General features: G+C 28.8%; 55 protein-coding genes and 1 pseudogene (1 of these 56 cut by a window edge). 51 read left to right on the top strand and 5 right to left on the bottom strand.

The window, feature by feature from the left end:
* The 11 genes from ABCP60_RS04950 to ABCP60_RS04900 form a co-directional block, all read left to right on the top strand.
* Positions 1 to 632, top strand: the 3' portion of a protein-coding gene (locus tag ABCP60_RS04950) for a rhodanese-like domain-containing protein (RefSeq protein WP_195581136.1). The gene continues 433 nt to the left of window position 1, outside the view; only the last 632 of its 1,065 coding nucleotides appear in the window; the start codon falls outside the window, past its left edge; it ends in the stop codon at positions 630 to 632.
* Positions 633 to 703: 71 nt separating this feature from the next.
* Positions 704 to 1,132, top strand: coding sequence for a hypothetical protein (locus ABCP60_RS04945; RefSeq protein WP_195581135.1), 429 nt, complete (start codon positions 704 to 706; stop codon positions 1,130 to 1,132).
* A 345-nt stretch (positions 1,133 to 1,477) separates the two neighbouring features.
* A complete protein-coding gene (locus tag ABCP60_RS04940; protein ID WP_195581134.1) occupies positions 1,478 to 2,698 on the top strand; it encodes an ABC transporter substrate-binding protein in 1,221 nt (406 codons plus the stop codon).
* A complete protein-coding gene (locus tag ABCP60_RS04935; RefSeq protein ID WP_092925624.1) occupies positions 2,688 to 3,548 on the top strand; it encodes an ABC transporter permease subunit in 861 nt (286 codons plus the stop codon). The genes ABCP60_RS04940 and ABCP60_RS04935 overlap by 11 nt, the downstream gene beginning before the upstream one ends.
* An 8-nt stretch (positions 3,549 to 3,556) precedes the next feature.
* Positions 3,557 to 4,351 (top strand): ABC transporter permease, encoded by a 795-nt coding sequence (locus ABCP60_RS04930; protein ID WP_343101346.1) that lies wholly within the window; start codon positions 3,557 to 3,559, stop codon positions 4,349 to 4,351.
* Between the two features lie 20 nt (positions 4,352 to 4,371).
* Complete coding sequence (locus ABCP60_RS04925; RefSeq protein ID WP_092925627.1) at positions 4,372 to 5,403, top strand: ABC transporter ATP-binding protein; 1,032 nt, start codon at positions 4,372 to 4,374, stop codon at positions 5,401 to 5,403.
* Positions 5,404 to 5,514: 111 nt separating this feature from the next.
* A complete protein-coding gene (locus tag ABCP60_RS04920) occupies positions 5,515 to 5,814 on the top strand; it encodes a (2Fe-2S)-binding protein (protein ID WP_092925629.1) in 300 nt (99 codons plus the stop codon).
* 442 nt (positions 5,815 to 6,256) lie between these two features.
* The gene (abc-f, locus tag ABCP60_RS04915; protein WP_092925631.1) at positions 6,257 to 7,822 is read left to right on the top strand and encodes a ribosomal protection-like ABC-F family protein; all 1,566 of its coding nucleotides are present in this window, start codon (positions 6,257 to 6,259) and stop codon (positions 7,820 to 7,822) included.
* Between the two features lie 289 nt (positions 7,823 to 8,111).
* Entirely contained in the window at positions 8,112 to 8,900 is a 789-nt protein-coding gene (locus tag ABCP60_RS04910; protein WP_092925633.1) for a threonine/serine exporter family protein, read from the top strand.
* Positions 8,900 to 9,388, top strand: a complete 489-nt coding sequence (locus ABCP60_RS04905; RefSeq protein WP_176698676.1) for a threonine/serine exporter family protein — start codon at positions 8,900 to 8,902, stop codon at positions 9,386 to 9,388. The genes ABCP60_RS04910 and ABCP60_RS04905 overlap by 1 nt, the downstream gene beginning before the upstream one ends.
* A 77-nt stretch (positions 9,389 to 9,465) precedes the next feature.
* Complete coding sequence (locus tag ABCP60_RS04900; RefSeq protein WP_092925637.1) at positions 9,466 to 9,951, top strand: zinc-ribbon domain-containing protein; 486 nt, start codon at positions 9,466 to 9,468, stop codon at positions 9,949 to 9,951.
* A 106-nt stretch (positions 9,952 to 10,057) separates the two neighbouring features.
* On the opposite strand, the gene ABCP60_RS04895 is transcribed toward ABCP60_RS04900, so the two are convergent.
* Together ABCP60_RS04895 and ABCP60_RS04890 are read right to left on the bottom strand one after the other, a co-directional pair.
* Entirely contained in the window at positions 10,058 to 11,479 is a 1,422-nt protein-coding gene (locus ABCP60_RS04895) for an MDR family MFS transporter (RefSeq protein ID WP_092925639.1), read from the bottom strand.
* Positions 11,469 to 12,359 carry a TetR/AcrR family transcriptional regulator gene (locus tag ABCP60_RS04890; protein WP_092925641.1) on the bottom strand — a complete coding sequence of 297 codons (891 nt, stop codon included), beginning with the start codon at positions 12,357 to 12,359 and terminating at the stop codon, positions 11,469 to 11,471. Before ABCP60_RS04890 ends, ABCP60_RS04895 begins: the two co-directional genes overlap by 11 nt.
* A gap of 821 nt (positions 12,360 to 13,180) precedes the next feature.
* On the opposite strand from ABCP60_RS04890, the gene ABCP60_RS04885 reads away from it, so the two are divergent.
* The 38 genes from ABCP60_RS04885 to ABCP60_RS04700 all read left to right on the top strand — a co-directional run bounded on the left by ABCP60_RS04885 (position 13,181) and on the right by ABCP60_RS04700 (position 52,831).
* Positions 13,181 to 13,363, top strand: coding sequence for a hypothetical protein (locus tag ABCP60_RS04885; RefSeq protein ID WP_092925643.1), 183 nt, complete (start codon positions 13,181 to 13,183; stop codon positions 13,361 to 13,363).
* A gap of 200 nt (positions 13,364 to 13,563) precedes the next feature.
* Positions 13,564 to 14,664: a DUF4178 domain-containing protein gene (locus ABCP60_RS04880; RefSeq protein ID WP_092925647.1), complete on the top strand. Its 1,101-nt coding sequence runs from the start codon at positions 13,564 to 13,566 to the stop codon at positions 14,662 to 14,664.
* A 12-nt stretch (positions 14,665 to 14,676) separates the two neighbouring features.
* On the top strand, positions 14,677 to 15,099 hold the full coding sequence (locus ABCP60_RS04875) for a DUF350 domain-containing protein (RefSeq protein WP_343101345.1): 423 nt from the start codon (positions 14,677 to 14,679) through the stop codon (positions 15,097 to 15,099).
* Complete coding sequence (locus ABCP60_RS04870; RefSeq protein ID WP_092925651.1) at positions 15,099 to 16,622, top strand: polyamine aminopropyltransferase; 1,524 nt, start codon at positions 15,099 to 15,101, stop codon at positions 16,620 to 16,622. The genes ABCP60_RS04875 and ABCP60_RS04870 overlap by 1 nt, the downstream gene beginning before the upstream one ends.
* Before the next feature lie 527 nt (positions 16,623 to 17,149).
* Entirely contained in the window at positions 17,150 to 17,350 is a 201-nt protein-coding gene (locus ABCP60_RS04865) for a 4Fe-4S binding protein (RefSeq protein WP_343101344.1), read from the top strand.
* 12 nt (positions 17,351 to 17,362) lie between these two features.
* Complete coding sequence (locus tag ABCP60_RS04860; RefSeq protein WP_166505489.1) at positions 17,363 to 18,511, top strand: 2-oxoacid:acceptor oxidoreductase subunit alpha; 1,149 nt, start codon at positions 17,363 to 17,365, stop codon at positions 18,509 to 18,511.
* Complete coding sequence (locus tag ABCP60_RS04855) at positions 18,493 to 19,305, top strand: 2-oxoacid:ferredoxin oxidoreductase subunit beta (protein WP_092925657.1); 813 nt, start codon at positions 18,493 to 18,495, stop codon at positions 19,303 to 19,305. The genes ABCP60_RS04860 and ABCP60_RS04855 overlap by 19 nt, the downstream gene beginning before the upstream one ends.
* 18 nt (positions 19,306 to 19,323) lie before the next feature.
* Positions 19,324 to 19,857 (top strand): 2-oxoacid:acceptor oxidoreductase family protein, encoded by a 534-nt coding sequence (locus tag ABCP60_RS04850; protein ID WP_092925659.1) that lies wholly within the window; start codon positions 19,324 to 19,326, stop codon positions 19,855 to 19,857.
* A 64-nt stretch (positions 19,858 to 19,921) separates the two neighbouring features.
* Positions 19,922 to 21,592 (top strand): methylmalonyl-CoA mutase family protein, encoded by a 1,671-nt coding sequence (locus ABCP60_RS04845; protein ID WP_343101343.1) that lies wholly within the window; start codon positions 19,922 to 19,924, stop codon positions 21,590 to 21,592.
* Between the two features lie 20 nt (positions 21,593 to 21,612).
* Positions 21,613 to 22,011, top strand: coding sequence for a cobalamin B12-binding domain-containing protein (locus tag ABCP60_RS04840; protein WP_092925663.1), 399 nt, complete (start codon positions 21,613 to 21,615; stop codon positions 22,009 to 22,011).
* Between the two features lie 13 nt (positions 22,012 to 22,024).
* Entirely contained in the window at positions 22,025 to 22,963 is a 939-nt protein-coding gene (gene meaB, locus ABCP60_RS04835) for a methylmalonyl Co-A mutase-associated GTPase MeaB (protein WP_092925665.1), read from the top strand.
* A gap of 9 nt (positions 22,964 to 22,972) precedes the next feature.
* Positions 22,973 to 23,383 carry a methylmalonyl-CoA epimerase gene (mce, locus tag ABCP60_RS04830; RefSeq protein ID WP_092925667.1) on the top strand — a complete coding sequence of 137 codons (411 nt, stop codon included), beginning with the start codon at positions 22,973 to 22,975 and terminating at the stop codon, positions 23,381 to 23,383.
* 49 nt (positions 23,384 to 23,432) lie between these two features.
* On the top strand, positions 23,433 to 24,980 hold the full coding sequence (locus tag ABCP60_RS04825; RefSeq protein ID WP_195581130.1) for a carboxyl transferase domain-containing protein: 1,548 nt from the start codon (positions 23,433 to 23,435) through the stop codon (positions 24,978 to 24,980).
* A 14-nt stretch (positions 24,981 to 24,994) separates the two neighbouring features.
* Positions 24,995 to 25,378 (top strand): OadG family protein, encoded by a 384-nt coding sequence (locus ABCP60_RS04820; protein ID WP_092925671.1) that lies wholly within the window; start codon positions 24,995 to 24,997, stop codon positions 25,376 to 25,378.
* 21 nt (positions 25,379 to 25,399) lie between these two features.
* Positions 25,400 to 25,789 (top strand): biotin/lipoyl-containing protein, encoded by a 390-nt coding sequence (locus ABCP60_RS04815; protein WP_207733558.1) that lies wholly within the window; start codon positions 25,400 to 25,402, stop codon positions 25,787 to 25,789.
* A gap of 187 nt (positions 25,790 to 25,976) precedes the next feature.
* Positions 25,977 to 27,128, top strand: coding sequence for a sodium ion-translocating decarboxylase subunit beta (locus tag ABCP60_RS04810; protein WP_243248222.1), 1,152 nt, complete (start codon positions 25,977 to 25,979; stop codon positions 27,126 to 27,128).
* Positions 27,129 to 27,290: 162 nt separating this feature from the next.
* A complete protein-coding gene (locus ABCP60_RS04805; RefSeq protein WP_343101342.1) occupies positions 27,291 to 28,058 on the top strand; it encodes a class I SAM-dependent methyltransferase in 768 nt (255 codons plus the stop codon).
* Between the two features lie 107 nt (positions 28,059 to 28,165).
* Positions 28,166 to 29,494: a DUF389 domain-containing protein gene (locus ABCP60_RS04800; protein ID WP_166505480.1), complete on the top strand. Its 1,329-nt coding sequence runs from the start codon at positions 28,166 to 28,168 to the stop codon at positions 29,492 to 29,494.
* A gap of 194 nt (positions 29,495 to 29,688) precedes the next feature.
* Positions 29,689 to 30,069: a hotdog domain-containing protein gene (locus ABCP60_RS04795; RefSeq protein ID WP_092925679.1), complete on the top strand. Its 381-nt coding sequence runs from the start codon at positions 29,689 to 29,691 to the stop codon at positions 30,067 to 30,069.
* A gap of 160 nt (positions 30,070 to 30,229) precedes the next feature.
* Positions 30,230 to 31,672: a Na+/H+ antiporter NhaC gene (nhaC, locus tag ABCP60_RS04790; RefSeq protein WP_092925681.1), complete on the top strand. Its 1,443-nt coding sequence runs from the start codon at positions 30,230 to 30,232 to the stop codon at positions 31,670 to 31,672.
* 611 nt (positions 31,673 to 32,283) lie between these two features.
* A complete protein-coding gene (locus tag ABCP60_RS04785; RefSeq protein ID WP_092925683.1) occupies positions 32,284 to 33,087 on the top strand; it encodes an enoyl-CoA hydratase-related protein in 804 nt (267 codons plus the stop codon).
* An 11-nt stretch (positions 33,088 to 33,098) separates the two neighbouring features.
* A complete protein-coding gene (locus ABCP60_RS04780; RefSeq protein WP_092925685.1) occupies positions 33,099 to 33,941 on the top strand; it encodes a 3-hydroxybutyryl-CoA dehydrogenase in 843 nt (280 codons plus the stop codon).
* 60 nt (positions 33,942 to 34,001) lie between these two features.
* Positions 34,002 to 35,186, top strand: a complete 1,185-nt coding sequence (locus ABCP60_RS04775) for an acetyl-CoA C-acetyltransferase (protein ID WP_092925687.1) — start codon at positions 34,002 to 34,004, stop codon at positions 35,184 to 35,186.
* Positions 35,187 to 35,216: 30 nt separating this feature from the next.
* On the top strand, positions 35,217 to 36,341 hold the full coding sequence (locus tag ABCP60_RS04770) for an acyl-CoA dehydrogenase (protein ID WP_092925689.1): 1,125 nt from the start codon (positions 35,217 to 35,219) through the stop codon (positions 36,339 to 36,341).
* A 22-nt stretch (positions 36,342 to 36,363) separates the two neighbouring features.
* Positions 36,364 to 37,161: an electron transfer flavoprotein subunit beta/FixA family protein gene (locus ABCP60_RS04765; protein WP_092925691.1), complete on the top strand. Its 798-nt coding sequence runs from the start codon at positions 36,364 to 36,366 to the stop codon at positions 37,159 to 37,161.
* 58 nt (positions 37,162 to 37,219) lie between these two features.
* On the top strand, positions 37,220 to 38,194 hold the full coding sequence (locus tag ABCP60_RS04760; RefSeq protein WP_343101341.1) for an electron transfer flavoprotein subunit alpha/FixB family protein: 975 nt from the start codon (positions 37,220 to 37,222) through the stop codon (positions 38,192 to 38,194).
* Between the two features lie 90 nt (positions 38,195 to 38,284).
* Positions 38,285 to 38,665 (top strand): hotdog domain-containing protein, encoded by a 381-nt coding sequence (locus tag ABCP60_RS04755; protein WP_092925695.1) that lies wholly within the window; start codon positions 38,285 to 38,287, stop codon positions 38,663 to 38,665.
* Positions 38,666 to 38,687: 22 nt separating this feature from the next.
* Positions 38,688 to 39,533, top strand: coding sequence for a 3-keto-5-aminohexanoate cleavage protein (locus tag ABCP60_RS04750; RefSeq protein ID WP_343101340.1), 846 nt, complete (start codon positions 38,688 to 38,690; stop codon positions 39,531 to 39,533).
* Positions 39,534 to 39,554: 21 nt separating this feature from the next.
* Positions 39,555 to 40,208: an acetate CoA-transferase subunit alpha gene (atoD, locus tag ABCP60_RS04745; RefSeq protein ID WP_166505473.1), complete on the top strand. Its 654-nt coding sequence runs from the start codon at positions 39,555 to 39,557 to the stop codon at positions 40,206 to 40,208.
* The gene (locus ABCP60_RS04740) at positions 40,209 to 40,868 is read left to right on the top strand and encodes a 3-oxoacid CoA-transferase subunit B (protein WP_092925701.1); all 660 of its coding nucleotides are present in this window, start codon (positions 40,209 to 40,211) and stop codon (positions 40,866 to 40,868) included.
* Between the two features lie 15 nt (positions 40,869 to 40,883).
* The gene (locus ABCP60_RS04735; RefSeq protein ID WP_092925703.1) at positions 40,884 to 41,915 is read left to right on the top strand and encodes a zinc-binding alcohol dehydrogenase family protein; all 1,032 of its coding nucleotides are present in this window, start codon (positions 40,884 to 40,886) and stop codon (positions 41,913 to 41,915) included.
* A gap of 19 nt (positions 41,916 to 41,934) precedes the next feature.
* On the top strand, positions 41,935 to 43,185 hold the full coding sequence (gene ablA / locus ABCP60_RS04730; RefSeq protein WP_343101339.1) for a lysine 2,3-aminomutase: 1,251 nt from the start codon (positions 41,935 to 41,937) through the stop codon (positions 43,183 to 43,185).
* A gap of 105 nt (positions 43,186 to 43,290) precedes the next feature.
* The gene (locus tag ABCP60_RS04725) at positions 43,291 to 44,310 is read left to right on the top strand and encodes a hypothetical protein (RefSeq protein ID WP_092925707.1); all 1,020 of its coding nucleotides are present in this window, start codon (positions 43,291 to 43,293) and stop codon (positions 44,308 to 44,310) included.
* A 162-nt stretch (positions 44,311 to 44,472) separates the two neighbouring features.
* Positions 44,473 to 45,783 (top strand): hypothetical protein, encoded by a 1,311-nt coding sequence (locus ABCP60_RS04720; RefSeq protein WP_240275812.1) that lies wholly within the window; start codon positions 44,473 to 44,475, stop codon positions 45,781 to 45,783.
* Positions 45,784 to 45,836: 53 nt separating this feature from the next.
* Entirely contained in the window at positions 45,837 to 47,414 is a 1,578-nt protein-coding gene (locus tag ABCP60_RS04715) for a lysine 5,6-aminomutase subunit alpha (RefSeq protein WP_092925711.1), read from the top strand.
* On the top strand, positions 47,414 to 48,199 hold the full coding sequence (locus tag ABCP60_RS04710) for an OAM dimerization domain-containing protein (RefSeq protein ID WP_092925713.1): 786 nt from the start codon (positions 47,414 to 47,416) through the stop codon (positions 48,197 to 48,199). The genes ABCP60_RS04715 and ABCP60_RS04710 overlap by 1 nt, the downstream gene beginning before the upstream one ends.
* A gap of 323 nt (positions 48,200 to 48,522) precedes the next feature.
* Positions 48,523 to 50,013 (top strand): Na+/H+ antiporter NhaC family protein, encoded by a 1,491-nt coding sequence (locus ABCP60_RS04705; protein ID WP_343101338.1) that lies wholly within the window; start codon positions 48,523 to 48,525, stop codon positions 50,011 to 50,013.
* A 379-nt stretch (positions 50,014 to 50,392) separates the two neighbouring features.
* Entirely contained in the window at positions 50,393 to 52,831 is a 2,439-nt protein-coding gene (locus ABCP60_RS04700; RefSeq protein WP_343101337.1) for a 5'-nucleotidase C-terminal domain-containing protein, read from the top strand.
* A 98-nt stretch (positions 52,832 to 52,929) separates the two neighbouring features.
* Here ABCP60_RS04700 and ABCP60_RS04695 read toward each other — a convergent pair whose 3' ends face one another.
* The 3 genes from ABCP60_RS04695 to ABCP60_RS04685 all read right to left on the bottom strand — a co-directional run bounded on the left by ABCP60_RS04695 (position 52,930) and on the right by ABCP60_RS04685 (position 55,896).
* Positions 52,930 to 53,733, bottom strand: coding sequence for an ABC transporter permease (locus ABCP60_RS04695; protein ID WP_092925719.1), 804 nt, complete (start codon positions 53,731 to 53,733; stop codon positions 52,930 to 52,932).
* Positions 53,720 to 54,472, bottom strand: a complete 753-nt coding sequence (locus tag ABCP60_RS04690) for an ABC transporter ATP-binding protein (protein ID WP_092925721.1) — start codon at positions 54,470 to 54,472, stop codon at positions 53,720 to 53,722. Before ABCP60_RS04690 ends, ABCP60_RS04695 begins: the two co-directional genes overlap by 14 nt.
* Positions 54,473 to 54,753: 281 nt before the next feature.
* A complete protein-coding gene (locus tag ABCP60_RS04685) occupies positions 54,754 to 55,896 on the bottom strand; it encodes a hypothetical protein (RefSeq protein WP_343101336.1) in 1,143 nt (380 codons plus the stop codon).
* A 173-nt stretch (positions 55,897 to 56,069) separates the two neighbouring features.
* Here ABCP60_RS04685 and ABCP60_RS04680 point away from each other — a divergent pair, with 173 nt between their 5' ends.
* The gene (locus ABCP60_RS04680) at positions 56,070 to 57,077 is read left to right on the top strand and encodes a hypothetical protein (RefSeq protein ID WP_343101335.1); all 1,008 of its coding nucleotides are present in this window, start codon (positions 56,070 to 56,072) and stop codon (positions 57,075 to 57,077) included.
* A gap of 158 nt (positions 57,078 to 57,235) precedes the next feature.
* A pseudogene (locus ABCP60_RS04675) lies at positions 57,236 to 57,671 on the top strand (hypothetical protein); the annotation flags it as partial.

Genomic DNA, 57,671 nt, shown 5'->3' with positions numbered 1-57,671 from the left:
CATATGCATATCTTTGGGCAGGTGTTGATAATGTAAAAGTTCTAGATGGTGGACTTGATGCATGGAAAAAAGCAGGGTATCAAACAGAAACTGAAGTAGAAAAAGCAACACCAGCAAAAGACTTTGGAACAACTGTTCCAGCACATCCAGAATATTGGATGTCTATAGAACAAGTTCAAGATAAATTAAAAAATGACCAAAACTTCCGTCTAGTAAGTATAAGAAGTAAAGATGAATTTGATGGTAAAACAAGTGGATACACTTATATTGATAGAGCTGGTGAGCCTAAAGGCGCAGTTTGGGGACATGCAGGAAGCAATCCATACAATATGGAAGATTATACACATAAAGATGGAACTGTTATAACTGCTGAAGAAATGGAAAAGTTATGGTCAGATTCTGATATAAATAAAAACAATGAACTTTCATTTTACTGTGGAACAGGTTGGAGAGCATCAGTTCCTTGGTTAATTGCTTATGATGCAGGATGGGATAAGATGACTGTTTATGATGGTGGATGGAATGAATGGCAAATGCATAATAATCTTCCTGTACAAGTAGGAGATCCAAATAGTGGTAATTGTGAATATACTATAGTGGGTAAACTACCAACAAACAAAGCTGCAAAATAAATAATTTAAAATAATCACTAAACTAATTGTAGTGATTATTTTAAATTACAGATAATGAGGTTGATATTTATATGGAAAAAATAAAAAAGATTTTTTATGTACTGACTACAACACTAGAAATTTTGCTCTTAGTTGGAGCGTATATGGTGAACTATTTTACACACAAAAAGATGGGAATGTTACGACATGTCGTACATAAAAATTATGTTTGGGAAGATAAATATCCTATTCAAACTATACAATATATTGCCATAATAGCATTGATAACATTAATGCTATTAGTATTAATACTATACATGAAAAGAAAAGTAAGGTTAAAAAAAATAGTAACTACTATGAGTATTACTATGGTTATACTTGTACTTTTCTTTATAGGATTTATATTGATATATTCAGCAGAAGAAATAAGAGCATTTTATTATATAAGCGTTATGTTTGGGTTAATGACATTAATACAGATTATTAAGACTTTTATAGGAGTTATTTGGTATAAGAATTAAAAATAAATGGTATGCTAAGTATCTTTATAAGAATTAAAAATAATTATATTCTATATATCAACAAAAAGGTATTGATGAACTCATCAATACTTTTTTATTTACCAAGGGAATTTATTTGATTGTAAATTGTTGTTAATCTATGAATTAAAGTTATAGTAACATATTTGGAAAAAGTAAAGGTATTCGCCTACACAGTAGCTCAAAAAAGAATTTTTGATTAGCGGACGAAGTCGTTTGAGTAACATGAGCGAATCGAATTTTTTAAATACATATAAAAAATAAAAAATAGATATATAACATAAGATAATATTGATAAAAAATAAAATAATACAAAAGGAGATAAATATGAAATTTAAAAGAAAGATAATAGGTGCTTTAAGTATAATTATGACTATAAGTTTAATTGGATGTTCAAAACCATCTACAAAACCAAAAGAAGTAAATGTTTCAGATAAAAAATATGAACAATTATTAGAAGAAGCTAAAGGGACTACTGTTAATTTCTATGGTTATGGTGGTAACGAAGTAATGAATAAATGGTTTGATACTTACATAATACCTCAGATGAAAGAAAAGTATGATATAACTGTAAAAAGAGTAGGTATGAATATAGATGAAATATTAAACAGTTTATTATCAGATAAACAAGCAAACAATTTAAAAGGAAATATGGATGTAGTTTGGATAAATGGAGAAAACTTTAAAACTGCAAAAGATAGTAATTTACTATTAGGAAAATTTACTGAAAAACTTCCAAACTTTAATAAATATGTAGATACAACTTCAAAAGATATAACTACAGACTTTGGAACAAAAGTAGATAATATGGAAGCACCTTGGGGTAAAGCACAATTTACAATAATAGAAAATGCTTCTAAAGTGGATAAAGAAATTAAAAACACTAATGATTTAAAAGAAGTAATAATGAAAAATCCAGGTAAATTTACATACCCAGCACCTCCTGACTTTACAGGTAGTGCTTTTGTAAGAAACGTAATATACGATATAGTAGGATATGAAAATGTAAAAGATTTACCAGTAGATGAAACAAAGGTAAAAGAAGTAATCCAACCTGCTATTAACTATTTAAAAGAAATAAAACCATACTTATGGAATAAAGGTAAAACTTATCCTTCAACAACTTCACAATTAGATAATATGTATTCAGATGAAGAAGTTTACTTTACAATGACATATTCACCAAATGTAATACCATCTAAAATAGAAAGTAAAGAGTTTAGTCCTAATACTAAGATAATAGAATTTGAAAAAGGAAATATAAGCAATACTCATTTCTTAACAGTACCATTTAATAGTCAAAATCAAGCTGGTGCTATGGTTTTAATAGATTACTTAATGAGTATAGATGCACAAGGTTCTAAAACATTTAGTAAAAATTGGGGAGACTCAACAATATTAGATATGAACAAAATACCTAAAAATGAAAAAAGTAAATTTAGTGATGAAATGATAGTAATAGAAAATGCTGTTCCAGAATTAAGAGCAGAGCTTGTTCCAATAATAGAAAAAATATGGACAAAAGAGGTTCTAGAAAGTGAACAATAAAATAAAACCATATATACTCATAGCACCAACAGCTATACTTTTGTTATTTATAATGGGGTATGGAATAATAAATTGTCTATTACAAAGTTTAGGATATTTTCCACAAATAGGTTTTAATGAAATAAATTTTAGTTATTACAAAGAGATTTTAAGAGAGACTTCTTTTTTGAAGTCTCTTCTATTTAGTTTAAATACATCCTTAATATCAAGCTTGATATCTGTAATACTTGGTGTTTTATTAGCCTATTTGTTAACTCAAGATAAGTACTCAAATTTTAGAAATACCGTGTTAAACTTGCCAATAATAATTCCACATATAGTAGTAGTATTTTTTATGGTAACAATATTTTCTCAATCTGGAATAATATCAAGAATTTTATATAATTTAGGTATAATATCTGATTCATCACAATTTATAAATTTAATATCTGATAAAAATGGTATAGGAATAATACTTGTATATTTATACAAAGGGATACCCTTTGTAGTAATAACAACTTATAATATACTAAGAAATATAAATGAGAAGCTAGAAAAAGTAGCACTAAATTTGGGTGCTAGCAAACTACAAAGTTTTAGATACATAACTTTACCACTTGCTATGCCATCTATAATATCTTCATTCATAATACTATTTGCTTTTGCTTTTGGGTCATATGAAGTACCATTTTTAATAGGGCCAAGTACACCTAAAGCATTATCAGTATTAGCTTACACTAATTATGTAAGTACAGATTTTAACCAAAAGGCATTATCTATGGTTATAAATATTATATTATCAGGCATAAGTTTTGTTTTATTAATAATATATAACAAAATTTTTTCAAAAATGTATAAGTATAAATTATAGGTGAGATTATGAAAAGTAAAAAAATAATTTTAGATATATTATTAATAGTACTTATAATACCAATTTCAATACTATTAATATGGACAATAACTAGTAGGTGGACTTATCCAAAGTTAATACCTACAGACTATTCTTTAAGAGGGTTTGAATATATATTAAATACTTATAATATAAAAATATTAATTAACAGTATATTAATATCAATAATAGTGATATTAATAACAATTATAATAAGCATACCAGCAGCTAAGGCTATATCAATATATGAATTTAGAGGAAAAAAATTATTTGAAATTTTAGTGCTATCACCAATAATTGTACCTATGATATCTATAGCTATGGGGGTTCACATTACTTTTTTAAGAAATGGTCTAGCAAATAATATAATAGGAGTAATAATAATAAATATATTTCCTTGTATTCCTTATGCAGTAAAAATGATAGCGGATATATATAATTTAGTAGGAGAAAAATTAGAAATACAAGCAAAGCTTTTAGGAGCAAATTCAATAAACACATTTAGATACATAACATTACCTTTAATATTTCCAGGAGTAATAGGTGCATCTAGTATGTGTTTTATAATTTCATTTAGTCAATACTTCTTAACTATGCTAATAGGAGGAGGTAATATAATTACATATCCTATGGTTATGTTTCCATATATACAAAGCGGAGATAGAACAGTAGCAGCACTATACAGTCTAGTATTTTTAATTGTAAGTATAGTAGTACTAATACTTGTAGAAGGAAAAATAAAAAAGTATTATTTAAATAATAAAAACAATTACTTTTTAGGATAAACCAATTTAAGGAGAATACAATGTCAAGTGTTAAAATAGTTAACTTAAATAAAAGTTTTAATAATATAAATGTGTTAAAAAGTATAAATTTATCAATAAATGAAGGCGAAATAATTTCTTTACTAGGACCATCAGGATGTGGTAAAAGCACTACATTAAAGATAATAGCAGGAATACTTGATTTTGATAAAGGAGATATATTATTTGATGGAAATAGTATAAAAAATATACCCACAGGAAAACGAGACGTAGCCATAGTATTTCAAGATTATTTTTTATTTCCTCATATGAATGTATTTGAAAATATCGAGTTTGGACTTAAAATGAAAAAAATTAAAAAATGCGAACGTAATAAAAAAGTACAAGAATTAATAGACTTAGTAAAACTTAATGGATACGAAAAAAAGTACCCATCACAAATTTCGGGAGGTCAAAAACAAAGAGTAGCCATAGCAAGAAGTTTAGCGATAAATCCAAAGGTGCTGCTTTTAGATGAACCTTTTTCAAATTTAGATATAAACTTAAGACAAGAAATGAGAGAGTTTGTATTAAATTTACAAAAAAAATTAAAAATAACTACAATACTAGTAACTCATGATAAAGAAGAAGCTTTGATGATGAGTGATAAAATAGCAGTTATGGTAAATGGAGAAATAAAACAATTTGATACTCCAAAAAACTTATATGAAAAACCAAATAGTAAAGTAGTTGCGAATATATTTGGAGAAAGAAATTATATAAGTGGGAAAATATATAATGGATTATTTGAAAATGAATATGTTAAGCTAAGCTTAGATATTGATAAAAATGAAAGTTTAGATAATGTAGAACTTATGATATCTAAAGAAAATATAGAAATTAATAATGAAAATTATCCAAATGGAGTTATAGGAAAAATTAAAAAGAAAACATATTTAGGTGAAAATACAATTTATGAAATAGATATAAAAGACTTTATACTCAAGGTTAGTTCAAATAAGCATTTTTATGAAGTTAACCAAAATGTAAAAATAAACTTTAATTTAGAAAATGTAGTTTACTTTACTCAATAAAACTTGTTTATTATATATTAATATTGGATATAAATATAATGTAATTATAATATTAAATAATTATAAAGTTAATATATTAATAAATAAATTTAAAGGTTAGGAGAAATACATATGAAACTAGATATGGATAAATATTTACAAGTTAGAAAGGCTCAAGCACAGGGAGCTAGAACTATTGAAGAGCTTAAAAAGATGTCTGATATAAATATTGAAAACGAAGAAGAGCTTAAGGAAGTAGAGGCTCTTATAAAAAATGCATGTAAATGTAAGAATGTATCAATAGATACAATCGTAGAAGCAGTAAAAAATGGAGCTGACACTGTTGAAAAAGTTGGAGAAGTTACTAAAGCAGGTACTGGATGTGGAAGATGTAAAGGTATTATATCAAATATAATAGAAAATAAAAGATAACTAGTTTATAGTTATAAAAAGGGATATGTCTTAAGACATATCCCTTTTTAACTTAAATTATCTTAAAAAATTAAATTCATGAAATCTCTTGATCTAATGTAAGCACTTGAAATTAAGTTACTATAATATTATAATAATACAAAATACATATAGAGGTGATTAGATAAAATGAACAATTAATCTTATTCAAAATAACAATAATATAGTTTAATTAGGTTTTAAAACATCAAAAATAGATGTTTTATTAAGCTACCCTATAAACTACTTAAAGTTAAGAATAAGATTAAATGTTATAACTAAATTACTCAAATAAAAGCAATCATTGCTTTTATTTGCATGTCATAATATTTAAATATAATAACTTTCTTATCTTTTAAGTAGTAAAAAAGACTATTTAAGTTGAGGAAGTTTTTTTATTTCCTCAACAAAGGAGAGGACAATTATGGCACAAATTAAAATAAATAATTTAAGTTTTCAATATGATAACCATGGAGATGATATATTTAAAAATGTATCCATAAATATAGATACAGACTGGAAGTTAGGATTAATAGGTAGAAATGGTCGAGGGAAAACAACTTTTTTAAAATTATTAAAAGGAGAATATAAATATAGTGGGCAAATAATAAGTCCAGTAAGCTTTGATTATTTTCCTATGAATGTAGAGAATGACAATCAAGTAGCTTTAGAAGTTATGAGAGAAGCAATAGCACCGTTCACTAAATGGGAAAAAGAACTAAAAGAATATTCAGGTGATATTAAATATATAAAAGAATATGGAGAAGTGTTAGATAAATTTATAAGCTATGATGGATATATTATTAATGAAATGATAGAAAAAGAAGTAAGAAAAATAGGATTAGGACCAGAAATACTAGATAGAAATTTTAAAACATTAAGTTCTGGTGAGCGTACAAAACTATTATTATCAGCATTATTTCTTAGAAAAAATAACTTTTTACTTATTGATGAACCTACTAACCATTTAGATTCAGAAGGTAGAGAATGTGTAGCAAAATATTTAAATAAGAAGAAGGGATTTATATTAGTTTCACATGATAGAAACTTTTTAGATGAAGTAATTAATCATGTTTTATCTATTAATAAAAGTAATATAGATATCCAAAAAGGTAATTACACTACATGGCAAGTAAATAATGATAGGCGAGATGAGTTTGAAAAATCAGAAAATGAAAAATTACTTAAAAACATTAAAAGACTTAAAATAGCAGCTAAACAAAAATCTAGTTGGTCTGATAAATTAGAGTCCACTAAAATAGGAGGTGGTCCTGTAGATAGAGGATATATTGGGCATAAAGCATCAAAGATGATGAAAAGAGCTAAATGCTTAGAAAAGCGTCAAAATAAAGCTATAGAGGAAAAATCTAAATTGCTAAAAAATATAGAACAGGTAGAAAAACTCAAAATAGGGAATATAGAGACAAACTCAGATAAGTTGTTAGAGGTAGTAGACTTACAAATAGTATATCAAAAGGAAATATTTAAAAAACCAATAAGTTTTAAAATTAAACCAGGAGATCGTATTTGGATAAGAGGTAAAAATGGGTGTGGTAAATCAAGTTTAATAAAGCTATTAATGGGAGAAGAAATTAATTATACAGGCTATGTAGAAAAAGTAAGTAAGATATCATATGTTTCTCAAGAAACAAATTTTTTAAAAGGAAAAATTGAAGAGTTTTCAGCAGAAAAAAGAATAAATATACAGCATTTAAAAAGTAGCTTGAATCAAGTAGGTGTTACAAATATTCAATTTGAAAAGAATATAGAACAGTGGAGTGAAGGTCAAAAGAAAAAATTACTTATTGCTGCAAGTTTATGTGAAAAATCTCAACTTTATATTTGGGACGAACCCCTTAATTTTATTGATGTAATTTCGCGTATACAAATAGAAAATATGATTCTTGAAGAAAAACCTACTATGCTTTTTGTAGAGCATGATAAATGTTTTGGAGAGAAAATAGCTACTAAAATTATAGATATAATATAAAAAGAATATATTTTAAACATATTTAGTGTTGTATCATTTAATGATAAATAAAATTAAATTATCAATAATTAAAAAAGATAGTGTTGTACTTTTGGGCACTATCTTTTTTTATAACAATAAGTTATTAAGAGAAACGAAACATTCTTAAATACAATTTCACGGATTTAATTATCTATAATAATTAAAAGTATTAATGATTTTAAAGTATAAAAATTTTGCTTTATATATCTAAATAGAAGTGATATAATTAATTTCTAATAAAAATAATATGTAAATGAGGGGGTCAACTATGGCAGAAAGTATTAATTATAAATACAAAAAGGATGTCTTGAGATTAGCCACATTTATAGGGCAATTAATGCTTAGTAATGGAGCAGAAACTTATAGAGTAGACGATACTGTAAAACGGATTTGCAAATCTAGAGGATTTTCTCATATAAATGTGTTTATGGCACCCAATACCATTATAGTTTCTGATGATAGATTTGATGGATATACATTTATGAAAGTAATAGAAAATAGGTGTATAAATTTAAATAAAATTGACTTACTAAATGAGTTTTCAAGAAAATTTGTTAACGATATAGATATGTCAATAGATGATGCAATAGCAGAATTAAAAAACTTAGAAGATAAATCACCGCATACACAAAGTGAGATAAATATATGGACTGCAATAGGTTCTTCTAGTTTTGCAGTATTAGTTGGAGGAGATAACGTAATAACATTTATGCTAACTCTTATAACATCGGTAATAGCTATGATTACTTATAATAAGGTAAAAAAAATAACAAATATACCTGTTTTTGCAACACTAGTTTCATCTATAATTATAGGATTTTGTGGAATAGGTCTTGTAGAACTTGGTATATTAGATACACCAAAGATGTTAATAGTAGGATCTATAATGCCACTTTTACCAGGAGTACCTTTTATAAAAGCTATAAGGGATTTAGTATCAGGGGAGTTAATGTCAGGAGTAGGAAGAGCAATTGATGCAGGAGTTATTGCCACAGCTATTGCAGTTGGTGTTGGTGTGTCAATGAATATATATGTAAAATGGGGAGGATTATTATAATGATTTGGATGCCAATGTATATACATATAATATTTTCATACTTAGCAGCAGTTGGTTTTGCAGTATTTTTAAATGCACCTAAAAAAACACTATACATATCTGGTTCTATAGGAATGATATCATGGACTATATATATATTTTTAATGAGAATCAATTTTGATATGATGAGTGCAAACTTTATAGCAGCGTCAATTGCAGCATTATTATGTGAAATATTAGCAAGAAAGATGAAAAAACCTACTATATTATTTGTAGTTCCAGGAATAATAACTTTAATTCCAGGTCTTGGATTATATAATACAATGTATTATGTTATAGAAGGAAATTTCCAAGAATCATTCACTACAGGAGCTAATGTTTTATTTGCAAGTGGTTCTATAGCCCTTGGTGTTATAGTAGTTTCTTCTTTATTTAGGACATATTATAAAAACTTAAGGAAAAATGAAAAAGTAGAGATTCATAAGGTTTCACAAATTAGCCAACAATAAAAATAGAATTAGTACTTTAAAGGTAATTAATTTGATATAATATTACTAAATATTAGAAAGACTATTGGAGGAAACAAATGTTTTTTATAATGGGTATAAGTCAAGAAGAGAAAAAACTAGACTTTGATGAATTTACTATATGTAAATGCTGTGGAAAGTATGGACATGTAGAAGTATATATATCATATTGGTATTTTATGTTTTTCTTCATACCTCTTTTTAAATGGAACAAAACATACTTTGTCAAAATGACTTGCTGTAACAAAATAGGAAAGTTAAATAATGAAATTGGAAGAAAAATCGAAAAGAAAGAAAAAGTATCTTTAGATTTAGATAATATAGAATTTATTGATTTAGAAGATAGAAATTATTTTAATTATGATAAATCTGAAGAAATTAACAAATCTATAGAAGATTTAGAATTTGAGAAAAAGAAGATAGAACAAGGAAAAAAAGAAAAGGCTATAGAAATAGCAAAGGAATTATTAGATGTATTACCTATTGAAGTGATAGCACAAAAAACTGGACTTACTATAGAAGAAATAAAAAACTTAAAAAAATAAAGAAGATGGCATTGTGAAATATGATGCCATCTTTTTATTATTTAAGTTTTTATATTTTATTATAACTGTTAATAAATATACTAATTTAAGGGGTAAATTATATAATTTATTCTAAGGCCAGATTATCGTTACATGTTTTTTTAGATTTTTTCTTATTATCTTTTACATATATTATTGCAATTATTAATCCGATTACTACTAATATAGTAGCAATTCTAAATGCAGCATCCATTCCTTTTATATCAGCAAGAACTTGAGACGTATTTAAACTACTATTTGATACATGTGTCATTATAGATATAAGCATAGATGCGCCTATTGCCCCAGAAACTTGTCTAAGTGTAGAGCTTATAGCACTACCATCTGCCAGTTCAGATTGTTTAAGTGAATTAAGTCCCCAAGTTGTAACTGGCATTAATAAAAATGTTATTCCGAGCATTCTAAACGAATACATAATAGTTAATGTTAAAATAGACGTTGTTTCACTTAAGTTTGAAAATGCAAATGTACCTATTCCCAAACATAAAAATCCTGATAAAACTGGGATTCTTGCTCCATATTTATCAAGCATACGTCCTGATACTGGACTTAATATAGACATAAGTATTGAACCTGGAAGCATCATTAATCCTGGTATCATTGCGGACATTTTTCTTGCTGATTGTATATATAAAGATAATATCATAGTTGCAGATGTAAATGCTCCATAAGTAATCATTAGCAATATAACTGATACTACAAACTGTTTACTTTTAAATACTCTAAGGTTTAAAAGTGGTACATCAACCTTGTATTGTCTTATTGTAAATAATATAAGTGATATAATTCCAATTACTATTGGTACATATGTTATAGGATTTAATATTCCATATGATCCAACATTAGAAACTCCTGTTAATAATCCTCCAAACCCGAAAGTTGATAATATTAGTGATATGAATTCAAGTTTAGATTTTTTAATTTCTGTAATATTTTTTAATGTAAAGTGTGCAAATATCATATCTAATACTGCAATAAAAGCTAGAACATAAAATAAAACTCTCCATCCAAAGTTATCTATTACATACCCAGCTAATGTTGGTCCTATTGCTGGAGCAACACCAACAACAAAACCATACATACCCATGGCAGCTCCTCTTTCTTCCTTAGGGTATAGGTTTAGCATTGCAACTTGAACTAATTGCATTATTATTCCGGAAGCCATCGCTTGAAAGACTCTAGACACAACTAGCAATGAAAAGTTTTTTGTAAATATAGATATTATACATCCAATAGAAAATAGCAACATAGCACTAATATATAGCTTTTTAGTTGAGAAATTACTTATTAAATATGCAGTTGAGGGTATCATAATACCTAAAACAAGCATATAAATTGATGTTAGCCATTGAGCTGTATCTGCATTTACAGAAAAATCATGCATTATACTAGGTAGTGCTGAAGTTAGTACAGTTTGATTAAGCCCTGTTAAAAATGAACCTAGCATTAGCACTGAAACTATTAAATTCCTTAATCTTTTATTCTCCATTTATTATTTCATCTCCTAACTTAGATATCAATCTATTTAATTTAGCTGCATATTCTTTTAGAGAATCTTGCTTTTCTAAGTATGCTATCATAGCATGCATAGTCAATGAATTATAATTACCTAAATTAAATTCTTCTTCTATTTTTGTAATTGCTTCAGATAGTTTTTCGTTTTCATTTAATTTAATACATTCTTTTATAGAATATACTACATTTAAAAAAACATCTTTTAGAGAATCTTTATAATTGCTTTCACCAATTTCATCTATAGAGTAAAATATATTTTCATTTATAATACTTTTGTTGTATCTTAGATTTTTTATATTTAAATCTATTTGTCTAGTTATAAATTCAAAAATATATTCTTCACTAATATTTCTTTTATTCATTTTCATTACAAGATTAAATTCATGAATTAAGCTATCTATAACAAATAATAACTCCCATATAAAAGGAGTTATTTCTTCACCATAAATTAATATTAAAGGGGTCTTATAACAGTTTATTATATTAGATCTTAAGTTATTTCTTATCTCTATTAAAGAATTACCCTTAATTTCTGAAAATTCTCCTAGAATGTGTGAATTAAAAGAATAGTTATATTTAAGATAATCAGATACAAGTTTTATTTTTTCTTTTAATTTTTCATGTGGTGTTTTTGTATCATCTGTGTCTATCAATATAGATGCATTGGAAAATTTTTTATTAGAATAGATTAACATTTCCCAAACTAAATCTTCCTTAGTCGCAAAATACTTATAAAATGTAGATTTAGATATCTTACATTCTTTTACAATATCATCTATTGATGTATATTTTAATCCTTGTTTATTAAAACATTTTTGAGCCACTTGCATAATAACTTCTTGTTTACTACTCATAAATCACCTCTTAGAAACTAATAGTACTGATTAGTACTTATTGATACTTTATAGTACTATTATGTATATTTTTATTATTTTTGTCAAGTAACAGGGCCAATATTCTTAAGGAGTTAATCTTATATACATAGCAATCGGAAGTGGAATAGATAAAATTAATTATAAAATAAACAACTAAAAAATTAGTTATACTACTACTTAAATATACAAATAATGATATAGCATATAAGATTACCAGCCAAAGGATAAATAATGGATAATACTAGACCTACAAGTATGCCTTAATTTAAGTAAAACGTATGGTAAAGTGAATTAAAAGAATTATGGCAAACATTAGTAAAAGAAAATATTTATCTATAGCAGTGAATAAAGACAAATTTATAGATGGTATTTTAAAGGATATAGGAAAATATGAATGCAATTGTTGATACAACCCCATAGAATGCACACCACTAGTACAAAATGAAGAATCACAAGAATCAAATGGAATCTAGGTAGACATAAGTATAGTATTGAAGAAATATAAAAATATAAAAGGTATATTCCTAGTAGATATAAAATACTTAAATTTTTAATACATGATTATAATATAAATTCGCTCGTAAATTTATATTATTATTAATATTTAATTATATAAAAATTAATAATAATAATTTATTACCATAATCTTATTATGTTAACTACTATTTAAATTAGAAATAAAAAATAAAAGTGTTTTAAATTAATATATAGGAGTATAATTACAGATAAGAATAATACATAAATAATAGTTATTAAAAGTATAAATATATATATAATTATTGAAGAAAGAAGGTCTAAAATTGACTAAAGAGGAATTAGAAATACTTCAAATGTTTGAAAATCCAACTATATATGAGGTTAAAATAATTATAGAAGAAACTAATATAGATTTAGAAACTATAATAGCCTATTATAGAGGTGGACTAGATGAAAGTTTATTATGTGAGAATATACATAGACAAAAAAGAAGTAGAAATAGTTAATGTAAAATATATAATAATTATGATTAAAATATCCCATATAAGTTTTGCTTATATGGGATATTTTAAAGTGCATCTAACATTAAAAAACTTAAATAACAAATATGGATATATAAAGAGAAATTTGTATACAAATCTTAAAAAATGAAATTTTTATATGATATAATAAATATATGGTAAAATATGTAAAATAGGGGGGAATTATGGTTAATGCTAGTTTTAGGCAATTAGAAATAGGGCAAAGGATAAAAATAAAATCTAATGTATATAAAATAATTTCTTATATAGTATACAAAGATGAAGAAGGTTCAACTTTTATAGAATACGAAATTTTAAGCGATAATAATAGCGTATTATGGTTAAGTGTTGGAATAAGTTATGATTATTTATATTTATTTAAAGAAACCCATCAAAAATCAGAAAACACATTATACAAGTCGGGATACAAATTAAAAGAAGACTTAAAAGCAGAAGTTACAAACTTTTATAAAGCAGATGTAGATTTATATGAAAAAGTAGTATTTAAAGAATATGAACATAAAGAATCTAAAAAAATATTTTCAGTAGAAATTTGGGAGGATGAAGTTACCTATTGTGAAAGCATTGAAGTAGATAATATAGAAATACTACAAGATGATTACATAGAAGAAAACAATCCTAAAAAAGAACAGAAAAAAGTGCAATATCTAAAATATGCTTTATTACTTTCAATACCTATAATTATATTAATAGTATATATGTTTATAAGTGATAAAAATTTTATACAAAACTACCTTAAAAATAACTCATCAAAATATACTTATTACACATCTATAACTTCAGATGCTGATAGTAAACTAAAAGCAGATGTATATTATACATCTATGTCCATGGATGAATCAGCAAAAGATATAATAGATAAAGCAACAACTTTAATAGAAGAAGTTCAAAGTAGTGATGATGAGTATAGTGTGGCTATACTTACAAAGGATGAATATGCTGTAGTTTATATAGGGATGGATGATAAGACATATATACAAGTATGTCCTAGAGAATATATGTATGTTAGCAACAATGATCTATATAATACAAGTCACTCTTCATCAAATGTATATTATAGAGATTTTTATTATACATTTGGATATAGAAATGACTACAGCAAATACAAAAGAAGAATATCTCCATTTAATACTTATAAAGGAAACATAGTCTCTCAAGATTTTAATAATAAATACAGAGAACTACAAACTTCAAATCAAAGTGTTAAAAGAGGTAGTGTATTTTCAAGAACATCATCTGGTGGTGGACTTAGTAGTGGTAAATAATAGGAGGAATATATGGAAGGTATTTTAGGAACGATAATCTATTCAGTAATAGGTTTTATACTTATGTTAGTTGGAAACTTTTTAGTAGACTTGGCTATACCTTGTCACTTTCCAACAGAAATAAAAAGAGGAAATAAAGCAGTAGGATATATAAGTGCAGCATCATCAATAGCAGTAGGAATACTTTTAAGAAGTGTTATAGCATCTCCAGTTAATCAAAATACAAATACAACAATACTACAAGATTTAACTTCAACAGTTATATACTTTGTACTTGGAATAGTACTTTGTATATTAGGTTACTTATCAATGTTAATATTTAATAAAAAATATAACCTAAATGAAGAAATTGGAAATGGAAATAGTGCAGCAGGACTTATGGTTTCAGGAATATTTATAGGTCTTGCTATACTAATTAGTGGTGCTATACAGTAATGGTAAATAATAAATTTAATTACAAGATTTTAATGCTTACAACACTTATAATATCAGGCTGTTCGATAGTGTATGAACTTTTAATAAGTGCTGTAGGCTCATACTTATTAGGAGATAGTATAAAGCAGTTTTCTATAACAATAGGGCTTTATATGTGTGCTATGGGAGTAGGTTCTCATATTTCAAAATATGTTAAAAAGAACCTATTTGACTTTTTTGTATTTGTTGAAATAGCTGTCGGTATACTAGGAGGAATATCTTCATTAATACTATTTTTATCCAATGTATATATAGCTTCTAGTGAATTTATTATGTATATACAGATAGTTCTAATAGGAACTTTAGTAGGACTTGAAATTCCTATACTTACAAGAATTATAGAGGAAAATTGTGATAATTTAAGAGTAACTTTATCAAATGTATTTAGCTTTGATTATATAGGAGGACTTATCGGCTCACTTTTATTCCCATTATTTTTACTTCCTACTTTAGGGTATTTTGCTACATCTTTTTTAGTGGGAACGATAAACATAGTAATAGCTATAGTTATAATTCATAATTATAAAAGTTATATAAAAAATATTGAAACATTTAAGATAGTCTCATATATATCATTAGTATTTATGTTTTTAGGAGTATTATATTCTGAAAATATATCTCAAAGTATTGAAAATTCACTATATCGTGATAGAGTTGTATTATCAAATCAAACGCAGTATCAAAAGATTGTTATGACAAGACACAAAGATGATTTAAGGTTATATTTAAATGGGAACATACAGTTTTCATCTAAAGATGAATATAGATATCATGAAGCATTAGTTCATATACCTATGGGAATAGTTAAAAATCATGAAAATGTATTGATACTAGGCGGAGGAGATGGACTTGCAGTTCGTGAGTTATTAAAGTATGATGATATTAAAAATATTACTTTAGTTGACATAGATAAAGAGATGGTAGATTTGTGTAAAACAAACCCACTTATAACTGAGATTAATAAAAACTCTTTATCTAGTGAAAAAGTAAATTTGGTATATGAAGATGCTTTTGAATTTTTAGAAAATACTAAAGAGGTTTATGATGTTATAATAGTTGATTTGCCAGACCCTAACAATGATAGTTTAAATAAATTATATACTAATATATTTTATAGACTATGTAAAAATGCATTAACTCAAAATGGAGTAATGACCGTTCAATCCACTAGCCCATATTACGCTAGAAAAGCATTTTGGAGTATAAATAAAACTTTAAAATCTGAGGATTTTAATGTATATCCATATCATGTGCAAGTGCCATCTTTTGGAGAATGGGGATTTAATCTTTCTTCAAAACAAGAGTTGAATTTGGATGATATTAAGGTTAATGTAAGTACCAAGTATTTAAACAAGGGTTCTATTGAGAGTATGTTCAATTTTGCACAGGATGAAGTTATCGATATTGAAAGTATTGATACTAATACTTTATCTCATCCTAAACTTATAAATTATTACGAAGAATCGGTTAAAAATTGGAAATAGTACGGGAGGAGTTTATGTCTATTACATATGAATTTTTTTCCAAGTATTTAATATATTAATATGGATATTAATTCCTATTGCTATATATAAATTTATAAAAAAATATAAAGAAAAGAAAGTATTAATAAATAGTAAAATTTCTAATTTAGAGAAAAGAGTTAATGAATTAGAAAATAAATAGTATAAGTTTAATCATATAAAAATACCATTAGCATAAATTTATGTTGATGGTATTTTTTTTATTCTAAGTATATAGAAAACATAAGTTAATTAATTTTATAAAAATAAAAAGTTGCTATAAATATATTTAAAATTTTTACCTTATATTATGTATTATTATTTTAGTAAAAGTTAAGATGGTATTCTTTTGAATTACTTCATATTTATTCGAGATAAAAGAATATACAGCAATCCAAAAGAATATATAGGAATAGAGTGAGAGTTAAAAATATTAGAAACTATAAAAGATAATTAGAAATATATATTTAATATCTTCAAACATTAAGACTATAAGGGGAGGGAGAATATTGCCTGGTAAGAAACTTATGCTAAACGAAAAGTGGTGCAAAAGTTGTGGAATCTGTGTGGAATTTTGTCCGAAAGATGTATTAAAACTAGAAAATAGTAAGGTACAAATACAAAAAGAAAAAGATTGTATTTTTTGTGGATTATGTGAACTTAGATGCCCAGATTATGCTATATATATAGCACAAACTTCTGAGGATTAAAGAGGTGAGAATATGTCTAGGAAAGTAAAGTTATTACAAGGAAATGAAGCTTGTGTACATGGGGCACTTTATGCAGGTATGAAATTTTTTGCAGGGTACCCTATAACACCATCTACTGAAATAGCAGAAATTTCATCGTTTATGCTTCCAAGAGTAGGAGGTAAGTTTATTCAAATGGAAGATGAAATAGCATCTATGGCTGCAACTATAGGAGGATCAATTGCAGGACTAAAATCAATGACAGCTACTAGTGGACCAGGTTTTTCTCTAAAGCAAGAAAATATAGGGTATGCATGTTTAGCTGAAGTACCATGTGTTATTGTTGATGTTCAAAGATGTGGTCCAAGTACAGGGCTTCCAACATCTCCAGCGCAAGGTGATTTAATGCAAGCTAAGTGGGGAACTCATGGTGACCATCCAATAATAGTATTATCTCCAATAAGCGTTAAAGACACATTTGATATGACAGTAAAAGCATTTAACTTTTCAGAAAAATACCGTACCCCAGTTATATTACTTTTAGATGAAGTTATAGGACATATGAGAGAAAAGGTAGAAATACCAGAAATAAATGAATTAGAAGTGATAGATAGAATAAAAGTTACAGCATCTAAAAAAGACTATAAGGCTTATGATTCAAATTGCTTGGTACCTCCTATGGCAAATTTTACAGATGGTTATAAATATCATGTAACAGGACTTATGCATGATGACGTAGGGTTTCCAACTAACAGCATAGAGAAAACAAAAATATTAATGGATAGACTTATAAGAAAGATAGAATGTAACTTAGATGACATATTAATATATGAGGAATATAAAACAAAAGATTGTGAAGAACTTATAGTTACTTTTGGATGTATGAGTAGATGTAGCAAAGATGCAGTAAATATACTAAGAGAAGAAGGCATAAAAGCTGGACTTTTAAGTATAAAGACGGTATGGCCATTTCCTGAAGAAAAGATGAGAGAAATAAGTAAGCAAGTTCAAAATATATATGTACCTGAATTAAATAGTGGACAAATAAGGTTAGAAGTAGAAAGGGTAAGTTCAAAAGACTGTAATATTTATGGAATCAACAAATATAATGGAGATATTATAACTCCAGAAGAAATTGTAGATAAAATATTGGAGGTAAAAAGATGCCTAGTACAGTCATAGAAAATAATTTTAGAATGGATAGACTGCCACATATATGGTGTCCTGGATGTGGTCATGGGATATTAATGAGATCTATAGCTGTAGCTATAGAAGAGTTAGGTCTTATTAAGGAAAATGTTTGTATAGTATCTGGTATTGGATGTTCATCAAGGGCATCTGGATATTTAAACTTTAATACACTTCATACTACTCACGGTAGAGCATTGCCATTTGCAACAGGTGTAAAATTTGCAAGTCCTAATATGCATGTTGTAGTTATAACTGGTGATGGTGACTGTAGTGCAATAGGAGGAAATCATTTAATACATGCTTGTAGAAGAAATATAGATATAACAGCAATAGTATTTAATAATAATATATACGGAATGACAGGCGGTCAATACTCTCCAACTACTAACACTAATGATTTATCCACAACAGCACCATATGGAAATATTGACAGACCTTTTGATATATGTGAGCTAGCAATAGGAGCAGGAGCTACATTTGTTGCAAGGGCTACAGCATATCATGCAAAGCAAATGATAGATTATATTAAAAAAGGAATAAATCATAAAGGATTTTCTTTAATAGAAGGAATGAGTTTGTGTCCAACATACTATGGAAGAAAAAATAAGAAAGGGTCAGCAGTATCCTTAATGAATTTATTAAAAGAAAATTATTTAGATGTATCTATTAAAGATAAATTACCCAAAGAAAAATTAGAGAATAAATCATTTTATGGAGTATTTAAAGATAGTGTTATGCCAGAGTATACTGAGGAATATGAAAAAATTTTAAATAAATTCAAGTAAGTATAAGGAGATTATATTATGAGAAAAGAAGTTAGGCTTAGTGGTTCTGGTGGTCAAGGACTTATTCTAGCAGGTGTTATACTTGCAGAAGGCTCTATACTTTCAAATCTAAATGCAGTACAAACCCAATCATATGGGCCTGAAGCTAGAGGGGGAGCTAGTAAGGCTGAAGTAATAGTAAGTGATGAAGAGATAAATTTTCCAAAGGTAAGAAAAGCTGACATGCTATTATGTTTAACACAAAAGGCATTTGATGAATATTATCACACAGTAAAAAATAATGGAATTATAATTTTAGATTCTTCTATTGATGAGAAAGATATAATTAATGATGATAAAATTAAGGTATTAAAATTACCTATTATATATACAAGCAAGTATGAATTAAAAAAAGAAATGGTAGCTAATATGGTAGCACTTGGAGTAATATGCAATATGATACCAGAAATAGATACAGAACAAGTAAAAAAATCTATGTTAAGTAGAGTTCCAAAAGGAACAGAAGAATTAAATGAAAAAGCTTTTGAAAGAGGAATTTCACTATCAAAATAAATTAAAAGTTTAATAAAATATTAAAATATTTTAATTTTATTAATTAGGTATAGGGGGGAAGCTTATGACAAATAACAAAGATGAGATACAAGTAAACTTAAAAAAATGGGAAGAAAATAAGGTTAATAAGAGTTTAAGTAAATTTTCAGAAAGAAAAGAAATATTTACATTTGATACAGGAGAAGAAGTAAAAAGACTATATACACCAATTGATGTAAATATGGACTATGAAAAAGATTTAGGTTATCCAGGGCAATATCCATTTACAAGAGGTGTTCAACCTACAATGTATAGAAGTAAGTTTTGGACTATGAGAATGTATGCTGGATTTGCAACTGCTGAAGAATCAAACAAAAGATACAAATATTTAATAGAACAAGGTTCTATGGGACTTTCAGTAGCATTTGATTTACCAACTCAAATGGGATATGACTCAGATGATGATATATCTGAAGGTGAAGTAGGCAAAGTTGGAGTTTGTATAGATTCATTAGCTGATATGGAAATATTATTTGACTCAATACCACTAGATAAAGTATCAACATCGATGACTATAAATGCACCAGCATCAGTTCTTCTTGCAATGTATATAGCAGTAGCCAAAAAGCAAGGTGTAAGTGCTGATAAGTTAAGAGGAACTATTCAAAACGACATATTAAAAGAATATGTAGCAAGAGGAACTTATATATTCCCTGTAAAGCCTTCTATGAGGCTAATAACTGATATATTTGAGTATTGTTCAAAAGAGGTACCAAAATGGAACACTATAAGTATATCAGGGTATCATATAAGAGAAGCTGGAGCAAATGCAGTTCAGGAAGTAGCATTTACTTTAGCTGATGGTATAGCTTATGTTAATTCTGCTATAGAAGCAGGACTTAATGTTGATGATTTTGCGCCAAGATTATCATTTTTCTTTAATGCACATAATAATTTATTAGAAGAGGTTGCAAAGTTTAGGGCAGCAAGGAGATTATGGGCAAAAATAATGAAAGAAAGATTTAATGCACAAAATCCAAAATCATGGTCGCTTAAATTTCACACCCAAACGGCAGGTTGTACACTAACTGCACAACAACCAGAAAATAATATAGTAAGAGTAGCAATTCAAACATTAGCAGCAGTTCTTGGAGGAACACAATCACTTCATACTAATTCAAAAGATGAGGCATTAGCTCTACCAACAGAAGATTCAGTAAGAGTAGCACTTAGAACGCAACAAATAGTGGCAAATGAAAGTGGAGTAGCAGATAGCATAGACCCACTAGCTGGTTCTTATTATGTAGAAAGCTTAACTAATAATATAGAACAAAAGGCTTTAGAATTAATAAATAAAATAGACAACTTAGGAGGAGCACCACAAGCCATAGAAAAAGGATTTATTCAACAAGAAATAATGGATAGTGCATATAGATATCAAAAAGAAATAGAAAATAATGAAAGAATAATAGTTGGAGTAAATAAATTCCAGATAGAAGAAGAAGCTCCAAAGGGACTTCTCAAGGTTGATCCTATGGTTGGTGAAAGACAAAAAGAAAAGATAAGAAAATTAAAAGAGAGTAGAGATAATGAAAAAGTACAAAAAAACTTAGAAGCTTTAAGAAAAGCTTGTAACTCCAATGAAAATATAATGCCATATATACTAGATGCAGTAGAAAGTTATGCCACATTAGGGGAAATATGCAAAGTTATGAGAGCTGAATTTGGTGAATATAAACAAACGGTAATGATATAGTGATTTAAGGAGGAATACAAATGAGACCAATAAGAGTATTAGTTGCAAAACCAGGCTTAGATGGACATGACAGGGGAGCTAAAGTAATAGCTAGAGCACTAAGAGATGCAGGGATGGAAGTTATATACACAGGCCTTCGTCAAACTCCATATCAAATAGTTCAAGCTGCAATCCAGGAAGATGTAGATGTTGTGGCTATGAGCATACTATCTGGTGCACATAATCATTTATTACCAAAGGTCGTAGAATTATTAAGATCTGAAGAGGCAGACGATATTTTGGTAATAGGTGGAGGCGTTATTCCAGAAGAAGATATACCTTTTTTAAAAGAAAAAGGTATAGCACAAATTTTTACACCAGGAACTCCAACAACAGTTACTATAGAGTTTATAAAAGAAAATCTCAAAAGAGAATTATAATAAAGGTGAAATTATGAGTGATATAGTAAAAAAAGTTATAGAAGGTAAAAAAAGGGATTGTGCTAGGCTTATTACTATTGTAGAAAATGAAATAAATGGATATGAAAAGTACTTAAAAGAAATATATAAATATACTGGAAGGGCCTATATAGTGGGAATAACAGGCCCTCCCGGTGCAGGAAAATCTACAATGACAGATAAGTTAGTAAAACACATAAGAAGTAGAGGAAACAAAGTCGGTATAATTGCAATAGACCCAACAAGCCCTTTTACAAAAGGAGCAATACTTGGAGATAGAATAAGAATGAATGATTTAAGTTTAGACAAAGGTGTATTTATAAGGTCTATGGGGACAAGGGGTAGCCTAGGTGGTCTATCAAATGCAACACAATCTGCTGTAAAAATACTTGATGCTTATGGGTGTGACTTTATATTTATAGAAACTGTAGGAGTTGGGCAATCAGAAATCGATATAGTAAAAAATTCTGACACTACACTTATGATTATGGTTCCAGGTCTTGGAGACGATATACAAGCAATAAAAGCTGGTGTTATGGAAATTGGAGATGTATTTGTTATAAATAAGGCTGATAAGGATGGAGCGAAAAAAACAGCTTTAGAAATAGAAATGATGCTTGATTTTAAAAAAGATTGGAAATTTAGACCACCGGTAAACTTATGTGTAGCAGAAACTGGAGAAGGTATAGATACTACTTTTAAAAATATAATAAAGCATAAAAACTATTTAGAAAGTAGTGGGGAACTAACTAAAAAAAGATTTGAGCGAAACAAATTAGAAGTAAAAGAATTAGTACAAAGAAAGATTTCAAAGCTCGTTAAAGAACTAGAATATACAAACGAAGTCAATGAGCTTTTAGATAAAACTATAACTAAGGAAATAGATATATATTCGCTTAGCGATATATTAGTTGAAAAGATAATTAATGATTAGGAGGAAACTATGGAAATATTAAAAGTAGACCATGTGGGGATAGCTGTAAATAACTTAGAAGAAAGTTTAAAATTTTATGAAGATGTATTAGGAATAAATTGTGAAGGTACAGAAATTGTAAATGAACAAAAAGTCAGAGTAGCATTTTTACCAGTTGGAGATACTGAACTTGAATTACTAGAATCAACTACTGAAGATGGACCTATAGCTAAATTTATAGCTAAAAATAATGGACGTGGTGGAATACAACACGTAGCAATAAGAGTAGATAATATAGAAAAAGCAATAGAAGAAGTTAAAGCTAAAGGGTATAAAATGATAGATGAAGTACCGAGATATGGAGCAGGAAATGCAAAAATAGCTTTCTGTCATCCAAAAGGAACTGATGGAGTGTTACTTGAGCTAAGCGAAAGAAAATAAAATTTGCTTTACCATTTAATACATTAACTAAAGTTTTGGGGGTGGTTTTGTGTCACAAGAAAAGTTAAATCTACTTTATGAAAAAAGAAGTAAGATAGAACTAGGAGGTGGGCAAAAGAGAATAGATAAACAACATGCATCAGGAAAATTAACTGCAAGAGAAAGATTAAATTTATTATTTGATGAAAATACTTTTGTTGAATTAGATGCATTTGTAAAACATAGATGTTCAAATTTTGGTATGGAAAAACAAGAAGTGCCAGGTGAAGGTGTAATATGCGGATATGGTAAAGTTGAGGGAAGATTAGTTTGTGCATTTGCACAAGATTTTACAGTACTTGGTGGGTCTTTAGGTGAGATGCATGCTAAAAAAATAGGCAAAGTTATGGATATGGCACTTAAGGTTGGAGCTCCAGTAGTAGGGCTTAACGATTCAGGAGGAGCTAGAATACAAGAAGGCGTTGATGCATTAGCTGGATACGGAGAGATATTTTATAAAAACACAATAGCATCGGGGGTAGTACCACAAATATCTGCAATTATGGGTCCTTGTGCAGGAGGTGCAGTATATTCACCGGCACTGACAGATTTTATATATATGGTAGATAAAACTAGTCAAATGTTTATAACAGGGCCACAGGTTATAAAAACAGTAACAGGTGAAGAAGTTAGTGCTGAAAGTTTAGGTGGAGCATCTACTCATAATACTACTTCTGGAGTAGCTCACTTTATAGCAAATAACGATGAGGACTGTATACAACAAATAAGAAAACTGCTTAGTTTTTTACCATCAAACAACTCAGAGAAAGCTCCAATAATAGATACAATAGATGATGCCAATAGAAAAAATGATATATTAAACAGCATAATTCCAGATGATGCCAATAAGCCATATGATATGAAAGAAATAATATATGAAATAGTAGATGAGTGTGATTTCTATGAAGTCCAACCATATTTTGCACAAAATATGATAACTGGATTTGCAAGAGTAAACGGAGAAAGTATTGGTATAATTGCAAATCAACCTAAAATTATGGCAGGATCACTTGATATAAATGCATCAGATAAAAGTGCAAGGTTTATAAGAACTTGCGATGCTTTTAATATTCCGATAATTACATTAGTAGATGTACCAGGATTTTTACCAGGAACATCTCAAGAGTATGGAGGGATAATAAGACATGGTGCAAAAATGCTTTATGCATATAGTGAAGCTACAGTACCAAAAATAACTTTAATAACTAGAAAAGCTTATGGTGGTTCATATCTTGCTATGTGTTCAAAAGATCTGGGAGCAGATATGGTACTTGCTTGGCCAAGTGCTGAAGTTGCAGTTATGGGACCAAGTGGTGCAGCAAATATAATATTTAAAAATGATATAAAAAATGCCCAAAATCCTAAAGAAATGAGAGAAGTTAAGATAAATGAATATAGTGATGAGTTTGCAACTCCATACAAAGCAGCGGAAAGAGGATATTTAGATGATGTAATAGAACCTGCATACTCAAGAGTAAGAATAGCTGATGCACTTGATACATTATCATCTAAAAGAGAAGAAAGACCGCCTAAAAAACATGGAAATATACCTTTATAGGAAGGTGGTAATATATGAATATTAGTCAATTATTAGAAAGTTTAAAAGATCCTACAATAACATTACCAATAGGAGAAACATTATTAGCAGGTGTTAGTGTAGCATTACTGTCTATGAGTGTAGTTTTTATAATTTTATTAGTTATAACAGCTATAATAAAGTTACTTCAAAGTGAAAAATCACAAGCTAAGCTTAAGGATAGTACTGAGAAAGAAACTATGACAGAAAGTAATGAATTTAAAAAAGATGAAAGTATAGAAGAATTAGTATCCGTAATAACTGCAGCAATAGCAGCTTCAACTAGAAATAGTACAAATAATATAATAGTAAGAAAAATATCTAGAACTAATAACTCAAAAACAAATTGGGAAAGAATGACTAAAAGTACTACTAAATAAAGTAGCAGGGGGAGTTTAATAATGATAAAAAAATATAATATAACAGTTAATGGAAATACATATGAAGTAGAAGTAGAAGAACTAAGTAGCGTAGCGAGTCATATTTCAAAAGTACCACAAGCACAAAGTACACACCAAATAGATAAAGCATCTAAAGTACAAAATAAAGCTCAATCATCACCTAAAGCCTCAAATAGTTCTGGTCAAGTAAATGCTCCAATGCCAGGAACTATATGCGATGTTAAAGTCAAAGAAGGAGATAGTGTAAAAAAAGGTCAAGTTTTATTAATACTTGAAGCTATGAAAATGGAAAATGAAATAATGGCAGATTCTGACGGAACAGTTACATCTGTTAATGTTTCAAAAGGAGCATCTGTAAGTGTTGGAGATATACTTTTATCTATAAAATAGTACTTTAGATTATAATAAAACTACAAATACTTTATATTACATATAATTTGAGCAAAAGATTAAGATAGAGGAGAGTTTTTATAGTACGTAAAATCAAACTTATCAGAATAGGGAAAATTACAATTTCCTATAATAGAAAAAGGGGGACTTACCCGTGATAGAAGTTATAAATAATTTTATTTCATCTATGGGGATTGTTAATATATCATGGCAACAAATAATTATGATTTTTATTGCTTGTATTTTATTATATTTAGCAATAGCAAAAGAATTTGAACCATTATTATTAGTACCCATAGCTTTTGGTATGTTACTTACAAACCTTCCGTTGGCAGGTGTTATGAATGGGCCAATATCATCAATTAGTAATTTAGAATTAACAAATGAAGCTATAAATGGAACTATAAATACTAAATCACCAGGAGGACTTTTACATTATTTATATCAAGGTGCAAAGCTTGGAATATTTCCACCACTAATATTTCTAGGTGTAGGAGCATGCACAGACTTTGGGCCATTAATAGCAAATCCTAAAACCATGCTACTAGGAGCATCAGCTCAATTTGGGATATTCTTTACATTTATAGGAGCATTACTTTTAGGGTTTACTGGCCTTGAAGCATCATCAATAGGAATAATTGGTGGAGCTGATGGACCTACTGCAATATACTTAACGACAAAGTTAGCACCTCACTTATTAGCACCTATAGCAGTTGCTGCATATTCTTATATGGCACTAGTACCAATTATTCAACCACCTATTATGAAAGCTTTAACAACTAAAGAAGAAAGAAGTATAGTTATGACACAATCAAAGTTGGTGTCTAAAAAAACAAAAATAATATTTCCAATAGCAGTAACAATAGTAGTATCACTATTATTGCCATCAGCAGCTACATTGATAGGACTTCTTATGTTTGGAAATTTACTTAAAGAGTGTATGGTTACAGATAGATTATCAGATACTGCAAGTAATGCTTTAATGAATATGATAACTATATTTTTAGGATTAGCAGTTGGAGCATCAGCAGAGGCAGAAATATTTTTAAGCATGCAAACTATAAAAATATTTGTACTTGGTATAATAGCATTTAGTATAGGAACTGGATCAGGTGTATTATTTGCAAAATTAATGAATAAATTTAGCAAAGATAAAGTAAATCCACTTATAGGAGCCGCAGGAGTATCAGCAGTTCCTATGGCTGCAAGGGTTGCTCATAAAGTAGCACAAGAAGAAAATCCAGGCAATTTCATACTTATGTATGCGATGGGACCAAATGTTGCTGGAGTTATAGGTTCAGCAGTAGCGGCAGGAATACTTCTTAGTTTATTTGGATAAATATATTTAGTAGACGAAGGATATCTCTAAAAGTTTTAAGAATTAAAAGAGATATCCTTTTTTAGTTAAAATATGGTATTTATATTTAATTGTATAAATTTAAAAAATTTTATGAGAAAAATTATAGGAATTGTTAGTAATTATAATAGAGGAGGGAGATATATGGATATATTAAAATATAATAGTAATGCTTGGGATAATGAGGTTAAAAAAGGAAATAAGTGGACAATGCCTGTAAGTAGTGAAGATGTAGATAAAGCAAGAAATGGAGAATATAAACTATTATTAACACCAACAAAATTAGTACCTAAAGAGTGGATAGGGAACATAAAGGATAAAAAGGTACTTTGCCTAGCATGTGGTGGAGGACAACAAGGACCAATTTTTTCTGCACTAGGGTCAAATGTAACCGTATTTGATAATAGCAAAGAACAGCTATTAAAAGATGAGCTTGTAAGCAAAAGAGATAATCTTAAAATAGATTTAGAACAAGGTGATATGAGAGATTTATCAAGATTTGAGGATGAAAGCTTTGATTTTATATTTCATCCAGTATCAAACACATTTATAGACAATATAGAAAAGACTTGGAAAGAGTGCTACAGAGTACTTAAAAAGGGTGGTGTGCTAATAGCTGGATTTACAAATCCTATAGTATATATATTCGATTTATATGAATGGGAAAAAGGTAATTTAGCAGTAGCAAACACTATACCTTATTCAGATATAAAGCAACTGCCAAAAGAAAAACTAGAAGAATTTATAAAAAATAAAGAACCTTTAGAGTTTGGGCATACACTTTATAGTCAAATAGGAGGTCAAATTGAAGCAGGTTTTGTAATAGGTGGATTTTATGAAGATAAGATAGAAGATGATATATTAGGAAAATATATAGATACTTATATAGCTACGAAGGCAATAAAATTATAAATAATATATATAATATAGATTAGAAATCTAATTACTTGCAAATTGTACCATAATATAGTAAATTTAAATATATTAAATAGGACATTATATAGCTCAGGAGGAAATTTATGAAATTTAGTAAAGAAAATTTTATATATGAATTTACTAGAAACCAAGCCACCAATGAGGAGATACATGAAAACATATTAGAAGGAATGAATGTACACGGTGCAAACTTTATAATACTAATATGTGCAATAATAATAGCATCTGTTGGACTTAATATGAACTCTACTGCAGTAATAATAGGTGCTATGCTTATATCACCACTTATGGGTTCTATTATAGGTATAGGCTATGGTGTAGGTACTTATAATTTAAAGTTATTAAAAGAAGCTTTTAAAATATTAACAATATCAGTTTTTATAAGTATAATAACATCTACATTTTATTTTTCAATAACACCAATAACAACAGCAGGTAGTGAAATATTAGCAAGGACTAGTCCAACTATATGGGACGTTATAATAGCTTTTGTTGGTGGTATAGCAGGAATGGTTGGACTAACTCGTAATAAAATTAGTAACGTAATACCGGGAGTTGCTATAGCTACTGCACTTATGCCACCACTTTGTACAGCAGGATATGGACTTGCTACTAAAAATTATCATATATTTCTTGGTGCAGGATATTTATTTTTTATTAATTGCTTTTTTATAATAACGTCAACTTTTATAGTTACAAAAGCATTAAATTTACCAGCTAGAACTAATTTAGATGATGAAAAACAACATAAGGTAAAAAGAATTATATTAATTACAGCTGTAATAGTTATGATACCTAGCGTATTTTCTGCACTTAATATGATACAAGAAACAATAGATGAAAGTAATTTAGATGCTTTTATTAATACAGAATTAAAAGATCAATATGTAATAGAAAAAAACATAAATACAAAAAATAACACTATAACTTTAGCATTAATTGGAGAAAAAATATCAAGAAATGAATTTAAAATTTTAGAAAATAATTTACATAATTATGGATTTAAAGATATGGATTTAATAATAAAACAAGATGAAGGAAGCATATCTGATATAGAAAAGTATATATCTGATATAAAAAATCAAAGTAATATATTTATAAAGGATAATAATGTATCTAATAAGACAGGTGATATAAAAGAAGATACAAATGTGCAAGAAATATCAAAAGAAATAAAAGTTATTTATCCTCAGATAAAAGAAGTATATTTAGGATATGTAACTAGTGATACTAATAGTTCAAAAGAAGTACCGGTACTTATACTATATACAAATGATGAAACCTTAAGCAAAAGTATACCTACTATAGAAAACTGGTTTAAAGCTAGAACTAAAGAAGATGGAGTTAAAGTTTATGTGCAAATGATTTCTACAGAAAAAGAAACTAAAACTGATAATGAATATAAAAAATAAGACACTAATAATAAGTTAATCAACATGTAAAAAAGCACTAAAAATTATAATTATGATTTTTAGTGCTTTTTTACATGTTACAAAAGTAGTATTTTTTACAAATTAATATATAGTTGTTTATGTAATATATATCTAAGTCTATTTCATAGTATTTAGTAAAGGTTAAAAATTAAATTAAGGAAGGGGACAAGTAAATGAAGTCTTTAATAAGAGTTAGGATAGGGACAAATGATGCTAACTATGGCAAAAATGTAGTAGATAGTTCAAAGATACTTAAATTATTTAAAGATGCGGCCACAGAAATACTTATAAAGCATGATGGAGATGAAGGCTTATTTAGATCTTATGACAATATAGAGTTTTTAGCACCTGTATATGCAGGAGACTATATTGAGGTTAGTGGAGAATTAATATCTTTTGGAACCACATCTAGAAAAATGAATTTTGAAGCGAGAAAGGTTATACAATCAGCATCAGATATAAGCGATTCAGCAGGAGAGGTATTACTAAGACCTATAGTTGTATGTAAAGCTACTGGAACTTGTGTAGTTCCTAAAGATAAACAAAGGAAATAGATAAAAATATGAATTATTAAGTTAAATATTATAAAAGTTATAAATATAGAATTTATAGAGTTTATTATACATGAATATATTAAAAATAACTAAAGAATTGGTATAATTTTCAGAAAATTTAATATAGATTAATAAAATATAAAAATAAGGGGGGAATATTTTGAAAGCAAAACCAAAAACCCAGAGAAAGGCAACTCTTATAGAATCTATAATACCATTAATACTTTTAGTTATAGTATTAGCATATTCACTGATAAAACTCGATGCGGATCCACATATACCACTTATAATAGGTTCACTTGTGGTAGGTTGTGTTGGAATATTTAGGCTAGGGTTTAGCTGGAAAGAGTTAGAAGTAACAATACTTGAAACTATAAAGATGGCAATGCAGGCGATACTTATACTTATGATAGTAGGTACACTTATAGGAACATGGATACTAAGTGGAACAGTACCATCAATGATTTATTGGGGGCTTGAAATATTATCACCAGCAATATTCCTACCAGCAACTACAATAATATGTGCAATAGTATCACTTGCTACTGGATCATCTTGGACTACAGCAGGAACTGTTGGTATTGCACTTATTGGTATCGGGCAAGGCCTTGGAATGCCAGCTCCACTTGTAGCAGGAGCTATAATATCTGGGGCATACTTTGGAGATAAAATGTCACCACTTTCGGATACTACAAACTTAGCACCAGCAATGGCAGGATCAGAGCTATTTGAACATATAAAACATATGATATACACTACTGGACCAGCACTTATAATAGCACTTATACTTTATGGAATAATAGGTATGAAATATGCAGGCAAAGAACTTGATATGGCAAATATTGAACTTATAAGAAGTACACTTAGTGATTCATATAATACTTTATCACCGATACTATTTATCCCACCTATTTTAGTAATAATACTTGTCATATGTAAAGTACCAGCGATACCAGGATTATTAATAGGAACACTACTAGGTGGAATATTTGCATATTTCTGTCAAGGATCTAATTTAACTGATATAGTAGGAGCTGCTCATTATGGATATGTATCAGAAACAGGAGTAGCTGATGTTGATGCACTATTAAGTCGTGGTGGTCTTGATTCTATGATGTGGACAGTTTCACTTATATTATGTGCACTTAGTTTAGGAGGATTACTTGAAAAAACGGGAATGCTAGAGGCACTATCAAGTGCACTTTTGAGATTTGCAAAAGGTTCTTTTGGATTAGTTTTAGCTACTATAGTATCTTGTATAGGAGTAAATTTAGCGACTGGAGACCAATATCTATCAATAGTTTTACCAGGAAGAATGTATAAAAATGAATTTAGAAAAAGAGGATATCATCCAAAAAATTTATCAAGGGCACTAGAAGATAGTGGAACACTAACATCACCACTTATCCCATGGAATACATGTGGGGCTTATATGTGGGTAACTTTAGGAATTCACCCATTTGCTTATTTACCATTTGCATTTTTAAACTTAATAAATCCTATAATATCTTTAATATACGCAGCTACTGGTATAACTATAGAAAAATTACCTCCTGAAGAAATGGGAAAAGTTAAAGAAGAAATAGAAAAAGGTATACTATAAATAAGAAAGAGGCTATCTTAATTAAAGATTAGCCTCTTTCTTATTTATAGAAAATTTTCAAAAAAAGTCTATTTTCAAACTTTATATGACAAATTTTTATAAAAAAGAAGGAGTATAAGAGAAAGCGAAGAATATTTATATATAAAAAATAATATATATAAAATTTATTAATAAATATTAGGATAAAAATTTTTAATTAATAACAAATGATGCTTATTAATAATTATAAGTATATGTAATACTGACTTATATATAAAAAAAATAATATACAAAAAATGTAAAATATAAAGAGGTAATATGAAGAATAAAGTAGAATATTATATATTACAAAAAGAAAATGTAAAAAAATAAAAATAAAAGAAGGAATATAGAAATAAATACAGAATATAATACATAAGAAAATATTTATCCTAAAATTTTAGCTACAAATTAAAAATGTAAAAAAATAAAAATAAAAGAAGGAATATGAAAATAAATGCAGAATATTAAGAACATGAGGAAATATTTGGTTCAAAGCTGTAATTATAAATCACTAAATTACTAAATTGCTAAGAGAGAAAATAGGACATCTGTGTTACTATTAGTAAATAGGATATAAGGATGGAAAAAATATGTTTAAAAATTTAATTTGCACTAAAGAGGGGAATATATACATAATTAATATAGCTAGGGAAGAATATTTGAATTCTTTAAATGAAGAAGTATTAAAAGAATTAGATATGGCTATTGATATCATCAAAAAAGATGAGGAAATTTATGTAGGTATAATAACAGGTCAAGGAAGAGCTTTCGTAGCAGGGGCAGATATAGAAGCTATGAAAGATATGAATTTTGAAGAAGCGAGAAGATTTTCAAAAACTGGAAATGACTTGTTTAGAAAAATAGAAAACTGCGAGAAGCCTATAATAGCGGGGATAAATGGATTTTGCCTAGGTGGAGGATTAGAGATTGCTATGAGTTGTGATATTAGAATAGCAAGCACAAAAGCAAAATTTGGACAAGTAGAAGTCAATCTTGGTATATTACCTGGATTTGGGGGAACTCAAAGGTTATCTAGAATAGTTGGAATAGGGAAAGCTAAAGAACTTATATACAGTGCCCAAATAATAAAAGCAGAAGATGCACTAAACATAAATCTAGTAAATAAAGTTACATCGCATGAAACTTTACTAGAAGAATGTATAGATATGGCAAAGCTTATTGCATCTAAAGGTCAACTTGCCGTAAGATATGCTAAAAATGCTATAAATAAAGGGTATGAAATAGATATAGATAATGCTATAAATCTAGAAAGCTATCTATTTGGGCTATGTTTTGCAAGTTATGACCAAGAAGAAGGTATGAGTGCCTTTTTAGAAAAAAGAGATCCAAAATTTAATATACATTGTGATAAAAAAGTAAGCAGTTCATTATAGGGGGAAATATCATGAAAATAATGGTAATAGGAAGCGGTACTATGGGAAGTGGTATTGCAGAAGTACTTATATCTAATGGACATCAAGTAATACTTAGAGATTTAAACAATGACAGTATAGAAAAAGGGATTAAGTTAATAACAAAAAGTTTAGAAAGAAAAGTAGCAAAAGAGAAGATAAAAGAAGAAGAAAAAAATGAAATACTAAACAGACTTAACTCAACTATAGAATTAGAAGAAGCAAAAGATTGTGATTTAGTAATAGAGGCTATAGTTGAAAATATACAAATCAAAAAACAATTACTTAAAGAACTAGATGAAATATGTAAAGAAGAAACAATATTTGCAACAAATACATCATCATTGTCGATAACAGACCTATCAATAAGTACCAATAGACCTGAAAAAGTAATAGGAATGCACTTTTTTAACCCAGCACCAGTTATGAAATTAATAGAAGTAATAGACGGTATGCTAACATCAAAAGAAACCCACAATACAATATTTGAATTATGTAAACAATTAAATAAAACTCCTGTAAGTGTATCTGAAGCACCAGGATTTGTAGTTAATAGAATTCTAGTACCTATGATAAATGAAGCAATAGGAATATTTGCAGAAGGCATTGCAAGTGCAGAAGATATAGATAATGCAATGAAATTAGGAGCAAATCATCCAATAGGACCATTAGCATTAGGTGATCTTATAGGCCTAGACGTATGTCTAAATATAATGGAAGTACTATATAGTGAATTTGGGGATTCAAAATATAGACCACATCCACTTCTTAAAAAAATGGTTAGGGGTGGCATGTTAGGAAGAAAAGTTAAAAAAGGATTTTATGATTATCAATAATTAATTATAAAATTCTTTAAATAAACAAAAAAAATTTTATATTGTCAAGGGAGGAAGAATATGAGAGAAGTTGTTATAGTATCAGCAGTTAGAACTCCTATAGGATCTTTAGGTGGGGCACTTAAAGATGTAAGTTCTGTAGAATTAGGAAGTATAGCGGCTAAAGAAGCAATAAAAAGAGCTAATATAAATCCTGAAATAATAGATGAGGTGTTAATAGGAAATGTATTAAGTGCAGGCCTTGGACAAAATGTAGCAAGACAAGTTGCTATAAAAGCTAATGTCCCAGTAGAAACTCCAGCACTTGCTATAAATAAAGTTTGTGGTTCTGGCCTTAGAGCAGTTAGTATGGCAGCACAGTTTATAGCTCTTGGAGATTGTGATGTAGTACTTGCTGGTGGATGTGAAAGTATGAGTAATGCACCATATTTATTAAATAGAGGTAGATATGGATATGGACTAGGGGATAATAAAATAGTTGACTCTTTAGTAAATGATGGCTTAACAGATGCCTTTAATAATTACCACATGGGGATAACTGCAGAAAATTTAGCAGAAAAGTTTGGTATAACTAGAGAAGAACAAGATAAATTTGCTCTTTTAAGTCAGGAAAAAGCTAAACAGGCTCAATTAAACAATAGATTTAAGGATGAAATAGTTGAAGTTTTAATACCACAAAGAAAAGGTGATCCTATTGTATTTGATACTGATGAGCATCCAAAGCATAACACTACTATAGAAAGATTATCTAAATTAAGACCAGCATTTAAAAAAGATGGAACTGTTAGTGCAGGAAATGCATCAGGAATAAATGATGGTAGTGCTATGGTTATACTTATGAGTAGAGAAAAGTGTGATGAATTAGGATTAAAACCATTAGCAAGTATAGTTTCTTATGCTTCAGCAGGGGTTGATCCATCTATAATGGGTTATGGTCCAGTTCCATCAACAGAAAAAGCTCTTCAAAAAGCAAACTTAAACCTAGATGATATAGATTTAATAGAAGCAAATGAAGCTTTTGCAGTACAAGCTTTATCAGTATCAAAAGGATTAGACTTTGATATGGAAAAAGTAAATGTAAATGGTGGTGCAATAGCACTTGGGCATCCAGTAGGAGCTAGTGGATGTAGAATATTAGTTTCTTTAATACATGAAATGCAAAAAAGAGAAGATGCTAACCTAGGACTTGCTACACTTTGTATAGGTGGTGGACAAGGTACTAGTTTAATAATAAAAAAATGCTAAAATAGTGTATTCAAAAGAGGGGAGAAATTTATGGAAAAATATGAATTATTAAAACAAATGTATAGAGAGTTTACAGTAAATGAGGTAGCTCCTATAGCTCATGAGATAGATGAAGAAGAAAAATTCCCATATGCAACAGTTGATAAGATGGCTGAATGTGGAATGTTAGGAATACCTTTTCCGAAAGAGTATGGTGGAGAAGGAGGAGATTATTTAGGATACACATTAGCTGTTGAAGAACTTTCAAAAGCTTGTGGAACTACAGGGGTAATATTATCTGCTCATACTTCATTAGGTGCTAATCCAATATATGAATTTGGTACAGAAGAACAAAAGCAAAAGTTTTTAGTACCACTTGCAAAAGGTGAAAAATTAGGTGCTTTTGGTTTAACTGAACCTAATGCAGGTACAGATGCATCAGCTCAACAAACTACTGCAGTTTTAGATGGAGATAATTATATATTAAATGGAACTAAGATATTTATAACTAATGCAGGTCCTGCTGATATATATATAGTTATGGCTATGACTGATAAATCAAAAGGAACTCGTGGAATATCAGCTTTCATAGTTGAAAAAGGAACAGAAGGATTTACAATAGGTAAAAAAGAGAAAAAACTTGGTATAAGAGGTTCTGCAACTTGTGAACTTATATTTGAAAACTGTGTAATACCTAAAGAAAACTTATTAGGTAAAGTTGGACAAGGATTTAAAATAGCTATGAAGACACTAGATGGTGGTCGTATAGGAATAGCTGCACAGGCATTAGGAATTGCACAAGGTGCATTAGATGTTACAGTTGATTATGTAAAAGAAAGAAAGCAATTTGGTAGAAGCTTATCGGCATTTCAAAATACTCAATTTGAACTTGCTAATATGAAAACTAAAATAGAAGCTGCAAGACTTTTAGTATATAAGGCTGCAAGCAAAAAAGATGCAGGTAAACCATATAGTGTAGATGCTGCTATGGCAAAACTTTATGCATCTGAAGTAGCGATGGAAGTTACAACTAAAGCAGTTCAACTTCACGGAGGATACGGATACACTCGTGAATATGATATAGAAAGAATGATGAGAGATGCAAAAATAACTGAAATATACGAAGGAACAAGTGAAGTACAAAGAATGGTTATAAGTGCAGACTTACTTAAATAGCAAATTTTTAGGAGGAAAGAATATGAATATATTAGTTTGTGTAAAGCAAGTACCAGATACAACAGAAGTAAAATTAGATCCTAAAACTGGTACATTAATAAGAGATGGTGTACCAAGTATTATAAACCCTGATGATAAAGCAGGTATAGAAGAAGCAGTAAATTTAAAAGAAAAAATGGGTGCAACAGTTACAGTGTTAACAATGGGACCACCACAAGCTAAAAATGCATTAAAAGAAGCAATAGCAATGGGTGCTGATAAAGCAATACTTCTTACAGATAGAGCTTTTGCAGGAGCTGATACATTAGCTACTTCAAAAACTATAGCAGGAGCTATAAAGAAGTTAGACTATGATTTAATAATAGCAGGAAGACAAGCAATAGATGGAGATACAGCACAAGTTGGACCTCAAATAGCAAATCATCTTGATATACCATCTATAACTTATGTTGAAAAGTTAGAAGTAGAAGGTGAGAATGTAATAGTAAATAGAGCTTTTGAAGATGGATATCAAGTTATAAAGGCTAAAATGCCACTTCTTATAACTACTTTAAAAGAGATGAACACTCCAAGATATATGAGAGTTTCTAGAATATATGATTGTATGAGAGAAGAAAAAATAGAAACTTGGACTTTAAAAGATATAGATGTTTGTTTAGAAGAGATAGGACTAAAAGGTTCTCCAACAAAAGTTAAAAAATCATTTACTAAGGGTGTTAAAGCAAAAGGAATACTTTATGATGTAGATGAAAAAGAAGGAGCATCAATAATAGTAAATGCTCTTAAAGAAAAGTTTATAATAACTGAAGCTAAGGCTTAAAAACTAAACAATTTGACGAAATATTTCTCAAAGAGTAGTGATTATAGGAGGAAAAATAATGAGTGTAATGGTTTTTGTTGAGCAAAGAAGCGGTGAGATCCAAAATGTTTCTTTGGAATTAATAGGAAGAGGTAAAGAGTTAGCAGATAAATTAAATAGTAAAGTAAGTGCAGTTCTTCTTGGATATAATGTTAAAAGTTTAAGTGAAGAGCTTATACAATATGGTGCAGATGAAGTAATTTGTGTAGATGATGAAAACTTAGATGTATATGTTACTAATACATACACTAAAGCACTTTGTGATGTTATAAATAAAAAAGATCCAGAAATAGTTTTAGTAGGAGCAACTACAATAGGTAGAGATTTAGCACCAAGAGTTAGTGCAACTATTGGAACAGGGCTTACAGCAGACTGTACATCACTTGAAATAGATGATGAAACTAGTGGTCTTTTAATGACTAGACCTGCATTTGGTGGGAATATAATGGCGACTATAATATGTCCAAATCATAGACCACAAATGAGCACTGTAAGACCAGGAGTTATGAAAAAGTTAAAAAAAGATACTACAAGAACTGGAAATGTTGAAAATTTTGCAGTAGATTTTAGTGAAAATGGTAAAAATGTAGAAGTATTAGAATATGTAAAAGAAACTATAAAGAAGGCTAACATAGAAGATGCTAATATACTTATATCAGCAGGAAGAGGAATAGGTTCTAAAGAAAATATGGATGCTTTATATGAATTAGCAGACATATTAGGGGCTGAAGTAAGTGCTTCTCGTGCTGTAGTTGATGCAGGATGGGTTGATAAATCTCGTCAAGTAGGACAAACTGGTAAAACTGTAAGACCAGACCTTTACCTTGCTTGTGGTATATCAGGAGCTATACAACATTTAGCTGGAATGGAAGAATCTGAATTTATAGTGGCTATAAATAAAAATAGTGAATCACCTATATTTGAAGTTGCAGATGTTTCTATAGTAGGAGATGTTAATAAAGTTATTAAAAATTTAATACAAGAATTAGCATAATAAATTTAAATTTACTAATTGGTGTAGGTCTAGTAAAAAGGCCTATCCCAGTTATTAAATATACAAACAAACATAAAGGGGGATTTTCACATGAAAGCAATGATAAGAATAAGAATGGGAAGTAATGACGCTCATTATGGTGGAAATTTAGTAGATGGTGCTAAAATGCTTCAATTATTTGGAGATGTAGCTACTGAATTACTAATACAAAATGATGGTGATGAAGGATTATTTAAAGCATATGATAGTGTAGAGTTTTTAGCTCCAGTATATGCTGGTGATTATATAGAAGCAGTTGGTGAAATAGTTAATGTAGGAAATAGCTCAAGAAAGATGGTATTTGAAGCTAGAAAAGTTATAGTACCAAGAACTGATATAAATGAATCAGCAGCAGAAGTTTTAGAAAATCCAATAGTAGTATGTAAAGCTAGTGGAACTTGTGTAGTGCCTAAAGATAAACAAAGATTATAGTTACTTAGGGGGAGACTTTAATATGCAAAAGGTTATAATAACTGCAGCTATATGTGGTGCAGAGGTAACAAAAGAACATAATCAAAATGTTCCATATACTGTTGAAGAAATAGTAAGAGAAGCAAAGTCTGCTTATGATGCTGGAGCAAGTATAATACATCTTCATGTAAGAAAAGATGATGGAACTCCAACACAAGATATAAATAGATTTAAAGAATGTATAGACGCTATAAAGGTTGCTTGCCCTGATGCAATTGTTCAACCTTCAACTGGAGGAGCAGTTGGAATGAGTAATGAAGAAAGAATTCAACCAGTAAATTTATCTCCAGAAATGGCAACTCTAGACTGTGGAACTTGCAACTTTGGTGGAGATGAAATCTTTGTGAACACTGAAAATACTATAAAAGAGTTCGGAAAGAAAATGATAGAATTAAATGTTAAGCCAGAAATAGAAGTATTTGATAAGGGTATGATAGATATGGCTCTTAGACTTAACAAAAAAGGATTTATAAATGATAATATGCACTTTAACTTTGTAATGGGAGTTAATGGAGGTATAAGTGCTACTTATAGAGATTTAATGTTTATGAGAGAAAGTATACCTGAGAATGCTACATTTACAGTAAGTGGAATAGGAAGATCTCAATTTGATATGGTGGCTTTAAGCATATTATTAGGTGGACATATTCGAGTAGGATTTGAAGATAATGTATATATGAAAAAAGGAGTCCTAGCATCATCAAATGGAGAATTAGTTAAAAAAGCTGCAAATATAGTAAAAGAGCTTGGAAGAGAAGTAGCAACACCTAAAGAAGCTCGTGAAATACTAGGTTTGAAAGCAAATATATTAAGCACACAAGAAGCTTAAACAATTTAGGGGGAAGCTAAAATGAGTAAAGTTGTATCTTTAGAAACACTAAAGAATCTTTTTAAAGATGATATGACTATCATGATAGGTGGATTTTTAGGCTGTGGAACAGGGGAAATCCTTATAGATTCACTTATAGAATCTGGTGCTAAAAATTTAACTATAATAGGAAATGATACTTCTTTTGTTGATAAGGGAATTGGAAGGCTGATAGTAAATAATCAAGTTAAAAAGGTTATAGCATCTCATATAGGAACAAATGCGGAAACTGGAAGGTTAATGAATGAAGGTAAACTAGAAGTTGAATTATCTCCACAAGGAACTCTTATAGAAAGAGTAAGAGCAGGTGGATTTGGTCTTGGTGGAATATTAACTCCAACAGGAGTTGGAACTTTAGTTGAAGAAAATAAAGAAAAAATAACGGTAAATGACAAAGAATATTTATTAGAATTACCATTAAGAGCAGATATAGCGCTTGTAAAAGGTAGCCTAGTAGATACATTTGGAAATACAGTTTATAAAGGAACTACTAAAAACTTTAACCCAATGATAGCTATGGCAAGTGACCTAGTAATAGTTGAGGCTGAAGAAGTAGTAGAAGCAGGAAGTTTAGATAAAGAGATGATAATGACTCCAGGTGTAGTAGTAGATTACATAATAAAGGAGGCAAAATAAATGAATCCTAAAGAAATTATAGCTAAAAGAGTGGCTAAAGAATTTGAAAATAATCAATTAGTAAATTTAGGGATAGGACTTCCAACATTAACTGCAAACTACATAGAAGAAGGCATAAATGTAACTTTCCAATCAGAAAATGGAATGGTTGGTATGGGTAAAGTTGCTAATGAAGATGAAGTAGACCCATATATAACTAATGCAGGTGGTCAATTTGTAACTATAAATGAAGAAGGAGCTTTCTTTGATTCATCAATGTCTTTTGGTCTTATAAGAGGAGGACATGTAGATGTAACAGTTCTAGGAGCTTTAGAAGTAGATCAACATGGAAATCTAGCTAACTGGATAGTACCTGGAAAGATGGTTCCAGGTATGGGTGGAGCTATGGATTTAGTAGTTGGAGCTAAAAAGGTTATAGTTGCAATGCTACACACTGTAAAAGGTAAATCTAAGATACTTAAAGAGTGTACTCTTCCATTAACTGCAAAAGGTGTAGTTGATATGATAATAACTGAACTTGCTGTTATGGAAGTAACAAAAGAAGGTTTAGTTGTAAAAGAAATAAGTGAAGATGTAACAATTGAAGAATTAAGAGAAATGACAGATGCAGATTTAATAATATCTGATGATTTAGTATATATGCAAGCACAAACAGTATAATAAGGGGGATTAGTCATGAAAGGATGTAAATACGGAACACACAGAGTTATAGGGGAAAATGTACTTCCACAACCAGCTAAAAAAATAAACAATGATATGAATATTTATGATAATGAAATATTAATAGATGTTCAAGCTTTAAACATAGATTCAGCAAGTTTTACTCAAATAGAAGAAGAGTGTAACCATGATGTAGAAAAAATAAAGTCAAGAATATTAGAAATAGTAGAAGAAAAAGGGAAAATGCAAAATCCAGTTACTGGTTCTGGTGGAATGTTAATAGGGACAATAGAAAAAATAGGATCTGATTTAGTAGGAAAAACAGATTTACAAATAGGAGATAAGATAGCTACGCTTGTATCATTATCATTAACTCCATTAAAAATAGATGAAATAATAGACATAAAAGCAGATATAGATAGAGTTGAAATAAAAGGAAAAGCTATATTATTTGAAAGTGGTATATATGCAAAATTACCAACAGATATGGAAGAAAACCTAGCATTAGCTGCTCTTGATGTTGCTGGTGCTCCGGCTCAAACACAAAAGTTAGTTAAAGAAGGGGATAGTGTTTTAATACTTGGAGCTGCTGGTAAATCTGGAATGCTTTGCTGTTATGAGGCTAAAAAGAAAGCTGGAAAAAATGGTAGAGTAATAGGACTTGTTAGAGATGAAAAACAAAAAGCATTCTTAAAAGAAAATAACCTTGTAGATGAAGTTATAGCTGTAGATGCACAAAATCCTAATGAAGTACTTAAGAATGTATTAGAAGTTAATGAAGGAAAAGAGGTAGATTTAGCTATAAACTGTGTAAATGTTCAAAATACAGAAATGAGTACAATACTACCTGTTAGAGACGGTGGAGTAGTATACTTCTTCTCAATGGCAACAGCATTTACAAAGGCAGCACTTGGAGCTGAGGGTGTAGGTAAAGATGTAGATATGATAATAGGAAATGGATACACTAAAGGTCATGCAGATGTTACAATAGCAGCTTTAAGAGAAAGTGAAACAATAAGAAATATATTCAAAAAATTATATGTATAAAATATAAGGGGTGGAGATTATGGAAAGAAAAATATTTACAGACGTTAGCAATGAATTATGGAATGATTGGACTTGGCAAGTAAAAAATAGAATAACAACAGTTGAAGAATTAAAAAAATATATACCACTTACAGAAAGTGAAGAAGAAGGGGTTAAGGAGTGCCTTAAAACTCTTAGAATGAGTATAACTCCATACTACTTATCATTAATAGATCCAACTAATGCAAATGATCCAATAAGAAAGCAAGCTATACCAGTTGCAAGTGAGCTTAAAGTATCAGATGCTGACTTAGATGATCCACTTCACGAAGATGGAGATTCACCAGTACCAGGGCTTACTCATAGATATCCAGATAGAGCATTACTTTTAATAACAGACCAATGTGCAATGTATTGTAGACACTGTACAAGAAGAAGATTTGCTGGACAAAATGACGGAGCTCAACCCGTTGATAGAATAGATAAGGCTATAGAATATATAAGAAATACTCCAGTTATAAGAGATGTATTATTATCAGGTGGAGATGCACTTTTAATGAGTGACGAGAGATTAGAGTATATCATAAGCAAATTAAGAGAGATACCACATGTTGAAATAATAAGAATAGGAAGTAGAACTCCAGTAGTTATGCCACAAAGAATAACTGATGATTTAGTAAATATGCTTAAGAAATATCATCCAGTATGGTTAAACACTCACTTTAATCATCCAAATGAAATAACTAAAGAATCTATAGAAGCTTGTAAGAAGATGGCAGATGCAGGTATACCTTTAGGAAATCAAAGTGTTTTACTACGTGGGGTAAACGATTGCATGCACGTAATGAAGAAATTAGTTAATGATTTAGTAAAAATAAGAGTTAGACCATACTACATATACCAATGTGATTTATCTAATGGAATAGAGCACTTTAGAACTCCAGTATCTAAAGGTATAGAAATAATAGAAGGATTAAGAGGACATACATCAGGATACTGTGTACCAACATTTGTTGTAGATGCACCAGGTGGTGGAGGTAAAACTCCAGTTATGCCAAATTATGTAATATCTCAAAGTTACGATAAAGTAATACTTAGAAACTTTGAAGGGGTTATAACTACTTATACAGAGCCAACAAACTATAATCATACATGTGAATGTGAAGTTTGTAAAGGTGAAAAAGAAGTTCATAAGGTAGGGGTAGCAGGTCTTTTAAATAATGAAAGAATGGTACTTGAGCCAACTGAATTAGATAGAAAGAAAAGAGAGTTAAGTACTCAATTAGGTTAATAAAAACTAACACTAAAAGATATTATAGGTAATATTACCTATAATATCTTTTAGAAAAATTATTAAAATCTACATCGCTTAGATTAAATTTTTAAGGATATAATTATGGATATATTAAATGAAATTTTAAAATATAAGAGTATGTCTATTATAGGAAATTACAAGAATGTAGGTAAAACTACTACTTTAAATTATATATTAAAAGAATGTATAAATAAAAATATAATACTAGGACTTACATCAATTGGGGTAGATGGAGAAGGTGTAGATGTTGTTACTAAAACTGATAAACCTAGGATATATGTAAATAGAAATACTATAATAGCTACAGCTAATAGTTTGGCTTTAAATAGTGATATAACCAAAGAAATTCTAGAACTTACAAATATAACAACACCACTAGGGAATATAGTTATATTTAGATCCTTAAGCGATGGATATATAGAACTTGCAGGTCCATCTATAAACACTCAAATAAAGTACATATGTGAAAGATTAAATCACTTTGGTGCAGACTTAAGTATAGTTGATGGGGCTTTATCTAGAAAGACATTGGGCTCACCATCTATAACAGATTCTACAATATTTTGTAGTGGAGCTGTAATAAATAAAGATATAAATAAGGCAATAGAAAAAATAATATATGAAGCTAATATACTAAATCTTGATAAATTAAATGATGATAAATTCTATGAAATTTATGAAAATATAAAAGAATATAAGATTAGCTTAGTAAATAAGGATTATTCATACAAATGCCTAAATATAAATACAACTCTAAACTCTTCTAAAGAAATTATAGATAGTGTAGATGAAAATACTAAGTATATAGTTGTAAATGGAATAGTTACTAATAATTTTATAAACAACTTTATAAAAAGTGGTAGTAACTATAAAAATATAACTATATTGGTCAGCGATAGTACAAAGATATTTTTAGATAAGGAAATATTTGATAAGTTTATAAAGCTTAAAGGAAGTATTAAGGTTGTAAATAAAGTTAATCTAATTGGATTAAGTATAAATCCAACATCAATAGAAGGATATAGCTTTGATGATAAATATTTTATAGATAGTATACAAAGTAAAACTAATATAAAAGTATTTAATGTTATGAATGTTTAGAAATTAAGCTTTTATAAACAAGAAGGTGATTATATTAAGTCATTTATAATAAACGAAGTAAATACAATTACACCATATGGAGAGAAAGAAAAAGCTAATATAAAAATATATAAAAAAGAAAATAGTGAAAAATTAATAAAAGAACTTAATTATATAGAGAATATGATTAATAGCTTAAAAGAAAATGACATGGTGTATGATAATATACAATATGAGTTTTGTAAAATTAAAAATATAACAAATACTCTAAATCGGTTAAAACAGAAAAATGCATTAGACGAAATAGAACTGTTTGAAATAAAAAACTTTGCTATAAATACTAATGAAATAATAAAAAATTATTTAAAATTGAATATTAATATAGATTATATAAACTTTAAAAACTTAGATGCAGTTGTAAAGATGTTAGATCCAGATGAATTAAATTTAACTACATTTCAAATATATGGTGCATATAGTAAAAAGTTATTGCATATTAGACAAAATAAGTTAAATATTGAAAAGAAAATATTTAGTGAAACTGATAAAGATAATATAGAAAAATTAAAACAAGAAAGACTAGAGATTGTTGTAAATGAGGAACAAGAAGAGTTAAGAATAAGAAAAGCACTAAGTGAAAAGTTGTATAACTATTTAAATGATATAAATGAAAATATAAAATCTATAGGGAAGTTAGATTTACTTATTGCTAAAGCAAATTTAGCACTTAAGTATAATGCTATAAAACCTAATATAAATAGAGAAAATAAAATTTTCTTTAAAGATCTTATAAATCCGAGTCTTCAGACAATTTTAAGTTCACAAAATAAGGAATATATTCCAATAACCATAGATATAGATAAAAAAATTACTATAATAAGTGGTGCTAATATGGGTGGAAAAAGTGTAAGTATGAAAACTATAGCACTTAATCTATATTTATTCCAATGTGGATTTTATGTATTTGCCAAAGAGGCTAACTTATGTGTATTAGACTTTATATACATAATAAGTGATGATATGCAAGATATAAACAAAGGTCTAAGTACATTTGGAGCAGAGATCCTAAAGTTAAAAGAAATAACAAAACTTATGAAGTTAAGGGATGGATTTATTGCATTAGATGAATTTGCAAGGGGAACCAATCCGATAGAGGGAAGGTTACTACTAAAAGCAATATGTGAATATTTTAAAAAGTACAATTCTATAAGCTTAATATCTACACATCTAGATGATATAAATATAGATGATGTTACTTATTACCAAGTAGTAGGTCTTAAAAATGTAGATTTTGATGGTTTAAAACGTCAAATAGATTTAAAGATTGGAGTAGGTAAAAGTTCAAAAGGTGTACAAATACTTCAAGAATACATGGATTACAGATTAGAGAAAGTAAGTAAAGAAACTAAAGTTCCAAAAGATGCTATAAATATATGTAGATTATTAGGATTAGATAATGAAATAGTAGATATAGCTGATAAGCTAAGTAAATAAAGCTTGTAGATATAGCTGACAAACTAAGTAAATAAAGCTTAAGGGGGATTAATATGAGTAAGTTAAATTTAGATTTTAGTATAGTGGAAAAAGCTCGTGAATCAGCGCGTAATATAGTGTTAGATACACAAGAATTTATAAACAAACACACTACAGTAACAGTTGAAAGAAGTATACTTAGACTATTTGGCGTAGATGGAGTAGATGAATTTGGTGTGCCACTTCCAAACGTAGTTGTAGATAGCATTAAAAACTCAAACAATGGCTCTTTAGGTATGGGGGTTGCTTATTATATAGGTAATGCTATGATAAATACAGGACTTACTCCACAAGAGATAGCACAAAAAGTATCTCAAGGAGAATTAGATCTATGTTCCCTTAAAGAGCATGATGTATTTGATGTTAAGCTTAAAATAAATGAAATAGCTAAACAAAGTGTAGATCAAATAAAGGCAAATAGAAATAAAAGAGAAGAATTCTTAAATGAGTATGGAGATAAAAGTGGACCATACTTATATGTAATAGTAGCTACAGGAAATATATACGAAGATATAACTCAAGCTGTAGCAGCTGCAAAGCAAGGAGCGGATATAATCGCAGTTATAAGAACAACTGGACAAAGTTTACTTGACTATGTTCCATATGGTGCTACGACTGAAGGATTTGGAGGAACTTATGCAACAGGTGAAAACTTCAGATTAATGAGAGAAGCACTTGATGAGGTTGGAGCTGAACTTGGAAGATACATAAGACTTTGCAACTACTGTTCAGGATTATGTATGCCAGAAATAGCAGCACTAGGAGCACAAAATAGATTAGACGTTATGCTAAATGATGCTTTATATGGAATATTATTTAGAGATATAAATATGAAAAGAACAATGATAGACCAATACTTCTCAAGAATAATAAATGGATTTGCCGGAGTCATAATAAACACTGGTGAAGATAACTACTTAACAACAGCAGATGCAGTAGAAGAAGCACATACTGTACTTGCATCTCAATTTATAAATGAGCAATTTGCATTAGTTGCAGGATTACCTGAAGAACAAATGGGACTTGGACATGCATTTGAAATAAGCCCTGATGTTGAAAATGGATTCTTATATGAATTAGCTCAAGCTCAAATGGCTAGAGAAATATTCCCTAAAGCACCTCTTAAGTATATGCCACCAACTAAGTTTATGACTGGTGATATATTTAAAGGTCAAGTACAAGATGCATTATTTAATATGGTAACTATAATGACAGATCAAAAATTACACTTATTAGGAATGCTTACAGAAGCAATTCATACTCCGTTTATATCAGATAGAGCACTTTCAATAGACAATGCTAAGTATATATTTAATACTATGAAAGATCTAGGAAGTGAAATAGAGTTTAAAAAAGATGGAATAATGTGTAATAGAGTTAATGAAGTTTTAAACAATGCATATGAATTAATTTCTCAGATAGAAAAAGATGGATTATTTAAAACATTAGAACAAGGTAAATTTGCAGGTATAAAAAGACCAATAGATGGTGGAAAAGGTCTTGATGGAGTTGTTATGAAAGAAGCTATGTACTTCAATCCATTTGTAGAACTAATGTTAGAAAAAGAGTTAGTGTTAGGGGGGAATTGTTAATGAGCGGACTATATTCTATGGAAAGTAAGGAATATGATAAAAACCTTGATTTAAAAAATTTAAAGCCTTATGGAGATACATTAAACGATGCTAAAGTACAAGTAAGTTTTACATTACCAATAAAAGATGATGAAAAAGGTATAGAAGCTGCAAAACTTACAGCTAAAAATATGGGACTTGGTGATATAAATGTAGCACATCATAAAGCACTTGATAGTGAATTTACTTTCTATGTTGTATATGGAAGTTTAGAAAAAGGTGTAAACTATGAAGATATACATGTAGAAGTAGCACAAGAAGATACTATGGATAAATATGAAATAGAAGACTATATAAAAGAAAATATAAAAAGAGATGTAGTAGTAGTAGGTGCAAGTACAGGAACTGATGCACATACAGTTGGAATAGATGCAATAATGAATATGAAAGGTTATGCAGGAAACTATGGATTAGAAAGATATGAAGGTATAGAAGCTTATAACTTAGGAAGTCAAGTTCCTAATGAAGAGTTTATAAAAAAAGCAGTAGAGCTTAAAGCTGATGTATTATTAGTTTCCCAAACTGTAACTCAAAAAAATGTTCATATAGAAAACTTAACTAATTTAGTAGAATTATTAGAAGCTGAAGGTTTACGTGATAAAGTAGTACTTCTTTGTGGTGGACCAAGAATAAGTCATGAACTTGCAAAAGAATTAGGTTATGATGCAGGATTTGGACCAGGCAAATTTGCACAAGATGTAGGAAGTTTCTTTGTAACTGAGTTAGTAAATAGAAACTTAGTATAATAAAGATCAGAGATTTATAAATCAACCGAGGAAATTGTTATACTACAGCATCTGATGAAAATAATTAAAAATTTATAGAAATATTATATAAAATTAAACAAAAACTGACATAACATAATGACAATTAGAATAAGTATAATGTTTATTTATAGGATGTAACAATATTTTTTTAATAACCAAAATTTAAGTAGTGCTTTATGGTTAAAATCAACAGACTTATGCATTATGACAGTGCATAAGTCTGAAAAGTTACTGGATAGTGTTAGGTTTAACCTAAATTAAATACATTATCAATTATACATTATATCAAGGGGGCTCATTTTATGGGGTTTTGGATTGGACTATTAAAATTTTCACCAGTATTTATGCTGGCAGGTCTAATGATTTCGGGTATGGACTGCTTAATAGCAGCTCCAATAGCTACAATATATGCATTTATTGTAGCATCAATAACAGACAAGCTTAAATTTAATGATTTAGTTGACTGTGCAGTTGACAATGTAAAACATTTAAACTTAGTTTTCTTTATACTAATGCTTGCTTACGCTATGGCAGAAGCATTTATGGCTACAGGGGTTGGGGCTTCAATAGTTAATATAGCACTTTCTCTAGGCGTAACAGGTAGAACTGTTGCAGTTGTTGCATTTATAGTTACTGGTATACTTTCAGTGGCTACTGGAACTTCATGGGGAACTTTTGCTGCATGTGCTCCAATATTTTTATGGTTAAACCATATGGTTGGTGGTAGTATATTATTAACAACTGCATCTATAGCTGGGGGAGCTTGTTTTGGAGACAATATAGGGCTTATATCAGATACAACAGTTGTAAGTTCTGGTATGCAAGGTGTTGAAGTAATAGATAGAATTAAATCTCAAGGGCCATGGTCTATAGTATGTTTAATAATATCTATAGTACTTATATATGGACTAAGTATGTCTATGGGATTACCAACAGATGCTGCAAATGCTGCATTAGCAATAGATCAAATACCAGCACAAGTAATGACTGATTTAGAAGTTGCAAGACCATCAGCAGTAGAGCTTTTAAATCAAGTAAAAACAGGAGTACCATATTATATGGCAATACCATTATTACTTGTTTTAGGAGTAGCTATTAAAGGTTTACCTACATTAGCGTGTTTATCTGTTGGTATAGTATCATCATTTATATTTGGAATTTTTGCAGGAACTGTAGATTCTTTAAAAGGCTTTTTAGATTTAATGATGAGTGGATTTGCAGATGCAGGTTCTTGGGTTATAGTAATGATGATGTGGGTTGGAGCGTTCGGTGGAATAATGTCTAAGATGAAAGCTTTCGAACCATTATCAAATTTAGTTATGTTCCTTGCTAGAAATGTAAAACAATTAATGTTTATGAATGGTTTATTATGCTTAGTAGGAAATGCTGCACTTGCAGATGAAATGGCACAAATTGTTACAGTAGGTCCTATAACTAAAGAATTAGTTGAAAATAATGTGGAGGGTAGTGAAGAAGATTTATACCAACTACGTTTAAGAAATGCTACTTTCTCTAGTTCTCTAGGGGTATTTGGTTCTCAATTAATACCATGGCATGTTTATATAGGGTTCTATTTAGGAATATTAACAGCTGTGTATCCACTTCATCAATTCGTAGCATTTGATATAATAAAATACAATGTTATGGCATACGTTACAGTTGGATCTATACTTATATTAACATTAACTGGACTTGATAAATTTATTCCTAAGTTTGGTTTACCAAGTGAGCCAAATATTAGACTAAAGAAGAAGCAAAAAAAAGAGTCAGAAAAAGTAACAGTATATTCATAAGTTAAATATATGAAAATAAAAAAATACCCATTAGGTTATATAACCTAGTGGGTATTTTTTATTTTCATTTGTTAATGTAAAGATAAAAAGTGCACTATATAAAAGAAATTATGCATAAAAAACAAAATATTAGCAAATTTAGGTGAAAAATGTTTACTAAATATTAAAAATGTTATACTATATAATTAAATATTATACAAATGATTTGAATATTAAATTATTTAAAATATGTAAAAAAGGGTAAAAGTAGTTAAAGCTTATGGTAATTAAAATAAAAATTTAATATAAGTTTACCTTATATAATTAAGTTTTATTATAAACTATTAAAATATTTATATAGTTTATATAATATATAATCATATATCTTGGGGAGGATAAAATGAGTAAAAAACTAAATTTAAGAAAAGTGACATCATTAGCATTAGTACTAGGATTATCAATACCAATGTTATATCCATCAGAAGTAAGGGCATTAGAAGAAAATAAAAAAATAACAATACTTCATACTAATGACATACATGGTAGATTTGTTAAAAATGATAAGACAATAGGAGTAGATGTATTATCAAGTATAAAAAAACAAACTCCAAATTCATTGTTATTAGATGCAGGAGATACAATCCATGGTTTACCATTTGTAACATTAAATAAAGGTCAAGATGCAGTTGATTTAATGAATGCAGCAGGATATGATTTTATGACACCAGGAAATCATGACTTTAACTATGGTTATGAGAGATTATTAGAACTTGTTAAAAAACTTGAATTAACAAATGGACAACAAAAGATGAGGGTTTTATCATCAAACGTAACTAAAGATGGTAAAAGTGTATTTACACCAAATGCTATAAAAGAAGTAAATGGAGTTAAAGTAGGTATATTTGGACTATCATCTCCAGAAACTGCATACAAAACAAATCCTAATAATGTTAAGGGATTAAAATTTGAAGATCCAGTTCAAATGGCAAAAAAACAAGTTGAGGAGCTGGAAAAAAATGGTGCAGAAGTAATAGTAGGGCTTGCACATGTTGGAATAGATGAATCTAGCGATCCGACAACTATAGACATAGCAAATGAAGTAAAAGGTATAGATGTTATAGTAGATGGACATAGCCATTCAAATTTACCAAATGGTAAAAAAGTAAAGGATACTTTAATAGTTAGTACTGGAGAATATATGCAGAATATAGGGAAAGTAGAGTTAGAGGTATCTAGTGTAAATGGAAAGTATGAAGTTGTTAATGCAAATGCAAGTCATATTACTAAAGAACAAGCAAGTAAGATATCTTCAGATAGTGTTGTTGAAAATAAAATAAAAGAAATAGAAGAAGCTCAAGACAAGATATTGTCTGTAAATGTAGGAAATTCAGATGTTCATTTAGAGGGAAGAAGAGAGAATGTTAGAACTAAAGAAACTAACTTAGGAAACCTTATAACAGATGCGATGATTTTAGAAACTAATGCAGATGTAGCTATAACTAATGGTGGAGGAATAAGAGATAGTATAAATATAGGAGATATAACTAAAGGAGAAGTAATAAAAGTTCTTCCTTTTGGAAACTACATAGTAACAAAAGAATTAACTGGAGCTCAAATAAAAAAAGTATTAGAACACGGAGTTAAAGACTATGGAACACCAGCAGGTTCATTTACACATATAGGTGGAATGAAAATAGTGGTAGATCCTAGAAATGAAGTAGGAAATAAAGTAGTAGATATAACTATAAACAATAAAAAAATAGATATGAATAAAAAATATACAGTAGCCACTAATGATTTTATGGCAGTTGGTGGAGATGATTATCCATGTTTTAACGATGAGCCAATAATAAATGAATACAGTGGATTAGATGAAGCTTTAATAAAATACATAGAAAAAACGGGGACTGTTTCACCTAAAGTTGAAGGTAGAATAACATCAGTAATAGAAAAATTAGTTGGAGATAATAGATACCATACTGCGGCTAAAATAAGCTTAAGTGGATTTGAAAAAGCAGATAATGTTGTATTAGTAAATCCAAATGCTATGGCAGATGCGCTTAGTGCAACTCCATTTGCTAAATTTAAAGATGCACCAGTATTACTAACAGAAAGTTCTAAGTTAAGCAACGAAACTAAAGCTGAGATACAAAGGTTAGGTGCTAAAAATGTATACATAGTAGGTGGAAATAGTGTTGTTAATGAAAATGTTGTAAATGAACTTAAAGCTATGAATTTAATTACTGAAAGAATAAGTGGAAAAGATAGATATGAAACTTCATTAAAAGTAGCTAAAAAACTAGGTGATGTAAGTGAAGTAGCAGTAGTAAATGGAGTAAGAGGGCTTAGTGATGCAGTAAGTATAGCACCCGTTGCAGCAAATAAAAATATGCCAATATTATTAGCGTCTGATGCTAATGGAAGTAAAATATTTGATGAATTTATAAAAGATGAAAAAATAACAAAATCTTATGTAATAGGAAAAGAAGCATCTATTTCAGAAGAAATAGCTAAAACACTTCCAAATTCACAAAGAATAGGTGGAATAAACAGAGATGAAACTAATGCTATGATAATAGATACATTCTATAAAGATATAGAAATAAAAAATTTATTTGTAGCTAAGAATGGAATAAATAGAGAACAAGATTTAGTAGATGCATTAGCATTAGGGGTTGTTGCATCTAAAGAAAATTCTCCTATATTAATAGGTAGGGATAAGCTAAATGATAAACAAAAAGGAGTATTAGGAAATAAAACTATAAAATCTCTAACTCAAGTTGGAGGAAATGGAAATGAAGGTATAGTTAAAGAAGTTTCTAATATGATAAAAAGATAAAAATATGATTTAAACAATTTTATATTAAAATATAAAGACACCTCAGTTTCGTTTGAAACGGAGGTGTTTTTGAAGTAAATATATTTAAACATAATTATTTATCTTCTAGAATTATAAAACTTTTCTATAAGATTTAAAATAGCATACATAATCCAAGCGCAAAATGCAAGTACAAATACTCCCATCATAACCAAATCTAACTTAAATACCTGGCTTCCATAAACTATTAAATAACCAATACCAGCTCTTGATACTAAAAACTCACCAACTATAACACCTACCCAAGCCATACCTATATTTATCTTAGTAAGATTTATTAAATTACCAATATTAGAAGGAATTATAAGCTTAAATAATATTTGTGATTTAGTAGCACCAAAACTTCTTAACATTTTAATTTTTTCTTCATCAACATTTATAAAATAGTTATAAGCAGAAAGTATAGTAACAACAACAGATATAGTAACAGCAGTAACTACAATACCTTCAATACCAGCACCTGCCCAAACTATAATAATAGGAGCTAGAGCTGTTTTAGGAAGAGCATTTAATATAACTAAAAATGGGTCTAAAATTTTTGATAATTTTTCAGACCACCAAAGTGCTATTGCAACTAATATTCCAAGCACTGTACCTATAATTAAACCAAGTAGAGTTTCATATACTGATATTCCAACATGAGTTAGAAGTTGGCCATTTTGAACATAGCTTATAAAAAGCGAGTATATATCACTAGGTTTGCTAAATAAGAATGTATTTATTATATTTAGATTAGCAAGTACTTCCCAAAGAATTAAAAATCCTGCAAATATTAATATCTGATATAAAAGAATTTTAGTTTTTTCTTTTTTAACGTTTTTTAGATAATTTTTATATCCATCTGAATCTTTACTTAATCTCATCACTATCTAGCTCCTTCCATAGTATGTCAAAGTATTTTTGAAAATCAGGAACTTTTCTGGTTTGAAGAGGTGTTAAATCTTCATTTTGTCTTAAGTCTATGTTATATACATTTTTAACAGTTGCAGGGCGTTTAGATAGTGCTACTACTTTGTCTGACATGGATATTGCTTCACTTATATCATGAGTTACTAATATAGCAGACTTATTCTCATTTTTAATTATTTTATAAACATCATCACTAACTAAAATCCTTGTTTGGTAATCAAGGGCTGAAAAAGGTTCATCTAAAAGTAATATATCTGGATTTACAGATAGAGTACGAATAAGAGACACCCTTTGCCTCATTCCTCCTGAAAGTTCTTTTGGATACATATATCTATATTCCCAAAGACCATAAGTTTTTAATAAATTTTCAATACGAGATATATTTTTATCAGTTTTTATATTTTGGATTTCAAGTCCAATTGTTATATTATCGATTATATTTCTCCATTCAAGTAAATGGTCCTTTTGAAACATATATCCTATATTTCCATTTATATTAATATCCCCGCTAGTAGGTTTTAAAAGTTTTGTTAATATATTTAGTATAGTTGATTTTCCAGAACCACTAGGTCCAAGTAGCGTTAGGATTTGTCCTTCGTTTAGGGAGAAACTTATATCTTTTAGAACTTCTAGTTCTCCGTCTTTTGTGTAAAAGGTTTGACACAGGTCGCTAACTTTTACAATTTCATTCATGTAATTCACCCCTAAAGTAGATTTTTGGTATATATTATATTATTAAAGTATGAGAGGATTTGTACCTATTTTAAAATATTTATAGTTTATATAAGTATAAATATTTTAAAATAGGATGACTAATAAAATATATATAAGATATAATTAGTAAATTAGTGAGTATAGCAAAGAAAAAGAAACAGTTTTATGGCTTCTTAGTATATATAGTTTAATAGATAATAAAAAGATAGCATGGAAATTATCACGCTATCTTTTTATTATCTACTAATAGTTTTTATTAATTAATCTTCAATCTCGTCATAAGTATCAGAAGATCCACACTTACATGGTTTTGAATCATGACAACCGTGATGATTATCACAACAACTATTATCACCAGGTTGTGAAATATCGCAATCACATTCTATATCAAGAGTTCCTTTTACACCTATTACATCTTTTATTATAGTATATACAGTTTCTTTAGGGCTAAAACATAATACTATATCAGCTTTAAATTTATATTTATTAGGTCCAGATTTAAGATTTACTAATTCACTAGAACTAGATTCAGAGTTTTCTGATTCACCAGAATCAGACTCAGAGTTTTCTAAACTAGAAGAACCATATATAGGGCATAATTCACTAGCTCTAGTAACACAATCTACCTTAAATTTACCATCGAATTTTTTGTAAATTAAAGAATCTCTTTCAAAAGGAACACATAGGTTACCGTAGAAATAAGGAGATGGAAGTCCTAAACCTGTTTCTTTAAGATTATTAAGCTTTATACAATCGCTTAACTTTGTAATTCCAGGGATTTCAAACACACCTAAAAACTCTTTATCTGGACAATCTTTTAAGTTGGCTTTTACTATTACCTTAAAATCACATACGTAATATTCTACATCATTATGATATATCTTTATCTTAATTCCTTCTGATTCATCATCACAGCCTTTAGTATTACAAATATCATCTATACAATAGTGCTTTTGAAATTTTTCCTTTGATATATATTCATTATATAAATTTTTACGTGAACCACCATAATCTTTACAAGAGCAAATAGGTCCGCTAATAGGTTTAAAACATAAATCTTCATCGTCTAAACATTCTTTAAGGATAGCATCAGGTGAATTTGGATTTTCGCTATAATTATTTCTTAAACCTAAGCATTTATATTTAACACCTACTACTTCTTTTATACATACTTTTTCACCAACTAAACCATAAGGCAGAGGTGTTACTACTTTAAATGTGGCATTTCTTAAAATTGTTGACAGTGTTGCACTTTTTAAAATTGCACAGCTAAATATTCTATTAGTTAATATTGGGTAGCATAATGTATGCTTACAATCCCATTTTAAACCATTACAGCATCCATCAGAACAATAATCTGATGGTACAAATTTTTTTGTTGTCAAACCTCTAAAGTCATCCATCTATAAATATCCTCCCAATTATATTAATTTATAAAAAGATTTTAATCTTCTTACCCATATGATATGAGATAAAAGGGGAATTGTTACAGCTTGTATCTAAATAAAATATTTTTTTACAAGGTATAAATATTATCTATATGAATATATTGTAGTATTATTAAGGAGGGGGTAGGATGACATTTATACAAAATACTGAAATACTAATAAGAAAATCAGATAAGTGTATATCAAAGATATTTTTTAATAATGGAATCAATATAGTGAATTTTGATTCAAATTTCGAGTTAATATCTTCAAATAAGGTAATTGATAATATAAAAGGAAATACAGATATATGGTTTGATATAGATGAACAAGATAATATATATGGAATATATGATGATACTCAAGGAAGCTTAATTAAAATAGACATAAATGATAATAAAATAAATAAATCTAGTATTATTAGTTATAATAATTCTAAATATACAATAAGTTTTCCATATATAAGTAAGATAGGTAAAGATATTCATATCATATATTATTTAAAGGATAATAAAAGCAAATTATACAAATTAGTTCATAATATAAAGAGAGATAAAGAAGATATAATGTCAATTATAGATATAGTAGGATATGAAGATATAAATAATTTTATTGCAATATGTGATAATACCAATATAAATGTATTTTACTTTAAAATAGTAAAAGGATATGAAGAGGTATTTATGTGTACCTTAAATAATGAAAATTCAATTTGGTATAGCCCAATACAGATAACTAATTCAAACAAAGAAAAGATCCATTTATCAGTTACAAAAGGAACAAACAATACGTACCATATAGCCTATTCAGAAAACAATTCTAGTAAATACCAACCAATCTATAAAAGAGTCGATTTAAATAAAGAAGGCATATCGATAAGTGACAGTGTATATGTAAATAAATCCTCAGCTTGTAATATCCCTCATATAATAGAACATAAAAATATTTTACATATGCAATGGATAGAATATGGAAATTTAAATATAAGTAAATCTTCTGATTTTGGTAAATCATGGGGCACACCTATTATAGATGATGATAGCATAGAGTATCCATTTATAAGATATTACTATAAATCAAATTGTGAGGCAGATAAAGAATATAAGGTATCAAATGTATATGGCTGCAGAAACTATATAAATATACTTGGAATATAAAAGGAATTAATGTATTTAGAATATAAAAAATAAGTATAAATATAAAATATTAATACTTGTTTTAGTAATATTTTAAGAATTTAAGATTATATTTATAGCATATAAATTATAGTGGTAGAAAGATATTATAATTAAGAGTAGGCAAGGGGGAGAGCGTGTTGGATAAATATAAAAGATATGCTTCAAAATCAAAATCATCTAAAAATGATATAGAATGCGATAACTCCAAAGTTATAGAGCGTACGTATGATAAATATAAAAGAGAAACAGTAGGAAGGGGAGCGAAAGGAGAACAAGGTCCTCAAGGTAAGATGGGACCACAGGGACCAAGAGGAGAAAAAGGAGAGCAAGGGCTTCAAGGTAAGATAGGACCACAGGGACCAAGAGGAGAAAAAGGGGAGCAAGGACCTGAAGGTAAGATAGGGCCACAGGGACCAAGAGGAGAGAAAGGAGAGCAAGGAGCTGAAGGTAAGATAGGACCACAGGGACCAAGAGGAGAAAAAGGGGAGCAAGGAGCTGAAGGTAAGATAGGACCACAGGGACCAAGAGGAGAAAAAGGGGAGCAAGGACCTGAAGGGAAGGTAGGACCACAGG

Origin of the sequence: Romboutsia sp. MSSM.1001216sp_RTP31141st1_G3_RTP31141_220114 (assembly GCF_039031195.1) — a bacterium.
GTDB lineage: Bacteria > Bacillota > Clostridia > Peptostreptococcales > Peptostreptococcaceae > Romboutsia_C > Romboutsia_C hominis.
The sequence above is the reverse complement of the archived record's forward strand: the minus strand, read 5'-3'. Positions and strand labels throughout refer to the sequence as shown.

What these genes read in the sequence shown, in the direction of transcription:
- ABCP60_RS04945 (WP_195581135.1), top strand. Translation starts at nt 704, where the DNA reads ATGGAAAAAATAAAAAAGATTTTTTATGTACTGACTACAACACTAGAA.
- ABCP60_RS04940 (WP_195581134.1), top strand. Translation starts at nt 1,478, where the DNA reads ATGAAATTTAAAAGAAAGATAATAGGTGCTTTAAGTATAATTATGACT.
- ABCP60_RS04930 (WP_343101346.1), top strand. Translation starts at nt 3,557, where the DNA reads ATGAAAAGTAAAAAAATAATTTTAGATATATTATTAATAGTACTTATA.
- ABCP60_RS04925 (WP_092925627.1), top strand. Translation starts at nt 4,372, where the DNA reads ATGTCAAGTGTTAAAATAGTTAACTTAAATAAAAGTTTTAATAATATA.
- ABCP60_RS04920 (WP_092925629.1), top strand. Translation starts at nt 5,515, where the DNA reads ATGAAACTAGATATGGATAAATATTTACAAGTTAGAAAGGCTCAAGCA.
- abc-f (WP_092925631.1), top strand. Translation starts at nt 6,257, where the DNA reads ATGGCACAAATTAAAATAAATAATTTAAGTTTTCAATATGATAACCAT.
- ABCP60_RS04910 (WP_092925633.1), top strand. Translation starts at nt 8,112, where the DNA reads ATGGCAGAAAGTATTAATTATAAATACAAAAAGGATGTCTTGAGATTA.
- ABCP60_RS04905 (WP_176698676.1), top strand. Translation starts at nt 8,900, where the DNA reads ATGATTTGGATGCCAATGTATATACATATAATATTTTCATACTTAGCA.
- ABCP60_RS04900 (WP_092925637.1), top strand. Translation starts at nt 9,466, where the DNA reads ATGTTTTTTATAATGGGTATAAGTCAAGAAGAGAAAAAACTAGACTTT.
- ABCP60_RS04895 (WP_092925639.1), bottom strand. Translation starts at nt 11,479, where the DNA reads ATGGAGAATAAAAGATTAAGGAATTTAATAGTTTCAGTGCTAATGCTA.
- ABCP60_RS04890 (WP_092925641.1), bottom strand. Translation starts at nt 12,359, where the DNA reads ATGAGTAGTAAACAAGAAGTTATTATGCAAGTGGCTCAAAAATGTTTT.
- ABCP60_RS04880 (WP_092925647.1), top strand. Translation starts at nt 13,564, where the DNA reads ATGGTTAATGCTAGTTTTAGGCAATTAGAAATAGGGCAAAGGATAAAA.
- ABCP60_RS04875 (WP_343101345.1), top strand. Translation starts at nt 14,677, where the DNA reads ATGGAAGGTATTTTAGGAACGATAATCTATTCAGTAATAGGTTTTATA.
- ABCP60_RS04870 (WP_092925651.1), top strand. Translation starts at nt 15,099, where the DNA reads ATGGTAAATAATAAATTTAATTACAAGATTTTAATGCTTACAACACTT.
- ABCP60_RS04860 (WP_166505489.1), top strand. Translation starts at nt 17,363, where the DNA reads ATGTCTAGGAAAGTAAAGTTATTACAAGGAAATGAAGCTTGTGTACAT.
- ABCP60_RS04855 (WP_092925657.1), top strand. Translation starts at nt 18,493, where the DNA reads ATGCCTAGTACAGTCATAGAAAATAATTTTAGAATGGATAGACTGCCA.
- ABCP60_RS04850 (WP_092925659.1), top strand. Translation starts at nt 19,324, where the DNA reads ATGAGAAAAGAAGTTAGGCTTAGTGGTTCTGGTGGTCAAGGACTTATT.
- ABCP60_RS04845 (WP_343101343.1), top strand. Translation starts at nt 19,922, where the DNA reads ATGACAAATAACAAAGATGAGATACAAGTAAACTTAAAAAAATGGGAA.
- ABCP60_RS04840 (WP_092925663.1), top strand. Translation starts at nt 21,613, where the DNA reads ATGAGACCAATAAGAGTATTAGTTGCAAAACCAGGCTTAGATGGACAT.
- meaB (WP_092925665.1), top strand. Translation starts at nt 22,025, where the DNA reads ATGAGTGATATAGTAAAAAAAGTTATAGAAGGTAAAAAAAGGGATTGT.
- mce (WP_092925667.1), top strand. Translation starts at nt 22,973, where the DNA reads ATGGAAATATTAAAAGTAGACCATGTGGGGATAGCTGTAAATAACTTA.
- ABCP60_RS04820 (WP_092925671.1), top strand. Translation starts at nt 24,995, where the DNA reads ATGAATATTAGTCAATTATTAGAAAGTTTAAAAGATCCTACAATAACA.
- ABCP60_RS04815 (WP_207733558.1), top strand. Translation starts at nt 25,400, where the DNA reads ATGATAAAAAAATATAATATAACAGTTAATGGAAATACATATGAAGTA.
- ABCP60_RS04810 (WP_243248222.1), top strand. Translation starts at nt 25,977, where the DNA reads ATGGGGATTGTTAATATATCATGGCAACAAATAATTATGATTTTTATT.
- ABCP60_RS04805 (WP_343101342.1), top strand. Translation starts at nt 27,291, where the DNA reads ATGGATATATTAAAATATAATAGTAATGCTTGGGATAATGAGGTTAAA.
- ABCP60_RS04800 (WP_166505480.1), top strand. Translation starts at nt 28,166, where the DNA reads ATGAAATTTAGTAAAGAAAATTTTATATATGAATTTACTAGAAACCAA.
- ABCP60_RS04795 (WP_092925679.1), top strand. Translation starts at nt 29,689, where the DNA reads ATGAAGTCTTTAATAAGAGTTAGGATAGGGACAAATGATGCTAACTAT.
- ABCP60_RS04785 (WP_092925683.1), top strand. Translation starts at nt 32,284, where the DNA reads ATGTTTAAAAATTTAATTTGCACTAAAGAGGGGAATATATACATAATT.
- ABCP60_RS04780 (WP_092925685.1), top strand. Translation starts at nt 33,099, where the DNA reads ATGAAAATAATGGTAATAGGAAGCGGTACTATGGGAAGTGGTATTGCA.
- ABCP60_RS04775 (WP_092925687.1), top strand. Translation starts at nt 34,002, where the DNA reads ATGAGAGAAGTTGTTATAGTATCAGCAGTTAGAACTCCTATAGGATCT.
- ABCP60_RS04770 (WP_092925689.1), top strand. Translation starts at nt 35,217, where the DNA reads ATGGAAAAATATGAATTATTAAAACAAATGTATAGAGAGTTTACAGTA.
- ABCP60_RS04765 (WP_092925691.1), top strand. Translation starts at nt 36,364, where the DNA reads ATGAATATATTAGTTTGTGTAAAGCAAGTACCAGATACAACAGAAGTA.
- ABCP60_RS04760 (WP_343101341.1), top strand. Translation starts at nt 37,220, where the DNA reads ATGAGTGTAATGGTTTTTGTTGAGCAAAGAAGCGGTGAGATCCAAAAT.
- ABCP60_RS04755 (WP_092925695.1), top strand. Translation starts at nt 38,285, where the DNA reads ATGAAAGCAATGATAAGAATAAGAATGGGAAGTAATGACGCTCATTAT.
- ABCP60_RS04750 (WP_343101340.1), top strand. Translation starts at nt 38,688, where the DNA reads ATGCAAAAGGTTATAATAACTGCAGCTATATGTGGTGCAGAGGTAACA.
- atoD (WP_166505473.1), top strand. Translation starts at nt 39,555, where the DNA reads ATGAGTAAAGTTGTATCTTTAGAAACACTAAAGAATCTTTTTAAAGAT.
- ABCP60_RS04740 (WP_092925701.1), top strand. Translation starts at nt 40,209, where the DNA reads ATGAATCCTAAAGAAATTATAGCTAAAAGAGTGGCTAAAGAATTTGAA.
- ABCP60_RS04735 (WP_092925703.1), top strand. Translation starts at nt 40,884, where the DNA reads ATGAAAGGATGTAAATACGGAACACACAGAGTTATAGGGGAAAATGTA.
- ablA (WP_343101339.1), top strand. Translation starts at nt 41,935, where the DNA reads ATGGAAAGAAAAATATTTACAGACGTTAGCAATGAATTATGGAATGAT.
- ABCP60_RS04725 (WP_092925707.1), top strand. Translation starts at nt 43,291, where the DNA reads ATGGATATATTAAATGAAATTTTAAAATATAAGAGTATGTCTATTATA.
- ABCP60_RS04720 (WP_240275812.1), top strand. Translation starts at nt 44,473, where the DNA reads ATGATTAATAGCTTAAAAGAAAATGACATGGTGTATGATAATATACAA.
- ABCP60_RS04715 (WP_092925711.1), top strand. Translation starts at nt 45,837, where the DNA reads ATGAGTAAGTTAAATTTAGATTTTAGTATAGTGGAAAAAGCTCGTGAA.
- ABCP60_RS04710 (WP_092925713.1), top strand. Translation starts at nt 47,414, where the DNA reads ATGAGCGGACTATATTCTATGGAAAGTAAGGAATATGATAAAAACCTT.
- ABCP60_RS04705 (WP_343101338.1), top strand. Translation starts at nt 48,523, where the DNA reads ATGGGGTTTTGGATTGGACTATTAAAATTTTCACCAGTATTTATGCTG.
- ABCP60_RS04700 (WP_343101337.1), top strand. Translation starts at nt 50,393, where the DNA reads ATGAGTAAAAAACTAAATTTAAGAAAAGTGACATCATTAGCATTAGTA.
- ABCP60_RS04695 (WP_092925719.1), bottom strand. Translation starts at nt 53,733, where the DNA reads ATGAGATTAAGTAAAGATTCAGATGGATATAAAAATTATCTAAAAAAC.
- ABCP60_RS04690 (WP_092925721.1), bottom strand. Translation starts at nt 54,472, where the DNA reads ATGAATGAAATTGTAAAAGTTAGCGACCTGTGTCAAACCTTTTACACA.
- ABCP60_RS04685 (WP_343101336.1), bottom strand. Translation starts at nt 55,896, where the DNA reads ATGGATGACTTTAGAGGTTTGACAACAAAAAAATTTGTACCATCAGAT.
- ABCP60_RS04680 (WP_343101335.1), top strand. Translation starts at nt 56,070, where the DNA reads ATGACATTTATACAAAATACTGAAATACTAATAAGAAAATCAGATAAG.